At 68.2% G+C, this 56,402-nt stretch carries 54 protein-coding genes and 2 tRNA genes (2 of these 56 running past the window's edge); 28 read left to right on the top strand and 28 right to left on the bottom strand.

The genetic code is table 11. The features are described 5' to 3' along the window. Nucleotides 1–398 carry the end of a DNA N-6-adenine-methyltransferase gene (locus M9980_RS09710; RefSeq protein ID WP_250749944.1) on the top strand. Its footprint begins 562 nt before the window's first position, so only the last 398 of its 960 coding nucleotides appear in the window; the start codon falls outside the window, past its left edge; it ends in the stop codon at nt 396–398. Here the strand turns inward: M9980_RS09710 and M9980_RS09705 are convergent. Further along, a complete protein-coding gene (locus M9980_RS09705) occupies nt 380–3,322 on the bottom strand; it encodes a hypothetical protein (protein ID WP_250749943.1) in 2,943 nt (980 codons plus the stop codon). The two genes, M9980_RS09710 and M9980_RS09705, sit on opposite strands and share 19 nt — an antisense overlap. 247 nt (nt 3,323–3,569) lie before the next feature. Here M9980_RS09705 and M9980_RS09700 point away from each other — a divergent pair, with 247 nt between their 5' ends. The 7 genes from M9980_RS09700 (at nt 3,570) to M9980_RS09675 (ending at nt 10,134) form a co-directional block, all read left to right on the top strand. Beyond that, the gene (locus M9980_RS09700; protein ID WP_250749942.1) at nt 3,570–3,878 is read left to right on the top strand and encodes a hypothetical protein; all 309 of its coding nucleotides are present in this window, start codon (nt 3,570–3,572) and stop codon (nt 3,876–3,878) included. A 156-nt stretch (nt 3,879–4,034) separates the two neighbouring features. Further along, complete coding sequence (locus tag M9980_RS09695; RefSeq protein ID WP_250749940.1) at nt 4,035–4,832, top strand: hypothetical protein; 798 nt, start codon at nt 4,035–4,037, stop codon at nt 4,830–4,832. Further along, entirely contained in the window at nt 4,810–5,841 is a 1,032-nt protein-coding gene (locus tag M9980_RS09690; protein ID WP_250749939.1) for a hypothetical protein, read from the top strand. Before M9980_RS09695 ends, M9980_RS09690 begins: the two co-directional genes overlap by 23 nt. Then, nucleotides 5,838–6,179, top strand: a complete 342-nt coding sequence (locus M9980_RS09685) for a hypothetical protein (RefSeq protein ID WP_250749938.1) — start codon at nt 5,838–5,840, stop codon at nt 6,177–6,179. The genes M9980_RS09690 and M9980_RS09685 overlap by 4 nt, the downstream gene beginning before the upstream one ends. Continuing rightward, the gene (locus M9980_RS09680; protein ID WP_250749937.1) at nt 6,172–8,208 is read left to right on the top strand and encodes a hypothetical protein; all 2,037 of its coding nucleotides are present in this window, start codon (nt 6,172–6,174) and stop codon (nt 8,206–8,208) included. Before M9980_RS09685 ends, M9980_RS09680 begins: the two co-directional genes overlap by 8 nt. Nucleotides 8,209–8,383: 175 nt before the next feature. Next, nucleotides 8,384–8,506 (top strand): hypothetical protein, encoded by a 123-nt coding sequence (locus tag M9980_RS14275; RefSeq protein WP_277998298.1) that lies wholly within the window; start codon nt 8,384–8,386, stop codon nt 8,504–8,506. Continuing rightward, nucleotides 8,503–10,134 carry a recombinase family protein gene (locus M9980_RS09675; RefSeq protein WP_250749936.1) on the top strand — a complete coding sequence of 544 codons (1,632 nt, stop codon included), beginning with the start codon at nt 8,503–8,505 and terminating at the stop codon, nt 10,132–10,134. The genes M9980_RS14275 and M9980_RS09675 overlap by 4 nt, the downstream gene beginning before the upstream one ends. Here the strand turns inward: M9980_RS09675 and M9980_RS09670 are convergent. Continuing rightward, nucleotides 10,105–10,180: transfer RNA gene (locus M9980_RS09670), tRNA-Thr, on the bottom strand. The two genes, M9980_RS09675 and M9980_RS09670, sit on opposite strands and share 30 nt — an antisense overlap. Nucleotides 10,181–10,357: 177 nt before the next feature. Between M9980_RS09670 and M9980_RS09665 the strand changes: the two genes are divergently transcribed. Both M9980_RS09665 and M9980_RS09660 read left to right on the top strand, forming a co-directional pair. Then, the gene (locus tag M9980_RS09665) at nt 10,358–11,626 is read left to right on the top strand and encodes a PAS domain-containing protein (protein ID WP_250754869.1); all 1,269 of its coding nucleotides are present in this window, start codon (nt 10,358–10,360) and stop codon (nt 11,624–11,626) included. 72 nt (nt 11,627–11,698) lie between these two features. Continuing rightward, a complete protein-coding gene (locus tag M9980_RS09660) occupies nt 11,699–16,324 on the top strand; it encodes an NAD-glutamate dehydrogenase (RefSeq protein WP_250749935.1) in 4,626 nt (1,541 codons plus the stop codon). Between the two features lie 43 nt (nt 16,325–16,367). Here M9980_RS09660 and M9980_RS09655 read toward each other — a convergent pair whose 3' ends face one another. The 3 genes from M9980_RS09655 to M9980_RS09645 are packed head-to-tail and all read right to left on the bottom strand — an operon-like array spanning nt 16,368 to nt 20,397. Next, complete coding sequence (locus M9980_RS09655; RefSeq protein ID WP_250749934.1) at nt 16,368–16,934, bottom strand: fasciclin domain-containing protein; 567 nt, start codon at nt 16,932–16,934, stop codon at nt 16,368–16,370. Nucleotides 16,935–16,967: 33 nt separating this feature from the next. Then, a complete protein-coding gene (locus tag M9980_RS09650) occupies nt 16,968–18,074 on the bottom strand; it encodes a hypothetical protein (protein WP_250749933.1) in 1,107 nt (368 codons plus the stop codon). A gap of 58 nt (nt 18,075–18,132) precedes the next feature. Then, a complete protein-coding gene (locus M9980_RS09645) occupies nt 18,133–20,397 on the bottom strand; it encodes an NADP-dependent malic enzyme (RefSeq protein WP_250749931.1) in 2,265 nt (754 codons plus the stop codon). Nucleotides 20,398–20,595: 198 nt separating this feature from the next. On the opposite strand from M9980_RS09645, the gene mutS reads away from it, so the two are divergent. The 3 genes from mutS (at nt 20,596) to M9980_RS09630 (ending at nt 26,484) form a co-directional block, all read left to right on the top strand. Further along, nucleotides 20,596–23,175 (top strand): DNA mismatch repair protein MutS, encoded by a 2,580-nt coding sequence (mutS, locus tag M9980_RS09640; RefSeq protein ID WP_250754868.1) that lies wholly within the window; start codon nt 20,596–20,598, stop codon nt 23,173–23,175. Nucleotides 23,176–23,215: 40 nt separating this feature from the next. Further along, nucleotides 23,216–25,573: an EAL domain-containing protein gene (locus M9980_RS09635; protein ID WP_250749930.1), complete on the top strand. Its 2,358-nt coding sequence runs from the start codon at nt 23,216–23,218 to the stop codon at nt 25,571–25,573. Between the two features lie 347 nt (nt 25,574–25,920). After that, nucleotides 25,921–26,484 (top strand): superoxide dismutase family protein, encoded by a 564-nt coding sequence (locus M9980_RS09630; RefSeq protein ID WP_250749929.1) that lies wholly within the window; start codon nt 25,921–25,923, stop codon nt 26,482–26,484. A gap of 11 nt (nt 26,485–26,495) precedes the next feature. On the opposite strand, the gene thpR is transcribed toward M9980_RS09630, so the two are convergent. Further along, entirely contained in the window at nt 26,496–27,074 is a 579-nt protein-coding gene (gene thpR, locus M9980_RS09625; protein WP_340689098.1) for an RNA 2',3'-cyclic phosphodiesterase, read from the bottom strand. An 86-nt stretch (nt 27,075–27,160) separates the two neighbouring features. Between thpR and M9980_RS09620 the strand changes: the two genes are divergently transcribed. The 4 genes from M9980_RS09620 (at nt 27,161) to M9980_RS09605 (ending at nt 29,870) form a co-directional block, all read left to right on the top strand. After that, a complete protein-coding gene (locus tag M9980_RS09620) occupies nt 27,161–27,910 on the top strand; it encodes a Bax inhibitor-1/YccA family protein (RefSeq protein WP_250749927.1) in 750 nt (249 codons plus the stop codon). A 144-nt stretch (nt 27,911–28,054) separates the two neighbouring features. Next, nucleotides 28,055–28,336, top strand: coding sequence for a hypothetical protein (locus tag M9980_RS09615; RefSeq protein WP_250749926.1), 282 nt, complete (start codon nt 28,055–28,057; stop codon nt 28,334–28,336). A 74-nt stretch (nt 28,337–28,410) separates the two neighbouring features. Beyond that, a complete protein-coding gene (locus M9980_RS09610) occupies nt 28,411–29,292 on the top strand; it encodes a cation diffusion facilitator family transporter (protein ID WP_422921356.1) in 882 nt (293 codons plus the stop codon). After that, nucleotides 29,292–29,870: a hypothetical protein gene (locus M9980_RS09605; protein WP_250749925.1), complete on the top strand. Its 579-nt coding sequence runs from the start codon at nt 29,292–29,294 to the stop codon at nt 29,868–29,870. The genes M9980_RS09610 and M9980_RS09605 overlap by 1 nt, the downstream gene beginning before the upstream one ends. Here M9980_RS09605 and M9980_RS09600 read toward each other — a convergent pair. The 3 genes from M9980_RS09600 to M9980_RS09590 all read right to left on the bottom strand — a co-directional run bounded on the left by M9980_RS09600 (nt 29,867) and on the right by M9980_RS09590 (nt 32,522). Next, a complete protein-coding gene (locus M9980_RS09600) occupies nt 29,867–30,505 on the bottom strand; it encodes a DUF4893 domain-containing protein (protein ID WP_250749924.1) in 639 nt (212 codons plus the stop codon). The two genes, M9980_RS09605 and M9980_RS09600, sit on opposite strands and share 4 nt — an antisense overlap. 62 nt (nt 30,506–30,567) lie before the next feature. Next, complete coding sequence (locus M9980_RS09595) at nt 30,568–31,353, bottom strand: 3-hydroxybutyrate dehydrogenase (protein ID WP_250749923.1); 786 nt, start codon at nt 31,351–31,353, stop codon at nt 30,568–30,570. A gap of 8 nt (nt 31,354–31,361) precedes the next feature. Next, nucleotides 31,362–32,522 (bottom strand): patatin-like phospholipase family protein, encoded by a 1,161-nt coding sequence (locus M9980_RS09590; protein WP_250749922.1) that lies wholly within the window; start codon nt 32,520–32,522, stop codon nt 31,362–31,364. A gap of 95 nt (nt 32,523–32,617) precedes the next feature. On the opposite strand from M9980_RS09590, the gene ypfJ reads away from it, so the two are divergent. Beyond that, nucleotides 32,618–33,511, top strand: a complete 894-nt coding sequence (gene ypfJ / locus M9980_RS09585) for a KPN_02809 family neutral zinc metallopeptidase (RefSeq protein WP_250749919.1) — start codon at nt 32,618–32,620, stop codon at nt 33,509–33,511. Nucleotides 33,512–33,628: 117 nt separating this feature from the next. After that, a tRNA-Ala gene (locus M9980_RS09580) sits at nt 33,629–33,704 on the top strand. Nucleotides 33,705–33,762: 58 nt separating this feature from the next. Here M9980_RS09580 and M9980_RS09575 read toward each other — a convergent pair. Both M9980_RS09575 and M9980_RS09570 read right to left on the bottom strand, forming a co-directional pair. Then, nucleotides 33,763–34,542 carry an SDR family NAD(P)-dependent oxidoreductase gene (locus tag M9980_RS09575; protein WP_250749916.1) on the bottom strand — a complete coding sequence of 260 codons (780 nt, stop codon included), beginning with the start codon at nt 34,540–34,542 and terminating at the stop codon, nt 33,763–33,765. Between the two features lie 140 nt (nt 34,543–34,682). After that, entirely contained in the window at nt 34,683–35,852 is a 1,170-nt protein-coding gene (locus tag M9980_RS09570) for an acetyl-CoA C-acetyltransferase (RefSeq protein ID WP_250749913.1), read from the bottom strand. Between the two features lie 105 nt (nt 35,853–35,957). On the opposite strand from M9980_RS09570, the gene M9980_RS09565 reads away from it, so the two are divergent. The 4 genes from M9980_RS09565 to M9980_RS09550 are packed head-to-tail and all read left to right on the top strand — an operon-like array spanning nt 35,958 to nt 39,611. After that, nucleotides 35,958–37,667, top strand: a complete 1,710-nt coding sequence (locus tag M9980_RS09565) for a DEAD/DEAH box helicase (RefSeq protein ID WP_250749911.1) — start codon at nt 35,958–35,960, stop codon at nt 37,665–37,667. Between the two features lie 30 nt (nt 37,668–37,697). Then, a complete protein-coding gene (locus M9980_RS09560; protein ID WP_250749909.1) occupies nt 37,698–38,150 on the top strand; it encodes a YaiI/YqxD family protein in 453 nt (150 codons plus the stop codon). Then, complete coding sequence (locus tag M9980_RS09555; RefSeq protein WP_422921355.1) at nt 38,143–38,880, top strand: NUDIX hydrolase; 738 nt, start codon at nt 38,143–38,145, stop codon at nt 38,878–38,880. The genes M9980_RS09560 and M9980_RS09555 overlap by 8 nt, the downstream gene beginning before the upstream one ends. A gap of 5 nt (nt 38,881–38,885) precedes the next feature. Continuing rightward, nucleotides 38,886–39,611 (top strand): extensin-like domain-containing protein, encoded by a 726-nt coding sequence (locus M9980_RS09550; protein WP_422921398.1) that lies wholly within the window; start codon nt 38,886–38,888, stop codon nt 39,609–39,611. A 166-nt stretch (nt 39,612–39,777) separates the two neighbouring features. On the opposite strand, the gene M9980_RS09545 is transcribed toward M9980_RS09550, so the two are convergent. After that, nucleotides 39,778–40,317: a hypothetical protein gene (locus tag M9980_RS09545; protein ID WP_422921354.1), complete on the bottom strand. Its 540-nt coding sequence runs from the start codon at nt 40,315–40,317 to the stop codon at nt 39,778–39,780. A 361-nt stretch (nt 40,318–40,678) separates the two neighbouring features. On the opposite strand from M9980_RS09545, the gene M9980_RS09540 reads away from it, so the two are divergent. After that, nucleotides 40,679–41,230 (top strand): CHAP domain-containing protein, encoded by a 552-nt coding sequence (locus M9980_RS09540; RefSeq protein WP_250749904.1) that lies wholly within the window; start codon nt 40,679–40,681, stop codon nt 41,228–41,230. Between the two features lie 6 nt (nt 41,231–41,236). Here M9980_RS09540 and msrB read toward each other — a convergent pair whose 3' ends face one another. The 4 genes from msrB to M9980_RS09520 all read right to left on the bottom strand — a co-directional run bounded on the left by msrB (nt 41,237) and on the right by M9980_RS09520 (nt 45,247). Next, nucleotides 41,237–41,713, bottom strand: coding sequence for a peptide-methionine (R)-S-oxide reductase MsrB (gene msrB / locus M9980_RS09535; protein ID WP_250749901.1), 477 nt, complete (start codon nt 41,711–41,713; stop codon nt 41,237–41,239). A gap of 68 nt (nt 41,714–41,781) precedes the next feature. Continuing rightward, a complete protein-coding gene (locus M9980_RS09530) occupies nt 41,782–43,017 on the bottom strand; it encodes a cytochrome P450 (RefSeq protein WP_250749880.1) in 1,236 nt (411 codons plus the stop codon). 80 nt (nt 43,018–43,097) lie between these two features. Beyond that, the gene (locus M9980_RS09525) at nt 43,098–44,330 is read right to left on the bottom strand and encodes an ABC transporter permease (RefSeq protein WP_250749858.1); all 1,233 of its coding nucleotides are present in this window, start codon (nt 44,328–44,330) and stop codon (nt 43,098–43,100) included. Beyond that, nucleotides 44,327–45,247, bottom strand: a complete 921-nt coding sequence (locus tag M9980_RS09520; RefSeq protein ID WP_250749855.1) for an ABC transporter ATP-binding protein — start codon at nt 45,245–45,247, stop codon at nt 44,327–44,329. The genes M9980_RS09525 and M9980_RS09520 overlap by 4 nt, the downstream gene beginning before the upstream one ends. Nucleotides 45,248–45,364: 117 nt before the next feature. Here M9980_RS09520 and queG point away from each other — a divergent pair, with 117 nt between their 5' ends. Then, nucleotides 45,365–46,429 carry a tRNA epoxyqueuosine(34) reductase QueG gene (queG, locus tag M9980_RS09515; RefSeq protein WP_422921353.1) on the top strand — a complete coding sequence of 355 codons (1,065 nt, stop codon included), beginning with the start codon at nt 45,365–45,367 and terminating at the stop codon, nt 46,427–46,429. Nucleotides 46,430–46,500: 71 nt separating this feature from the next. Here queG and M9980_RS09510 read toward each other — a convergent pair whose 3' ends face one another. Both M9980_RS09510 and M9980_RS09505 read right to left on the bottom strand, forming a co-directional pair. Beyond that, a complete protein-coding gene (locus M9980_RS09510) occupies nt 46,501–46,872 on the bottom strand; it encodes a hypothetical protein (RefSeq protein WP_250749834.1) in 372 nt (123 codons plus the stop codon). Then, nucleotides 46,869–47,546 carry an EI24 domain-containing protein gene (locus M9980_RS09505; RefSeq protein ID WP_250749831.1) on the bottom strand — a complete coding sequence of 226 codons (678 nt, stop codon included), beginning with the start codon at nt 47,544–47,546 and terminating at the stop codon, nt 46,869–46,871. Before M9980_RS09505 ends, M9980_RS09510 begins: the two co-directional genes overlap by 4 nt. Nucleotides 47,547–47,646: 100 nt before the next feature. Between M9980_RS09505 and M9980_RS09500 the strand changes: the two genes are divergently transcribed. Continuing rightward, nucleotides 47,647–48,642, top strand: a complete 996-nt coding sequence (locus M9980_RS09500) for an adenosine kinase (RefSeq protein ID WP_250749829.1) — start codon at nt 47,647–47,649, stop codon at nt 48,640–48,642. A gap of 200 nt (nt 48,643–48,842) precedes the next feature. On the opposite strand, the gene M9980_RS09495 is transcribed toward M9980_RS09500, so the two are convergent. The 10 genes from M9980_RS09495 to hisB all read right to left on the bottom strand — a co-directional run bounded on the left by M9980_RS09495 (nt 48,843) and on the right by hisB (nt 54,701). Then, entirely contained in the window at nt 48,843–50,420 is a 1,578-nt protein-coding gene (locus M9980_RS09495; RefSeq protein WP_250749826.1) for an amino acid permease, read from the bottom strand. 118 nt (nt 50,421–50,538) lie between these two features. Further along, nucleotides 50,539–50,916, bottom strand: coding sequence for a histidine triad nucleotide-binding protein (locus tag M9980_RS09490; protein ID WP_250749823.1), 378 nt, complete (start codon nt 50,914–50,916; stop codon nt 50,539–50,541). 15 nt (nt 50,917–50,931) lie between these two features. Then, a complete protein-coding gene (locus M9980_RS09485) occupies nt 50,932–51,249 on the bottom strand; it encodes a phosphoribosyl-ATP diphosphatase (protein ID WP_250749820.1) in 318 nt (105 codons plus the stop codon). Between the two features lie 41 nt (nt 51,250–51,290). Beyond that, nucleotides 51,291–51,539 carry a hypothetical protein gene (locus M9980_RS09480; protein ID WP_250749817.1) on the bottom strand — a complete coding sequence of 83 codons (249 nt, stop codon included), beginning with the start codon at nt 51,537–51,539 and terminating at the stop codon, nt 51,291–51,293. Between the two features lie 63 nt (nt 51,540–51,602). Then, nucleotides 51,603–52,361, bottom strand: coding sequence for an imidazole glycerol phosphate synthase subunit HisF (gene hisF / locus M9980_RS09475; RefSeq protein ID WP_250749814.1), 759 nt, complete (start codon nt 52,359–52,361; stop codon nt 51,603–51,605). Continuing rightward, nucleotides 52,358–52,480, bottom strand: coding sequence for a hypothetical protein (locus M9980_RS14270; RefSeq protein ID WP_277998297.1), 123 nt, complete (start codon nt 52,478–52,480; stop codon nt 52,358–52,360). The genes hisF and M9980_RS14270 overlap by 4 nt, the downstream gene beginning before the upstream one ends. Beyond that, nucleotides 52,477–53,196 (bottom strand): 1-(5-phosphoribosyl)-5-[(5-phosphoribosylamino)methylideneamino]imidazole-4-carboxamide isomerase, encoded by a 720-nt coding sequence (gene hisA, locus M9980_RS09470; protein ID WP_250749811.1) that lies wholly within the window; start codon nt 53,194–53,196, stop codon nt 52,477–52,479. Before hisA ends, M9980_RS14270 begins: the two co-directional genes overlap by 4 nt. Before the next feature lie 10 nt (nt 53,197–53,206). Further along, nucleotides 53,207–53,809 carry an imidazole glycerol phosphate synthase subunit HisH gene (hisH, locus tag M9980_RS09465; protein ID WP_250749808.1) on the bottom strand — a complete coding sequence of 201 codons (603 nt, stop codon included), beginning with the start codon at nt 53,807–53,809 and terminating at the stop codon, nt 53,207–53,209. Next, entirely contained in the window at nt 53,806–54,114 is a 309-nt protein-coding gene (locus tag M9980_RS09460) for a YciI family protein (protein WP_250749805.1), read from the bottom strand. Before M9980_RS09460 ends, hisH begins: the two co-directional genes overlap by 4 nt. Continuing rightward, nucleotides 54,114–54,701, bottom strand: a complete 588-nt coding sequence (gene hisB / locus M9980_RS09455; RefSeq protein WP_250749802.1) for an imidazoleglycerol-phosphate dehydratase HisB — start codon at nt 54,699–54,701, stop codon at nt 54,114–54,116. Before hisB ends, M9980_RS09460 begins: the two co-directional genes overlap by 1 nt. Before the next feature lie 73 nt (nt 54,702–54,774). On the opposite strand from hisB, the gene M9980_RS09450 reads away from it, so the two are divergent. Beyond that, nucleotides 54,775–55,260 (top strand): SspB family protein, encoded by a 486-nt coding sequence (locus tag M9980_RS09450; protein WP_250749799.1) that lies wholly within the window; start codon nt 54,775–54,777, stop codon nt 55,258–55,260. 110 nt (nt 55,261–55,370) lie between these two features. Beyond that, on the top strand, nt 55,371–56,402 hold the 5' portion of the coding sequence (gene fumC / locus M9980_RS09445; RefSeq protein WP_250749796.1) for a class II fumarate hydratase. 348 nt of this gene lie beyond the right edge of the window; 1,032 of the gene's 1,380 nt are visible here — the first part of the coding sequence; it begins with the start codon at nt 55,371–55,373; the stop codon falls past the right edge of the window.

The raw sequence follows: 56,402 nt of genomic DNA, 5'->3' as shown, positions 1-56,402 counted from the left end.
GGCGGCTGGCGTTCGTCAATCCGCCCTTCTCCGAACTGCTCGTCTGGCTCCGGCGCGCCCACGACCAATGGCGGTGCGGCAATGTCGAGACGGTCGTTTGTCTGGCGCCCGTCAGGACCGATTCCGCTCTGTTTCACGAAACCTTGTCGGTGGACGCCGACATCTTCCTGCTTCGCGGGCGCGTCCGCTTTCTTGACCTACACGGCAAACGGCAGGGTACGCCGTTTTCATTGATGCTGGTGACGCTCGGCGCGGCAGAAATACAGAGGAGCCGGTATGCGGAACTGGTTGCGGGTATCTGGCTTGCGCGCAGGGACAACGCGACGGCGCCTGGCACTGCCCTGACTGCGGCCTTGGACGCGGCGCTCCCGGACCAAGATCAGTCCCCCATTCCGTAGCCGGGCAGGCCGGGGAAACGCCGCACGATCCGTGACGTATCACCGGCTTCTTCGGCACCCGGCCGGACGGTGTCCCTGACCGGCGCCTCGGCTGACCTAGTCCCAACGACTCGGCCGAGCGCCTGCTGCATCGTCACGTCGTTTCGCCACGCCTTGACCAGCAGGAGGATATCGGCGGGAGCAGAATCGCGAAGCCGCCAGCCCTCGCCGTCCGGGACAATGTCATGCGGCGACGTCCGCACATGGGTCGCGATCTGCGAGACCTCGACCGCCTGCCGGTCGGCAAGGTTGGCGATCCGCCTGCGCGCCTCATCCCCGGCGATATCGGCTGGGGACAGCCCGAACCGGGCGAGGATGTGCGGCGGCACCACAACTAGGCCGCGTTCTCGGCCGAGGAAGTGCCGTTCCTCGGCGATGGCAGCGAGCATATCGTCAAGCGCCTGGCGGCGCTGATCCTCCGCCGTGATCGCCGACAAGCCCTTGGCGCTCGTCGCTGGTGCCAGCGCGGCGCGCAGTTCCGGCCATATGCTGATAACGAAGGCTCTGAAGTGAGGACTGTCGCTCCACCGCGCGACATCATCGCACAAGTCTCGGGCGAACCGGCCATCAAGGTGGAGCCCGCCGTCGACGATGTGGAAGACCGGGCGCCCTGATCGATCGTCCAGGACCGGGTCGAGGCGGTCGACCTGCGCGAACCCGATCGCCTCGAGCGCCGTCTGAGCCTCCAGAGTGTCGAGATCGGCGCGGTCGAGGCCGCTGGCGCGCAACGCCGCGTCGGACACGGAATACCGGCCTTCGTCATCCTGACCAAGCCATTCGTCATGGCGGCGCAGCGCCTCGAACGCGGCGGCGTTGGCCATCTGCCGGTCACGTCTCGTAGCTTCTTCGCTATCGGCGGAGCGGCGCTGCGCTTCCTCGCGCTCCAGCGCCTCCTTCAAACGCTGTTCCGTGAGCGTATCCGCCGGGTCGACCGATGCCTGCCTACCGATGGACCAGATAATCGGCGTCGGCGCGTACGGGTCATCGACCGGTGGCTCGACCAGGGTGACCACGGGCGGCGCGATAGTGCTGACATTGCGGCATATGCCGGTAAAGGCGGGGACCGCGGCCATCTCCGGCGCCATAGGCGTGTCCGTATGCGGCAGCATTCCGGCGGCTTGGCGAGGCGCCGGATATCCTGTTGCAGTGATGGCTGGCGGGGCGTCAACCGTCGGTGCCTCTGGCCCGAGGTTCGCGATCACGTCCGCCGGTGCAGCCATATCCGGCGCGGCGATAAGATTGGTGTGGGCGGGCACGTCAGCCGGCAACGGCGTGCTCAACGATGCGAATGACACGGCGATATCGGAGGCGTTCGGCAGCGCGTCGTCGATAGGGGCCGCGGTTGGGGGTATCGCGGCAATCGGAATCACCGATGGCATGGCGGGCACCCCGGGCAAGGGCGTTTCGGTGACGGGTGCCATCTCCGGCACGATGGCCAGCGGTTCCGCATCGATGATCGTGGTCAACGCGGCCAGCGACGGCGCTGGTCGATGCGCTGGTGCGACAGGCATGCCGTCATCGTGCTGGGGAACGGGGTCGGTCTTCATCGACACGAACTGCATCGACACGTCCGGGGCCATGGGGCGGATATCATTCACCGCGATCGGTGCGGCGATGACGGGCGCCATCGCCGGGAGCACTTCTTCTCGCTGATATGCGGGTTCGTCCGACAGGGAGGGAGCCGCAGGCGTGGCGGCGAGCGCAAGTTTCAGTCGTTCGAGCGCGTAGAGACGTGCGCCGGCCTTGCGTGATCGCTCGCGGGCGTCAGCGCGGCGCTGTTTCGCCTCGTTGCGCGCGATCGTGGCGACATGCTCGCCGCGACGGTGGGCAGCCGTGCCCTCCTGCCCGACGTGTTCACCGCCGTCACGATCCATGCCGCGTTCGCAGTAGGAGAGCGCCGTGAAACGGCGATCAAGGCCGTATTCCTGCGCCACCTCGGTCATCACCCGCGCAACCGTGTGTCGGATGAACCGCAGCCCCTCCTGCCCGTCGAGATCGGTGCGCAGGTCGTTGGAAATGATCACGCTGCCGTCCGCCAACAGCTCCATCGGCAGCAGGCCATAGTCTAGATGGAAATGCGGGTTGTCGACGCTAGCTCCGGGGTCCGAATCGTGCGCAGCGGCGGTCCAGGGCAAGCCACGTTTGCCGAACAGTTCGTCGCCGAGGCGCTGGAGAAACTCGCGCCGGGCATCGACCGGCAGGCCGTAGGGAAGCGCACCGATCATGCGGAAGCCCAGCTTGGCGTTCTTGCGCGTCGCGCGCAGAACCTGCTCCTGAAGGTCGAGCACCCCGATGACCTTGTCTTCGGTGTCGCCAATGTTGCCCAGCACGATCCGCATCCCGTCGCTGTCGAGCGTCACCGCCGCCTCGCGGGCGATGTAGCGGTAGTGGCGGCGAAGGCAGCCGGGGCTGGCTTGCCTGCCGCCGGCGCGGACATAGCGGATGCGCAGCATCATTCCCTCGCGGCCGAGCTGGTCGCGCCGGGCGAGCGCGCTGGTCGCGTGACGCGTGAAGACGATGCCGGAGTGGCCCGTGCGGGTCGGTCCCGACGGCGCAGAACGCGAGGCCGATGACCTGCGCCGTGGCTCCGGCTTGACCCGAACCTGCTTCGACAGCCGGCGTATCGCCGCATCCATCTCCCGCTCGGCAGCCTCGAACTCGCGGCGGATGCGGGCCTCGCCGACCCGGTCCGCGACGTCGGCCAGCGCCTCGGCACGGGTCTGCCGCAGTCGCTTCAGCGTAGCGTTCCGCTCCTGCCGCAACTGTAGGGCGAGGTCGCGACAGGTGACGCGAAGCCTAGAACCATCGGCAAGCAGGACGTTGAAGCTACGGGTGGGGGGCGCAGCGGACGGGCCTGCCCCGGTCGTCGAAATCGAAGATTTCATTTCTTGCGCTACCCCACCCTACCTTACCCCCTTCGCTAGGATTGCTGGGTGTGCCGAACTTCCCGTTGTTCGCCTGTCCGGCCATCCCGCCGCACTTTTCCGCTCATCGGCGATGATGAGTTGGTCGGGCTGTCGGCGACGGTGACAGGGGAATGCGATGAGCGGTGCCCACTTCATCGACCGCCCGCACGCCGCAGCTTATGGGCGTCGACTTGGTCGGCAGCCCCAAAGCCCCTATAATGGCGTCATGGATCGCGCAGTCGACATCGATGGCGGGCAGGACCTGGCAGCCAAGGCCGAGCTTTCGGAGCTTGCCGCGATGCTTGGCAGGCTCGTCGAGTATGTCTGGAAGCGCGCAGCCACCAAGCGGATCGCGCTTCGGCGCGAGCGCCTCGACGCACTGCGTGGGCTGATCTCGCGGATTGCTCTGCTAATGGTCCTCACGACTCAGATGGTCGTGCAGTTGATCAGGGGCACGACCGACACGGCGGCGCCGGTGAGTGCGCGCCCGCCGCGCCACCTCCACCACCCGCCCCAGGCCTGGGCGGCGCCGTAACCGCACATCGTCGATCAACAGCGCGCAACCGCCATTGGCGGCCGCGCGCCGATGACCATGCGCGAGCGGTGAAGCTGCGATAGCTGCGACACGTGCGATACCTGCGATAGCGCAGGTATCGCACCTTCACCGTCTCGCCGGAGTGCGAGAACAGCAATGAAGAACAGTAGCGAATGGAACCGCCAGCCCAACGTGGACCAGGCGGCGGACGCGATCCTCGCCGGGGGCAAGGTGACCCTCGACACCATCACCGCCTATCAGGTGGCGGCGCGGCTCGGCACCGCCGCGAACCCGTCGTTGTACGCGAAGTTTCGCGATTGGCGCGCACGGTGTCGCGCCGCGGCCGAGCCGGTGACCGTCGACGTGCCGCCCGAAGTCGAGGCGAACATCCGCGCGATCTTCACGCGGCTGACCGATGACGGCGTCGGCGCCTGCCTCGGCGCGGTGCGCGTCGTTGGCGGCAGCCTCGACCGCGTCGCAATGCTGCGCGTCGGCGATGCTGAGCGTCGTGCCGACCGGGCCGAAGCCGAGACCGCGGACGTCGTGGCGGTCGGCGAGAGAATCGAGGCGGAACTCAACGTCGCGACCGCCAGGATCGCCGAGCTGGAGCAGGCGCTGGCCGACGCCCAGCGCCGGGAGGACCGGCTTACCGGCCGTCTCGATCAGCGCGAGGCCGATCTGGCCGCGGCGCTCGAGACCCGTGCGCACGTGAAAGCGACGACCACGAACGCCGCGCCCGATGTCGATGCCGAGCACTTCCACCACCCCAACGTCGTCGATGATCGCGACGGCGGCGGTCACGATACCGATCAGGACGGGTCTGTCGCCGCCAGTAGTGCGGGGGGCCACGGCGACGCCAGCAGTGAACAGGCGGATGCTGCGCCGACCCGGCAGCTGCTCCTCACCTTCGCGGGATTCGAGGTCGACGACGATGGTGACCGCGATGCTCACTGACGTTCGTCACCCGCTCTCGAAGGCGGTAACGCTTGAATTTCCGCGGCTTTCACGCGGGAACCTCGCTCTTCGGCACCAGTCCATTCTCGGCTCCTTTCGCAAGGAGACCAGCATGATCCGCCCCCTCTTCCCGTCACATCCGAGCGCTGTCCCCGACCCGGCGGCGCGCCTCGACGCGCTGATCGCGACCGCCCGGTCCGACATCGCCGCCGCAGACGCCGACGCCGAGGCGATCGTCGCCGAGATGGCCGGTATCGAGCCCCACCCCCACGCTCATGGCCACACCGCCGCCGGTGACCATGCCTACGCCGGCATCGGCCCCGAGCACTTCCTGTCGCTCGCCGGACTGCTCGCGCAGCCTTGGCCAGTGGCGCAAGCCGCCGCCGAGACGGTGCGTCGCGGCGCGGGCGCGGACTATCTTCTCACAGCGTTCCCCGGCGCGTTCGCGGCGCTGGGCGAGGGCTTGGCCGAGGATGGCGTGCTCTTCATCGCGGCGCGCGCCGATTGCATCGATGGTGACCTAACCACGTTGTTCGCGCGCAAGCCTGGCCTTGCGACCGGCATGGTCTGGCGCCTCGTCGGCTTCGACCGCCGCGACCGAGACCCGTGGGTGGGCGCGTTTGCGTGCGGCGAGCGGCTGGGGACGCTCATCGCCTCGGTAGAGGGCGTCACACCGGCGACGCCGTTCGGCGATGCGCTGGCGGCGGCTGTTGCCACTTATCGCGCCGAGCTGGCGACCATCGGCGCCGACGAGCTTCACGCGCGCGCCGCGCGCCGCGATGCCGAGCGGCAGGCGTCGTGGGCCGAGATCGACCAGACCTATCGCGACACCGGCAAGTGGCGCGAGCGCGCACCAACGAAACGCCAGCGTCACCTGATGCAGCGCATCGAGACCGCGCGCGGCCTTCCAATGCCCATCACCCCGCGCCGCGGCGCCTCGTCCGACGCGATCACCGGGGCGGGCGGCAACCCGCGCTTCGACAACAGCCATCGTGGAGAGAAGGCGTGACGACCGACACGACGAGCCAGACCTCTGCATCGCGCCCGATGATGATCAACATCGTCGACAAGGGGCAGACGCTTCAGGTCACCAACGTCGACCCGTGGATCGAGGAGCGCAAGCAGCTGCTGCGGCGTGCCCGCGAGATCGTGAAGAGCTATGACGGTAACCCGTCGTCGCTTTATCCCCAGTACGGCGAACTGGTGCGGATCATGCGGCGCCTCGCCGAGATCAAGGTGATCTTCGACACCTACAACCGCGAGCGCAACCGCCACGCCGACGCCAACATCACAGCGATAGTCGAATTTCTCAACGACCCCAAGACGATGGAGGGGGTTGATGTCTGAGCTCGTCGACCCCGTCCAGCGCCACATCTTCGCGATCGCGGCGCACGACACGATCGTCCCCGACGATGCTTCCGACCTGAAGCTCGACGCCATCGTGCCGGCGAAGCAACTCGCCCGCCTCCGCCGAGCGATGCTGCCCGGTGTCGACCATGCAGGCGCCGGCATCGTCACTGCGCTGGACGACCCGGTCGGCCGCCGGGTCGGCCGGGTGGCGTTCGCACCGCCACTCCAGGCACTGTTCGTCGGCGGGTGCTGGACCGGCATCGGCCCGGCACCGCACTGCCTGCCCGACAGCGCCGTCGCGGTCACGGCGTTTCACTACAGGCAGACCCGTCTTGCCGAAGGCCGCGCCGATGACGATGCGCGCGTGAAGCCGCTGCTCGGCTTCAGCATCGCCGAGCACGCCGGCATCACCGACATGCTGCGCACCGGCGGCGCCCGCGCACGGCTCTTCATCGCCGCCTCGATGCTGTCGGCAGCAGGCGTGAAGTATGAGAAGGCGCGTCAGCGCACGGGCAAGACCGGTCGCCAACAGGGCGACGTCAACGCCGCAGCCATGGCGGTCGAGGCCGCGCTGATCGGCGTTGCCAGGATCGCGACCGACATCCTCCTGAACGATCTGAGCGCGCCGCGGGGCATCCACCGGATCGCCGCCCACCTCGTCGATCAGGTCGAGGCAGCGCGCCGTCGCCGCTCGAAAGGCGACGTCGCGCGCGCTGTACGCATCGCCGCGACCGCCGCCGACGCTGTCCACCTCTGGCTGACACGGCAGATCCTGCGCGACGTCCCCGCTAACGAGGACCGCGAAGGTTCCCGCTTTACCCGCCGCCTCGCGGTGACGAACAGCGCCTTGGCCGAGACGGTCAACGTGATGATCGACGAGGTCGGTGCGGTCGAAACGCACGGGCTCTATGTTTGGCTGATGGCGCGCCGGCTCGAAGTGGCGCTCGGCCACCATCGCTGGCTTGCCGCCCCCCACCCCGTGTTCCGCCTGAGCTATGGCTATGTCGGCGGTCATGCCCTATTTGCCGAGATCGAGCGGGTCGGCGCGATCGCCGCCACCATGGCCAGGCGCGAGAGCATGAAGGATGGTGCCAAGCTTGACAACGTCACCCTCAAGCCGGTCCTCGACGCGGCCGCCGGGGTTCAGGGAGCCATCGCAGGGCAGGATGCGCCTGGCCGCTATCTCGACCTCGGCGCGTATCACCGGGCGGTCACCACGGGGTTCATTGGCCGCCGCTCGCACTGGATGGCGACAACGGTGCCGGCCTACACCCATCACGCCTACGCGCTGGGCTCGCGCTTCTGCGATCTCGCCGCGGCCGCCGGCCATGGACCGACCCACGGGTTCATCCGCAGCACCGAACTCGACAAGCCGAGCGAGGGCACCCGCCGCCAGCCGCTCGTCCTGTTCTATGGCCTCGACATCGAGGAGATGGTCATCCTCGGTCTGCGCCAGATCCTCGACCGACTGATCGCGCGCAGCGCGGGCAGCGATGCATGGCGGACGGCGTTCGGCCGGACCGTTCATCACGTCCTGCAGGGCACAGCCCCGTCAATCGCGGCGCGGCTCGAGATGTCGTCCTGTCTCAAGACCGATCTCGCCACCTGCAAGGGCATTGCCAATCGCGCGACCGCGCTCGCCGGCCGGTTCGACGACCGCGACCATGAACGACCCATGGGCATGGTGTTCGACTATGCGCTCTGGTTCCACCGCGACCACGATGTCGCGTTCTGGGATCGCCTGCAGAGGGGCGCGAAGCTCTACCGCGCGTTCGGCTCGGCGTTCATTCCGATCGAGCGCGAACCGGTGCCCGGGCGGCAGGGCCGCCGTGCGACTCCGGCTGATGCCCCGCCATCGGCATGGCAGCGGATCATGACCAAGGCTAAGACAGCGTTCGACGCCTATCAACCGCTCTACCTCAAGAGCCGTCCGAGCCTCCTCACCGCACGGATCATGGCGCGGATGTGCGAGGGCTACTCGGCAATCTCCAGCGATCCCCAGTTCCTGACCGTCTTCAGGGGCTGAGTTTCGGCGATTTTTCGCCAGTTTTCAGCGGGAACCTCACCGCCACGGCGAGCGGCAGACGGGGTGGATGTCATCCCCGCCGACCGTTTCCGATCCCGCCACGGGCGCGTCGCAGCCCGCCGCCCCTGCACACGGCGTTGCCACCAGCGGCGGCGATCCGGCCGACCGTGGCGCCATGCGTCCGGTTCCGGTCCACAGCCTGTTCCTGACGGCCTTGCCGATCACGCCCGAGGAGATTCATAAGGTGCTGGCGGCGCTCGGCCCCGACCTCGCCGCGATCTTCGATGAGGAAGCATGATGGCACGCGGACGAACCAGGAAGGCCGATACCAAGCCACGCGCCTATGCCTATCTGCGTCTCAGCGTCGACAAGGAGGACGGCAAGGCGCAGAGCATCGAGGCGCAGCGCCATGCCCTGCGTGCCTATGCCCTGAAGCACGGCATCGAGATCGTCGAGGAGTTCGCCGACTGCGGGCTGAGCGGGCGCACTGACAGGCGTCCGGAGTTCAACCGCATGATCGCGCAGGCGACCGATGGCTCGCAGCCGGTCGATCTTGTCCTAATGTTCGCCATCGCCCGCATGGCGCGCAACATGCGGCTGTTCTTCAACTCGATCGACGCGCTCGCCGACGCGGGCGTTGAGACGGTCTCGATCACCGAGAACTTCGGCGAGGGGCGCTCGAAACGCATCGGCCAAACCATCACCGCTATGATGGCCGAGCAGCAGGCGTTCGATTCGGCCGTCTACACCCGCAAGAGCCGCCGTGAGAATGCCCGCCAGGGTTACTACAACGGTGGCCCGGTGCCCTATGGCTACCAGACCTATGTCGCCCATCAGGACGGCGAGAAGCAGCGGATGAAGCTGGAGATCGTGCCGGGCGAGGCGTCGGTTGTGCGCGAGATCTTCGACTGGGCCGACATGGGCCGCGGGGGTCGCTGGATCGTCGGCACGCTCAACGCACGCGGCACGACACTGCGCGGCGCAAAGTTCTCCAACAGCAATCTCTCCGGCATCCTTGGCCGTCAGGTCTATACCGGCACCTATTACGACAAGACCGCCGATGACGACGGCAACACCCCCGATCCCGAGGACTGGATCTCGGTGCCTTGCCCTATGATCGTCGCGCTGGACCAGTTCGAGCGCGTCGCGGCGCTGCGCGCCAGCCGCAACCCGCGCAAGACCGCGCCCCATATCGCCGCCGGCACCACCATGCTGATGGGGATCGCTCGTTGCGGAATGGCGGGCTGCACCTGCGGCATGACGATGCGCACCGGGAAAGGGGGGCGCTACAGCTATTACGTGTGCAACGCCCGCGTGAATAAGGGCCGCACCTGCGATGGGCCAAGCGTGCGGCGCGAGGAGCTCGATCGTGTAGTGCTCGACGCGGTCGAGCGCCAGCTGCTCGCCCCTGACCGGCTTCAGGCGCTCCTCGCCGAGGTCATCAATTTGTCCGACCACAAGCGTGCGCAGCGTGAGCACGAGCTGGTCCACGCCCGCGCCGAGCAGACCCGGCTGCGCACCGCCATCGAGCGGCTGCTGATCCTGGTGGAGACTGGCGAGATGGGACCGCGCGATCCGATCTTCGCGAAGCGCATGGGCGACAACCGCGCCGCACTAGCAGCCGCCACGGCGCGGATCGATGCGCTCGAGACGCAGCTGGCACGGGGGTCGCGCCGAATCACCGGCGAGACCGTCGCGAAGTTCGGCAGGCTATTGTCGGAGAAGCTGCGCGACGACGATCCGACGCTGCGCACGGCCTATCTCAGGATGCTGGTTTCCGAGGTCACGATCTCGAAGGGCGAAATACTCATCTCCGGCCCCAGGGCGGCGCTGGAGAACGGTGTCACCAGCGGCGTCCCGCGCCTCGAGGGCACGGTGCCCATCTTTGACCGGAAGTGGTGCCGCCTACAGGACTCGAACCTGTGACCCCCGCATTACGAATGCGATGCTCTACCAGCTGAGCTAAGGCGGCCGACGTGCGACGCGATGGGGTTCCATCGGTGCGGGGGCGGCGATTAGCAGTGGTTGGGCGGGGTGGCAAGCGTTGCTGCGACCTTTACGCGGTGTTTACCACGCATCGCGCACACCGTGTCCGAACGCACACGCGGGATGGCCCCGGCTTTCCCGCGCGACATGAAGGACGGACGTGATGGATACCGCAAACGGCATCGACGAGGGCGTCGGCTCGGGCGGGCCCGACTATGTCGACGGATCGGTGAGCGATGTCGGCATCGACGTCGGCGGCGACGAGCGGCGGATGCATGTCCGCGCCTACAACCACTGGGTGTCGCTGCTGCAGGGGCGCGCCTATCCCTCGATCGAGGATCTCGACCCCAATTCGATCGCCGATTTCGGGCCGCACAGCGTGCTGCTGGACTTCACCCACGGCATCGAGGATCCGCGCATCCAGTTCCTGGGCCGTGCGCTGCGCGAGGAATGCGGGATCGACGCCAGCGTGTCGCATATCGCCGACGTGCCCAGCCGATCGCTGCTGTCGCGGCTGACGGACCATTATCTGCAGATCATCGCGAATCGCGCGCCGATCGGGTTCGAGGCGGAATTCGTCGGCACCCGCGGGCACAACACGATGTACCGCGGCATCCTGATGCCGTTTTCCTCGGACGAGGATACGATCGACTTCATCTACGGCGTCATCAACTGGAAGGAGTTGGTCGACGCCGAGACGCAGGCGCGCCTCACCGCCGACCTGCGCGCCGCTCGCCGCGCGCCGGCGCCGTTGGCGATGCCCGGATCGGTGTGGGCCGACGGGCCGGGCGCCGAGTTTGACGAGGCGCCCGCCGTCACCGCGCCGATACCGGATGACGCGACGCTCTACGACCGGCTGGCCGCCGCCCGCGACTGCGCCGAGGCCTTTGCCGCCAGCGAGGGCCGCAGCCGCACCGCGCTGTACCAGGCGCTGGGCCGCGCACACGGCCTGGCGCAGGCGATCGCCGACGCGCCGGAGGATTATGCCGCGATGCTGGCAGATGCCGGGCTGAAGGCGCAGGCGCGCGCGCCGATGACGCCGGTCGCGAAGCTGGTGTTCGGGGCAGGGCACGACAAGACCCGGCTGGCCGAATATGCCTCTGTCCTTACCCACGCCGCCCGGCACGAAGTCGGTGCCGATGGCCTGCCCGCCTATCTCGAGAGCTTCCCCGGCGGCGTAAAGGGCGTGGTCGGCGCCGAGCGCGCGCTGAAGCGCCCCGCCAAGGCGCCCGACCTGTACGAGCAGATAGCGAGCGAGTTGCGCGCCCGTGCGCCGATCGCGCATGTCGATATCGATCCGGCGCGCGCCGACGACGGCGAATTCGTCGTGCTGCTGGCGCGGCGCGACGCGGGCGGCGGGCTGGACGTCGTGGCCTGCGTCGCCGACGACAAGAGCCTGACCGAGCGCACGATCCGCCGCGCCGCAGCGTAAATCGGCGATTTCGTATCAATTGCAACCACGTCACGGGTTGAGCCAGCGGGATCGCGGGCGCATAGGGCGGCGATGGCAACCAAGACCAAGTCGCTGTCGGACGCGCTGGACGCCCGACTGATCGAAGGCGCCCTGCCGGGAGAGATCGAGGGGCTGACCGCCCCCGAGCGGGCCGAGGCGGCGCGATTCGTCGCCGAGGCGGCGCATGTGCGCGCGCCCGGCAAGCCGGCGATCGCGCTCGAGATGCTGGAGGCGGACGGCCAGCAGCGGCGGATGCGCCTGGCCGTCGTCAACGACGACATGCCGTTCCTGGTCGATTCGATCGCGGCGACGATCGCCGCGCACGACGTGCCGATCGACCGCGTGATCCACCCGATCATTCCGCTGAAGCGCGACGCCGACGGCACGCTGGTCGCGGTCGGCGAGGGGGCGCTCGAATCGGTCGTCTATATCGAGATGCACCGCGCCGATGCGAAGGTGCGTCGCGCGATTACGAGCGAGCTGGAGCGCAACCTGGCGCACGTCCGCAGTGCGGTCGCCGACTGGCCGGCGCTGCAGGCGGCGATGCGCGCCGATGTCGCGCGGCTGATGCAGGCGGGCAACCTCGAGGGTGGGGCGCTGCTCCAGTGGTTCAACGACCGCGCGATGACGCTGCTGGGCCATGAGATCTGGCATGCCGATGGCCGGACCGAGAACGAGCTGGGCCTCGCGCGGCACCAGTTCGACGTGCCGTTGCTGGCGGATGCATCGCGGGTCGCGGCGCTCGACTTCTTCCGCAAGGGGGGCGCCGCGCCGCTGTTGCTGAAGTCCAATTGCATCGCGACCGTTCACCGCCGCGTGCCGCTGGACCTGGTGCTGGTCCCGGTGCGCGAGGGGCCTGAGATCACCGGCATCTCGCTCCACGCCGGGCTGTGGACGTCGGGCGCGCTGCATGCCTCCCCGCGCGACGTGCCCGTGCTGCGCGAGCGGCTGGCGATGATGGAAGCGAAGTTCGGCTTCGATCCCAAGGGCCATACCGGAAAGGCGCTGACCCACGCGCTGACCGCGCTGCCGCACGACCTGACGACCGCGTTCCAGCCCGAACAGCTCGAGACGCTGGCGCTAGCGGCGATGTCGCTGGCGGATCGCCCGCGGCCCAAGCTGGAGCTCGTCCGCTCGACGCTCGGGCGGCACATCTTCGCGTTCGTGTGGCTGCTGCGCGACGACGTGACGACGGCGCGACGCCTGGCGATCGGCGACATGCTGGCAGAGGCGGCGGACGCGACCGTGCTCAACTGGTCGATCGCGCTGGAGGACGGCGGCGTCGCGCTGATCCGCTACACGCTCGACGTGCGCGGCAGCGCGAAGGTGCCCGACGTCGCGGCACTGGACGCGGAGATCGAGCGCATGGTGCGCGGGTGGGTGCCCGCGATCGAGGCGGCACTGATCGCCGAGGCCGGCGACGCCCGCGCGACGCGCCTTGCGCTCAAATATGCGGGCGCGTTCCCGAACGGCTACCGCCTGCATTACACGCCCGAGGAAGCCGCGCGCGACATCCTGCGCATCGCCGATCTGTCGGGGGCGGAGAGCCGGTCGGTGCGCATCGTCGACGACGTGGCGGCGCCGGATCAGCTACGCATCAAGCTGTACCGGCTGGGCGGCGCGCTGCCGCTGTCGGATGCGGTGCCGGTGTTCGAGAATTTCGGCTTCCGCGTGATCGAGGAAGTGCCGACCGCGCTGATCGAAAGCGACGGGGCGTTCGTCCACGACTTCCTAGTATCGGTGCCGGGCGGCAAGCTGACCAGCGATGCCGCCACGGTCGAGGCGGCGATCGCCGCGGTGCTGGAGGGGGCGGCGGAGAACGACGCGTTCAACCGCCTGATCGTCGAAAGCGGAATGGCACCGCGCGCGGTCACGCTGCTGCGCGCCTGGTTCCGGTATTTGCGCCAGACCGGCATGTCCTACGGCCTGATGACGGTCGTCGACGCGATCCGCCGAGCGCCTGCGGTGGCCGCCGCGCTGATTGCGCGGTTCGAGGCGGCGCACGATCCCGCGGCGCGCAAGGGTGCCGACGCACGCATCGCCGCCGCCGACGCCGCGATCGACGCGGGGCTCGACAAGGTGTCGGCGATCGACGACGACCGCATCCTGCGCACGATCCGCGGTGTGGTCGCGGCGACGCTGCGCACCAATTTCTACGCGCCCGCCGCGGCTGAAGCGCTGGCGTTCAAGCTCGACAGCGCGCTGGTGCCGGGGTTGCCCAAGCCGCTGCCGTGGCGCGAGATCTGGATCTATAGCCCCCGTGTCGAGGGCATCCATCTGCGTTCCGGCCCGGTGGCGCGCGGGGGCCTGCGCTGGTCCGACCGCCGCGACGACTTCCGCACCGAGATCCTCGGGCTGATGAAGGCGCAGCGCGTGAAGAACGCGGTGATCGTGCCGACCGGTGCGAAGGGCGGCTTCTACCCCAAGATGCTGCCCAACCCGGCGACCGACCGCGATGCGTGGTTCGCGGAGGGTACCGAAAGCTACCGCATCTTCATCCGCACGCTGCTGTCGATCACCGACAATCTGGTCGAGAACGCGGTCGTCCATCCCGAAGGCGTGACGATCCTGGACGGTGACGATCCCTATTTCGTGGTCGCCGCGGACAAGGGCACGGCGACGTTCAGCGACGTTGCCAACGCGATCGCTCTGGAGCGCGGCTTCTGGCTGGGAGACGCCTTCGCGTCCGGCGGATCGGTCGGATACGACCACAAGGCGATGGGCATCACCGCGAAAGGCGCGTGGGTGTCGGTCCAGCGCCACTTCGCCGAGATGGGCGTCGACGTGCAGACGCAGTCGATCGAGGTGGTCGGTTGCGGCGACATGTCGGGTGACGTGTTCGGCAACGGCCTGCTGCTGTCGAAGGCGGTGAAGCTGGTCGCGGCGTTCGACCACCGCCACATTTTCCTCGACCCCGCGCCCGATCCCGCGGCGAGCTGGGACGAGCGCAATCGCATGTTCGCGCTGCCGCGGTCGAGCTGGGCGGATTACGACGCCAAGCTGATCTCGAAGGGCGGCGGCGTGTTTTCGCGCGCCGACAAGTCGATCCGTTTGTCGAAGGAGGCCGCCGCGGTGCTCGGCATCGAGGCGGGCGAGATCGAACCCGCCGCGCTCATCTCCGCGATCCTGAAAAGCCCGGTCGACCTGATCTGGTTCGGCGGCATCGGCACTTATGTGAAGGCCGCGGCCGAGAACAATGTCGCGGTCGGCGATCCTGCCAACGACCGGCTGCGCGTCGATGCCGAACTGCTGCGTGCCAAGGCGATCGGTGAGGGCGCGAACCTGGGCGTGACGCAGGCCGCGCGCATCGCGTTCTCATCGCTCGGCGGGCGCATTAACACCGACTTCATCGACAATTCGGCGGGCGTCGATTGTTCGGACAACGAGGTCAACATCAAGATCGCGCTGAACCGCGAGATGGCCGAGGGGCGGCTGGCCGAGGACAAGCGCAACGTCCTGCTCGCCAGCATGACCGATGACGTCGCCGAGCTGGTGCTGGAGGACAATCGCCTCCAGACGCTGGCGCTGTCGGTGATGGAGAACGACGGGCCGATCGCGGTGCCGAGCTATTGCCGCGTCATCGAGATGCTCGAGATGGGCGGGCGGCTGGATCGCAAGGTCGAGGGGCTGGGACTGAACGAAGAGCTGCTGCGCCGCGCCGCTGAGGGCCACGGCCTGACGCGGCCCGAGCTCGCGGTGCTGCTGGCAACCGCGAAACTGGCGCTGCAGGACGCGATCGAGCAGCGCCGGCTGGGCGAGGACGATGCGCTGAAGCCCGACCTTTATGCTGCGTTCCCGAAGGCGATGCAGAAGGCGTGGGGGCCGGCGATCGAAAGCCACCGGCTGCGGAACGAAATCGTCGCGACCAAGCTCGCCAATCGCGTCGTCAACCGGATGGGCGTGCTCCACCCGTTCGAGCTGGCCGAGGAGGAAGGCGCGGCGATGGGCGACATTGCGGCGATGTTCGTCGCCGCCGAACGCATTTTCGACCTGGCCGACCTGTGGGACGAGGTCGAGCGTGCGCCGATCAGCGAGGCGGCGCGGATCGCGCTGTTCGACGAGGTCGCGGTCGGCACGCGCGCGCAGGTCGCCGACCTGCTGCGGGCTGCCAAGCCCGGCGAAGGCCCGGGCGAGATCGTCGCGCGGTTGAAGCCCGGCATCGACGCGCTCGACAAGCAGACCAAGGACCTGCTGCGCGAGGAAGCGCGGGCCGGTAGCGACCGCATCGCCCAGCGGCTGGAAACGGCGGGCGCGCCGAAGCCGCTGGTGCGGCGGATCGTGCGCCTCTTCGAACTCGATGGCGCCGTCGGCCTGGCCGATCTGGGCCAGCGGCGCGGCATCGACGAGACGCGGCTGACCCACGCATTCACGCATCTCGGGCAGAAGCTGGGGCTCGACTGGGCGCAGGCGAACGCCGCGCGCATCACCAGCGGCGACCCGTGGGAACGCCTGCTGATCGCCGGCCTCGCCCGCGATTTCCAGCAGCTGCGGCTGGAATTCCTGGCGCGCAGCGAGGGCAAGGATCCCGAGGCTGCGGTCGAGACGTGGCTGGCCGCCAACGGATCGCGGGTCGACCAGTTCGCCGAGCTGATCCGCCGTGCCCGCGTCGCGCAGGCGCCGAATGCGGCGATGCTGGCGCAGATCGCCGGACAGGCGCGGGTGCTGCTGGGGCGTTAGGCGAAGGGCGGAGCCGGCGCGTGTCGCGGGCCCGGCGCTGTCCTCAGCGGCTGGTTCCGCTTGGCGGGATCACGCGGTCGATGCGGTAGATGACGCCGTTGCGCGCGACGATCGGCGTGCCCACGACGCGCGCGGCGGAATCGCCGTCCCCGACCAGGATCGCATCACCCTGCTTGCGGATGGTGAGCGGGGAGCCCGACACCGTCGCCAGCTTCGCGCTGCCGTCCTTGGCGGCGAGCCCCGCATCGAGATCGGCACGCGAGACATAGCCGCTGGCGATGTGCGCGCGCAGCAGGGCGATCAGTTGCGGACGGCCATCCGCGCCGTCCAGCGCCTTGCGGCGATCGTCGGGCAGGCTGGAGAAGGCGCCATCGACCGGCGCGAAGATGGTGTAGGCGGCGACACCGTCCAGCATCCGCTCCAGCCCCGCCGATTTGGCAAGTCCGGCGGCGGTACCGAGGTCGTCGGCATTGCCGAGCGCGGCCGCGAGGCTTTCCGATGCCGGCGCGGTGGCGGATGCGTTGCTGGCGTTGCCGCCGGTGTCGGTGCGATCGCATCCCGCGGTGGTGGCGACGATCATCGCGGCCAGCAGCAGAGCCCGTTTACGCATACGCATCCCCTTTGTCCCGTCGTTTTCCGCCGCTTAGCCGAGCAGCTGTATCGCTTGTTCCACAAGCCGTGAGGTCGGGTCGACCCGATAAACATAGCCGTCCGAATATCGATACAGATCGTCGCCGCTGTCGGCATAACGCCCGCGATATTCGGGCGGCACATTGTAGAAATCATATCCCGCCGGCATCGCCTGCCCCACGGTCCAGTCGTTGCCGGTCAGCAGCGCGGCGATGCCGTCGATCTGGTTGGTGCCCGGGTTCACCCCGAACACCGCGCCGTCGGCGTAGCGATAGTCGAGCCCGTCGTTATAACCGTAATAATCGTCGTAATATTGCGGTACCTGATAGTCGCTGTAGCTCTGCGGCCAGGCATTGCCGCCGAACAGCGCGCCGCCCAGCAGCGGCAGGAACGCGCTGATCAGGTTGGTGCCGCTGTCGACCTGGTAGAGATAGCCGTCGGAATAGCGGTAGTCGTAGCGCGGATCGGCGCGCCACTGGTCCCAGTTGCCGTACCAATTGTCGTCGGGCCGGGGATTGCCCCAGATGCGCCGCGCCTGCCCCGGGGGGAGGCAGCCGTTGTCGCGTTTCGCGAGGCCGGGCGGGCAGCCTTCGATAATTGCAGGGGCGCCTGCGAAATAGCGACCGTTGTCGGCGTAGCGGACACGCTCGGCGCGCCGGCCCTTCGGCGCCGGGCCGGCATCGCGAATCCGGGCGTCCGCACGCGCATCGCGGCGCAGATCCGGGCGATCGAAGATATCGCGCGCGCCATCGCGGCGGTCGGGTCCGCGCTCGGGGCGAGCCTGTGGCGGGCCGCGATCGTCCCGCGCGATCCGCGCCGGCTCGGGTCGGGATTGCTCGGGGGCGCGGCCTTGCGGTCCGCGATCGGCGCGGCGCTCGGGTCCGCGCTCCGGCCTGGCTTGCGCAGGTGCGCGATCGGCGCGCGGGGCAGGGGCGGCGCGGTCGGGGCCGCGACCGGGATTCCCCTGTGGACCGCCATTGCCGCGCCCCGGACCGGCGTCGCCACGACCGCCGCCGCCCTTGCCGGGGCCGCCGCCATGATCGCCGCCCTTGCCCTGCGCCAGTACCGGCGATGCGGCGATCGCGAGCGCGCTCACCGCGAGTAATAGACAGTTACGCATCACAGACTCTCCCGATTACCGGGTTGCAACGCGGGTAATTGCGGAAGCGTTCCGAAACTTACCGCGCGATGCCGCCCGCGGCGAGCACGGCCAGCGTCACCAGTTCGCTGGCGGTCGAGGTCATCGGCGCGATCTGCACGGGCTTTTCCATGCCGATCAGCATTGGCCCGATCATCGTGTCGCCGCCCAGTTCGCGCAGCAGCTTGGCGGAAATGTTGGCCGATTGCAGACCCGGCATGATGAGGATGTTGGCCGGGCCGGACAGCCGCGCAAAGGGATAGTTCGCGAGCTGCTTCGGATTGAGCGCGACGTCGGGCGCCATTTCGCCTTCATATTCGAAACCGACCTGACGCTGGTCGAGCACGCGCACCGCTTCGCGCAGATTCTCCAGCCAATGCCCCTCGGGATTGCCGAAGGTCGAATAGCTGAGGAACGCGACGCGCGGTTCGTGGCCCATGCGGCGCGCGACCGCCGCGGTCTGTTCGGCGATGTCGGCGAGTTCCTCGGCAGACGGGCGCTCGTTGATCGTGGTGTCGGCCATGAACACGGTGTGGCTCTGGCCGACCATGACGTGGATGCCGAACGGCGTGCGCCCCGCCTCCGGGTCGATCACGCGGCGCACGTCGCGCATCGTCTGCGCATAGGTGCGGGTGACGCCGGTGATGAGCGCGTCGGCCTCGCCCATCTGGAGCATCACCGCGGCGAAGGTGTTGCGATCTTGGTTGATCATCCGCTCGGCATCGCGGCGCAGGTAACCGCGGCGCTGGAGGCGGGTGTAGAGGAAGTCGACCATTCGGGGCACGAGCGTCGACGTGCGGCTGTTGTGGACTTCGTAATCCTCTGGCCGATCAACGCCCAGCGCGCGCAGCCGGTCGTGGACGTCGTCGCGCCCGACCAGAACCGGCGTGCCGTATCCGCCCTCCTTGAACGCGATCGCCGCGCGCAGCACGACTTCCTCTTCCCCTTCCGCAAACAGCACCCGCTTGGGATGCGCGCGGGCGCCCTCGTAGGCGAGCGTCAGGACCGAGGTGGTGGGGTTCAGCCGCGCCCGCAGCGCATCGCGGTATGCGGCCATGTCCATGATCGGCTTCGTCGCGACGCCCGATTCCATCGCCGCCTGGGCGACCGCTGCGGGCACCACTTCCATCAGACGCGGGTCGAAGGGGGCGGGGATGATGTATTCGGGGCCGAACACGTGGCGCACGCCATAGGCCGCGGCGACCTCTTCGGGCACACGTTCGCGCGCCAGCTCGGCGATGGCGTTGGCCGCGGCGATCTTCATCGCGTCGTTGATGCCGGTCGCGCGCACGTCGAGCGCCCCGCGGAAGATGAAGGGGAAACCGAGCACGTTGTTGACCTGGTTCGGATAGTCCGACCGGCCGGTCGCGATGATCGCGTCGGGCCGCGCCGCCTTGGCGAGTTCCGGGCGAATCTCCGGCTCCGGGTTGGCCATGGCGAAGATCAGCGGCGCGGGCGCCATGTCCTTGACCATCTCGGGCTTCAGCGCCCCGGCGGCGGACAGCCCCAGGAACACGTCGGCACCGTGCAGCGCGTCGGTCAGCGTGCGGCGATCGGTCTTCGCCGCGTGCGCCGACTGCCACTGGTTCACGTCGGCGCGGCCCTGGTAGATCACGCCTTTGCGGTCGCACATGATGACGTTGTCGTGGGACACGCCCATCGCCTTCATCAGCTCGGTGCACGCGATCGCGGCGGCGCCGGCGCCGTTCACCACGACCTTGATGTCGCCCAATGCCCGCCCGGTCAGGAGGCAGGCGTTGATGAGGCCCGCGGCAGTGATGATCGCGGTGCCGTGCTGGTCGTCATGGAAGACGGGGATGTTCATCCGCTCGCGCAGAGTCTGCTCGATGATGAAGCATTCGGGCGCCTTGATATCCTCAAGGTTGATGCCGCCGAAAGTCGGCTCCATCAGCTCGACTGCATCGATGAAGCGGTTCACGTCCTCGGTCTTCAACTCGATGTCGATCGAATCGACGTCGGCGAAGCGCTTGAACAGCACCGCCTTGCCCTCCATCACCGGCTTGGAGGCGAGCGCACCCAGATTGCCCATGCCGAGGATCGCGGTACCGTTGGAGATGACGGCGACCAGATTGCCCTTGGTCGTATAGTCGTAGGCGGTGGCGGGATCGTCGGCGATCGCCTGCACCGGCACCGCGACGCCGGGCGAATACGCCAGCGCCAGGTCGCGCTGCGTCGCCATCGGCTTCGACGCGACGATCTCGATCTTGCCGGGGCGCCCTTCCGAATGGAACAGAAGCGCCTCGCGCTCGGAAAACTGGACGCTGGATTCGGCTTCGTCGGACATGCGCACCCTCTCGTGATCGCCCCCGTCTTAAGGGCGCGGGCGCGATAAGGGAACCGGGGGTGACGCTAGGGCAGGCGGCAGCGGTGCCATCGACCGCGGCGGGACTGTGCGGCGATCCGCACACGCCCGACCCCTTCACCCCGCGCGGGCGCTCGGCTAGGCGGGGCGGGCATGGCCGACGCTTCCGCTCCCACCCCGATGATGGCGCAGTATCTCAAGCTGAAGGCCGACGCACAGGATTGCCTGTTGTTCTACCGAATGGGCGATTTCTTCGAGCTGTTCTTCGACGATGCGAAGATCGCGAGCGGCGTGCTCGATATCGCGCTGACCGCGCGCGGCGAGCATGAGGGGGCGAAGATCCCGATGTGCGGCGTGCCGGTGCATGCCGCGACCGGCTATCTCCAGCGGCTGATCAAGGCCGGGCACCGCGTCGCCATCGCCGAACAGACCGAAAGCCCGGAGGCGGCGCGCAAGGCACGCGGGTCGAAGGCGCTGGTCGATCGCGCGATCGTCCGCGTCGTCACCGCCGGCACACTGACCGAGGAGGCCTTGCTCGACGCGCGCACCGCCAACTGGTGCGTGGCGGTGGGCGAGGCGGCAGGCGGGGTTGCGATCGCCGCTGCCGATGTTTCGACCGGGCGGTTCGAGATCGTCGAGGTCGCCGCCGGCGCGCTGTCCGCCGAACTTGCGCGCTTCGCCGCGGCCGAAGTGGTCGCGGCGGAGGGCAGCACGCTCACCGAGGCGACGACGCTGCGCCCGCGTGCCGATTTCGACAGTGCGCGGGGTGAGGACCGGCTGAAGCGGCTGCACGGCGTCGCCACGCTCGACGGTTACGGCACGATCGGTCGCGCCGGGCTGGCGGCGGCGGGCGGGCTGATCGCGTATCTCGACCACACCGCCAAGGGGGCGCTGCCGTTCCTGCGCCCGCCGGCGGTCACCCGCTCTGACCGCGCGATGGCGATCGACGCAGCGACGCGCGAGAGCCTTGAGATCTGCGTCGCGCAAGGGGGCGGGCGGGCGGGATCGCTGCTCGACGCGGTCGATCGCACGGTGACGGGGGCGGGGGCACGCGCGCTCGCCGCCGACCTGTCGGCGCCGCTGATGGAGGTCGCCGCGATCGAGGCGCGACTGGCGCTGGTCGCGCATTTTCACGACGATGCCGGTCTGCGCGAGCGCGTGCGCGCCGCCCTGCGCGCGCTGCCCGATATCGGGCGCGCGATCGGGCGGATCGCGGCGGGGCGGGGGTCGCCGCGCGACCTCGGCCAGCTGCGCGACGGGCTCGACGGCGCGTGGCGGCTGGGCGAGACGCTCGGGCGGTTGCAGGACGCGCCGCCGCTGCTGACCGACACTGCGCCGCGGCTGCGCGGTCATGGCGAACTGATCGACCTGCTGACCCGCGCGCTCGTTCCGTCGCCGCCGATCGATGCAGCGCAAGGCGGTTATGTCGCGGAGGGGTATGACGCCGCGCTCGACGATTTGCGCGATGCCGGGGCCGGTGGGCGCCGCGCCATCGCCGCCCTGGAGGCGGAATACCGCACCCGCACCGGCACCACGGCTCTCAAGATCCGCCACAATGGCGTGCTCGGCTATCATATCGAGGTGCCGGCTCGCGCTGCGGACGCGCTGATGGCGGCGGACAGCGGCTTCACCCACCGCCAGACCTTGGCCGGCGTCGTCCGCTTCAACGCGCCCGAGCTGCATGAGGTCGCGGTGAAGGTGTCGCAGGCCGGCGCCCATGCGCTCGCCGCCGAGGCCGCGCATCTCGAGGAACTGACCGCGCGGGCGCTGGGCATGCGCGAGGCGATCGCCGACACCGCCGACGCGCTCGCCCGCATCGACGTGGCCGCCGCGCTGGCCGAGCGCGCGGCGGAGGGCGGCTGGGCACGCCCCACGCTGGTCGATCATGCCTGTTTCGAGGTCATCGGTGGACGCCACCCGGTGGTCGAGGCCGCGGTCGCGCGTGGCGGCGGGAGGTTCGTCGCCAACGACTGCACGCTGTCCGAAAGCTCGCGGCTGTGGCTCGTCACCGGCCCGAACATGGGCGGCAAGTCGACCTTCCTGCGCCAGAATGCGCTGATAGCGGTGCTGGCGCAGGCGGGCAGCTTCGTGCCGGCGACATCGGCGACGCTGGGGCTGGTCGATCGCCTGTTCAGCCGGGTCGGCGCGTCCGACAATCTCGCGCGCGGGCGCTCGACCTTCATGGTCGAGATGGTCGAAACGGCGGCAATCCTGGCACAGGCGACACCGCGGTCGTTCGTGATCCTGGACGAGGTCGGGCGCGGCACCTCGACCTACGACGGCCTCGCCATCGCCTGGGCGGTGGTCGAAGCGATCCACGACGACAACCGCTGCCGCTGCCTGTTCGCGACGCATTATCACGAGCTGACGCGGCTGGCCGAACGCTGCGACGCATTGTCGCTGCACAACGTCCGCGCGCGCGAATGGAAGGGCGAACTGGTGCTGCTGCACGAGGTGGCGGAGGGGCCGGCGGATCGCAGCTACGGGCTGGCCGTCGCGCGGCTCGCAGGGCTGCCGCCGCTGACGATCAAGCGCGCGAAATCGGTGCTCGACAAGCTGGAGGCCGGGCGCGCGAAGACCGGCGGGATCGCCGCGGGGCTCGACGACCTCCCGTTGTTCGCCGCGATGCAGGTCGAGGACGCGGCGGCGACCGATCCCTTGCGCGATGCGCTCGATGCGATCGACGTGGATGCGCTCAGCCCGCGCGATGCGCTCGACGCGCTGTACCGGCTGAAAACGGTGTCATCGGCGCAATCCTGACACTTCGTTAACCAACATCGCGTACCGCAAGGGGGTGACCATGCTGCCGCCCCGCCCAGATGCGCGCCCGAGCGACGGCGCGCGCGCCGAGTCGCGCGGCGGCGAATCGCGTGGTGGACGCCGGCGCAGCCTCGCTAAGATTTTCGGCTGGGCGACGCTCGCGGCGCTGGTCACCGGACTGCTGGGGCTTGGGCAGCCGGTCGACGACTACATGCGCATGGCGCGCAATATGGCACGCAAGCAGGTTCCGTCGGGTGAGATCGTGGTCGTCGGGATCGATGACCGCAGTGTTGAACGTCTCGGCACTTGGCCGTGGTCAAGGGACCGCCATACGGCGCTGATCAATCGGTTGAAGGCGGCCGGCGCGCGTCACATTGTGTTCGACATCTTCTTTCATAGTCCGGGCGCGACGAAGGCTGAGGATCGCCGTTTTGCCGCGGCGATAGAAAAAGCCGGCAATGTCTGGTTGGCTGCCGGTACGACCTATGACCGGGCAACGGGCGTGTTGCGCCCCAAGACTCCACGCGCCGAATTCAGCAAACACGCAAACATCGTCAGCGTGGCGATGAACTACTCCGTGATGGCCTCGGTACGTCAACTTCCGTACGCAGCCCGTTACCACGGCGACGTCGTACCTTCGATGGCCGCGGCGCTCGCCGGCGCAGACGGTGCGGTCGGAACGACGTTTCCGCTAGACTATGCGATCGATCTCAAAGCCATAAAGACTGTCAGTGCAGCGGATGTGATCGCGAAAGATATCGATATGTCGGTATTTGCCGGCAAGGATGTTTTGATCGCGGTTGCGAGCCGTGACATCGGTGATATCTATTTCGTCCCCGGAAGTGGACTCGTCAACGGCGGATACCTCAACGTGCTCGGCGCCGAAACGTTGAAGCGCGGTCGGCCGATAAATGTAGGATGGTTCATCCCATTCATCATCGCGTTGACCTTGTCTGCAATTAATTTGTTCGCAGCAAATATTTGGATTCGCCGTACGGCACTCGTGCTAGCGGTATTCGGAGCCACGGTTCTCCCATTTTTCGCCGAAACGCGTCACATATTCATGGACGTAATGCCGGCACTTATCCTGATCGCGGTTTCGGCGATCAGTGGCGCTTGGGCGAACTTCCGCCGGTCTTACAAAGCGCGCGGCAACATCAATGCTGTCTCCGGTCTTCCCAATCTGAATGCGTTGCGCGGCGAAACCGCCGCCGGTGACTGCGTGCTGGTGGCGGCGCGGGTGCGGAACTTCGCCGAGATCAGCTCGTCGCTGCCGAGCGAGGGTGAACGCTCGCTCGTCGATCAGATCGCCGCGCGCCTGGCGCTCGGCGCGCGCGGCGCGCGCATCTATCAGGGCGACGAGGGCATCTTCGTGTGGGCGACGTCCCCCGAGGTGGCGGGACCGGACCAGCTCGACGCACTTCATGCTCTGTTCCGTAGCCCGGCGCTGGTTAATGGGCGACCGATCGACCTGTCGGTCACCTTCGGCACCGACACGATCGCCGACCGCGATCTCGCCAACCGCATCGGTGCGGCACTGGTCGCCGCCGACGAGGCAGCCGCCGAGAATCTGCGGTGGAAGGCCTATGATCCGGCGAAGCTCGCCGATGCGGAGTGGAAACTGTCGCTGCTCGGACGCCTCGATGCCGCGATCGACAGCGGCGAAGTGTGGGTCGCGTATCAGCCCCAGCTCGACGTCGCGAGCGGCCGCATCAGCGGGGCCGAAGCCCTGGTGCGCTGGTCGCATCCCGAGAAGGGCGAGGTGAGCCCGATGGAATTCGTGCTGGCCGCCGAGCAGGGCAACCGCATCGACAAGCTGACCGAATTCGTCCTGTCCGACGCGATCAAGACCGCCGCCAGCTTTGCCGCGCGCGGCGAGACGTTCGACATCGCGGTCAACATCTCCGCCCGCCTGCTGGAAAAGCCGGGACTGATCGGCACCGTGCGCCGCCTGCTCGACGAATCGCGCCTGCCACCCGAACGACTCACGCTGGAAGTGACCGAATCGGCAGCGATGACAAGCGGTCGCGCGTCGATCCGGACGCTGGAAGAGATCGGATCGGTGGGCATCAACGTGTCGATCGACGACTACGGGACGGGCTTTTCGACGCTCGAATATTTCAAGAAAATTCCGGCGACCGAGGTCAAGATCGACAAGAGCTTCGTCAACTTGCTCGATCGTAACGCCAGCGACCGGCTGATGGTGCGATCGACCATAGAACTGGCGCATTCCCTTGGCCGCATCGTCGTCGCCGAGGGTGTCGAGACCGACGAAATCCTTGCCGAGCTAGTCAAACTGGGGTGCGATCGCATCCAGGGCTACCTGATCGGGCGACCCATGAAAGTGGCGCAACTCGTCCGTCTTATCGCCGATCGTACCCACGCCGCAGCGGCCTGAAATGGTTACGAACTTGTAAAGACTTTCCAGTTTCGGTACACGGCTCCTTACGTATCGTCCTGCGGCGGTGCGTCCTGGACACAGGGGAGCAGAGACTATGAAGAATCAGCGTCCCGTCCGCGGCTTCTGGGACTGGGTTGGTACCGGTCAGTGGGAAGGCGGCGACGGAAACACCGGCTCGAACGGTTAACGTTCGTTTCTGGTTTTAATAAGCCTCGGCGCGGACCCGCGCCGGGGCTTTTTTATGCCCTGCCGGCCCGCACCGGGCATCCGGAACCGTCCTTAGGGAACCCGCACGTGCCGCCGATCATTGGCCGGGCATCCACGGACATGAGGGTAAAGCGGACATGATCTATCGTACGGCGAAACCGATCGCGCTTGCGACGCTGTCGGCCGGCGCACTCGCAGCCTGCACGATGAGCGGCACCGATCCCAATCCCCCCGCCGCGACGATGGACGCGCCCGTCAGGACCGGAGGTGCGGAGGCGATCCTGAAGACGGCTGCCGGCGCGACGGTCGGGCGGGCCACGGCGAGCGAAGCGGGCGGTAGCATTCGCATCGCCGTTTCCGGGACCGGCATGCCGCCCGGCACGCACGGCGTCCACGTCCACACCGTCGGACGCTGCGACGCGCCCGACTTCGCGACGGCGGGCGGGCACTGGAACCCGATGGGCAAGATGCATGGCAGCGAGAACCCGATGGGCCCGCACGCCGGCGACCTGCCCAATCTGGTTGTCGGCGCCGATGGCCGCGGGACGCTGACCATGATGCTGCCGGCGGGTACGATGGCCGGGCTGCTCGATGCCGATGGCGCCGCGTTCGTGGTGCATGCGGCGGCGGACGATCTGAAGACCGATCCGTCGGGCAATTCGGGCGGGCGCATCGCCTGCGGCGTATTCGTCGCCGCCTAGAGAGCGGACGGTTAGGGAGCGAACGGGTAGCGTGCGACCGTGGTGTAGCTCGCGCCGCCCTTTCCCAGCCTGCTTTCGAACAGGCGGACGTCGTCGATTGCCACTTCGGCACTGGCGAGCGCGGCGTGGTCGGCGATCCAGCGATCGACCGGCCCGCTGCCAGCATTGAGCCGGGCGAGCGTCATGTGCGGCAGGAAGGCGCGGTGATCGGGCGCGATCCCGATCCGCATCAGCACAGCATCGACCTTGCGGTGCAAGGCGGTGACGGCCTCGCGCGCCGTCACGCCGGCCCACAGCGCGGTCGGTCGCCCGCGCCGGTCGAACAGGCCGACGCCCGACAGCGCCAGCGCCAGCGCCAGCGCGGGCGCGCGGATCGTCGCCAGCACATCGGCGATATCCGCGGCCCGGGCACCGTCCACCTCGCCGATGAAGCGCAGCGTGACGTGGAGCTGCGCATCCTCCTGCCACCGCGCACCCGCCACGCCCGCCATCGTGGCGCTGGCGATCGCGCGGAGCGGGCGGGGCGGGCGCAGGCCGACGAACAGGCGGGGCATGGCGTATGTTTCCAGATATTGCTGCGTGGCTGGCACGGCCCGGTTTCGCTTGAAAGCGTGCCGGCCAGGGGCGATATTCGCGTATAACCGGCAACCTCGCCGGCCTTAGGAGCTGTTCAACAATGGCAAACTGGTCTGACCCCCGAACCGACGGCGTGGGCTTTGCGCCGCGTGGCGCCGCCGATGCGCGCGCGGCAGATTATGATGCGGGCCTGCGATCCTACATGCTGTCCGTTTACAATTACATGGCCTCGGGCGTGCTGCTGACGGGCATCGTCGCGCTTGCCTTCGCCTGGGGCGGAGCGAACTCGCCCGCGGCGGCGGTGTTCCTGTCGGGCGGCATCCTGAAATACGTCATCATCTTCGCCCCGCTGGCGTTCATCCTGGCGCTCAATTTCGGCATCCAGAAGATGTCGACGGGCACGCTGCAGATGCTGTTCTGGGCGTTTGCGGGCGTGATGGGCCTGTCGATGTCGACGATCTTCCTCGTCTATACCGGCCCGTCGATCGCGATCACCTTCTTCGCGACGGCGGCGGCGTTCCTGTCGCTGAGCCTGTACGGCTACACGACGAAGCGCGACCTGTCGGGCTTCGGCACGTTCCTGATCATGGGCGTCGTCGGCCTGCTGGTCGCGTCGCTCTTGAACCTGTGGTTCCAGTCGCCGATGATGACGCTGGTCATCAGCGCGGTCGGCGTGCTCGTGTTCGCAGGGCTCACCGCCTACGACACGCAGCGCATCAAGAGCATGTACAGTTACGTCGCCGGCACCGACATGATGGGCAAGGCCGTCATCATGGGCGCGCTGTCGCTGTATCTCGACTTCGTGAACATGTTCAATTTCCTGCTGTCGTTCCTCGGCAGCCGCGACTGAACCACGGCGCACGCGCGTCGATCCGATCGGGCCCGGCGGGGAAACTCGCCGGGCCCTTTCATTTGCGCGCCAACCGCTGGAACCGCGTCCGAAAGCCGATCGTTTCATTCCCGCAACCAGGGGCATGCCCCCAAGGAGAGTGGAATGACCGAGATGTCCGACAAGCTCGACGAATCGCTGAGCGTGAACCCCGGCGAGCCGTCGCAGGCTCCGACCCAGGCGAAGGACGCCGGCCACGACGAATCGATCGCCGCGCGGCTCGAGAAGAACCCGGAGAGCAAGGAGGCAAGGCTCGACCGCGCGCTCGACGAATCGATGGACGCGAGCGACCCGCCCGCATCGACCCAGCCGGTCCACAATCACCAGCCCGCACCGTCGTCGGGCTATGACGAGGAAGCCGAGCGCAAGCTGAAGGCCGACAACTGAGCAGCCTGCGCGCCACCGCATGGCGCGCCAACATCGTCCTCTACGCGGCGCTGGCCGCCAACATCGGAATCGCGGTGGCAAAATTCATTGCCGCCGCGATTTCCGGTTCGTCCTCGATGCTGACCGAGGGCGTCCATTCGCTGGTCGACAGCGGTAATCAGGTGCTGCTGCTGTTCGGCCAGTCCCGCGCCAATCGACCGCCCGATGCCAAGCGCCCGTTCGGCTATGGCCGCGAAATCTATTTCTGGAGCTTCGTCGTCGCGATCCTGATCTTCGCGCTGGGGGCGGGCGTCTCGATCTTCGAAGGCTGGTCGCATTACGTGGCACCGGAGCCGCTGCGGTCGCCGACGATGAACTACATCGTGCTGGCGGTGGCCTTCGCGATGGAAGGCGTGTCGTGGTGCGTCGCGGTGCGCGAATTCGGCGCGACCAAGGGCGACGACGGGTGGTGGACCGCGATCCGCCGGTCGAAGGATCCCGCGACGTTCACTATCCTGTTCGAGGATAGCGCCGCGCTGGTCGGCCTCGCCATCGCCGCGATCGGTATCTACGTCAGCCACGCACTCGGCGACCCGCGCATCGACGGGATCGCGTCGATGCTGATCGGCGGCGTGCTCGCAGGCGTTGCCGTACTGCTGGCGCGCGAGGCGATGGGCTTGCTGATCGGCGAGGCGGCAAGCCCCGAGGTTGTCGCGGCGATCCGCGCCGTGGTCGATGGCTTTCCGCAGATCGTCGCAGTCAACCACGTCCGCACCATCCACACCGCGCCCGACAGCATCTTCGTCGCGGTGAGCGCCGATTTCGACGATGCGGTGACGATGGGCGAGGGAGAGGCGCTGATCGAGCGGATCGAAACTGCGTTGAAGCGGCGGTTGCCCCAGCTCGCATCGATCTACATCCGTCCCGAAAGTGCGGACCGCGCGGCAATCGTGATGCCCGTTGGAACGAATGACTGATGCGGATGACGCGCCGCATGCTGCTGGTCGGAAGTGCCGCTGCCGTGTTGGCGAGCCGTTCCTATGCCGTACCACGCACGGGCTACGTCATCGGCTGGCAGGGGGCGGCGCCCGATCCCGCCGTCGCCGCGTCGCTGGAGGCGCAGATCCGGCTCGTCGAGGCCCTGCCGATCTCGGCGGAGGCGATGGCGTTTTTTCGCGGCGAGACGATCCACGTCGATCGCGAAGCCGGGACCAGGACGCGCGCGGGGCGGGGCGTGTATTGGGCGCGAGAGGTGGTGCCCGCCGACAATCCGGTGCTGTTGCACGAGCTCATCCACCGCTGGCAGATCGCGCGGATGCCCGGTGGCCAGCAGAACTCCGACGTCCACCGTTTCTACCGCGCGGCGCTGAGCAGCGGGCGGTGGCCCGCGCGATCCTATATGCTGTCGAACGCGTTCGAATTCTTCGCCATGTGCGCCAGCGTCGTGCTGCACGGGCGCGCGGCGCGGCCGCCGTTCACGCGTGCTGCGGTGAAGGCGGCGATGCCCGATGTGCATGCCTTCATCGTCGCCGAATTCGGCCTGCGCAGCGCCTAGCTGGCGGGAACCAGCTCGATAACGTCCAGCGTCGATTCGAACGCCGGATAGGGGAAGGCGATGCGCCAGCGGCGCGGGCCGATGCGTTCGACCACGCCGGCCATGTCGCGGGTCGCGTCCTGGCCGTAGCGCATGGCGCCGGCCTCGTCCCCCAGCGCCAGCGTGCCGAGGAATACGCCGCGTGCGTCGGTGTCCCGGTAGATCATGCCGACCGGGCGCTGCGATCCGGTGCGCTTGGTGAAGCTCAGCGCGCTGCCCGCGGCATCGATCCGGCACGCAAAAGCGGGATAAGCAACATAGTCGAGCATGCCCGCCGACTTCGCGCCGACCTTGATCGTGCGGCAGCGATAATCGCCTGCGGGCGGCAGCGGGCCGACCATGCCGACATCGGGCTGGAGCAGCGCACCCTCCGCCGCCACGTCGGCGCCGCGACCGCCGGCCTGCGCCCGGGCGAGCGCCGTCATCCACGCATCGCGCCAGCCGCGCAGCCGGGTGCGGTCGGCGGCGGTCGCGATCTGGCGCCAGTCGCCCGCCACCGGAACCGCCACCGGTTCCGGGCGCGCATCCCGACTGGCGGCACCGCATCCGCCAAGGGCAATGCAGGCGAGGGCGGCGGCGATCGGCTTGGTCGGCATGGGCTACGCTCTACTTTCGAAAAACACGCGCGAGACTAGGGCGAAACGCTCCCGCGCGGCAATCACCCCGCGGTCCAGCCGCCATCGACCGAGATGTTGGCGCCCGTGATCTGCGCCGCGGCGTCGCTGCAAAGGAACAGTGCGGTGGCGGCGACCTGTTCGGGCTGGACGAACTGCTTGGTCGGCTGGCCGGCGAGCAGCACGTCGTTGATGACCTGTTCCCTGGTCAGCCCGCGCGCCTTCATCGTGTCGGGGATCTGCCCCTCGACCAGCGGGGTCCAGACATAGCCGGGCGAGATGCAGTTCGCGGTGACCCCGAAAGTCGCCAGCTCCAGCGCGACCGTCTTGGTGAAGCCGGCAAGGCCGTGCTTGGCGGTGACGTAGGCGGACTTGAAGGGCGATGCGACGAGGCTGTGCGCCGACGCGGTTTGGATGATCCGGCCCCATTTGCGCTGCTTCATGTACGGAACCGCAAGGCGCGTGGTGTGGAACGCGGCGTTCAGGTTGAGCGCGATGATGAGATCCCATTTGTCGAGCGGGAAGTCCTCGACCGGGGCGACATGCTGCATGCCCGCGTTGTTGATCAGGATATCGACGCCGTCGAACGCGGTTGCGGCCTCCGCCATCATCGCTTCGATCTGGTCGACCTTGGTCAGGTCGTGGCCGCTGTAGAGCGCCTTGGCGCCGCTCGTCGCTTCCAGTCCCTTGCGTTCGGTTTCTATCGCCGCGGCGTCGCCGAAGCCGTTGATGACGACGTTCGCGCCCTCCGCGGCCAGCGCCTTGGCATAGGCGAGGCCGATGCCCGAGGTGGAGCCGGTGACGAGCGCGGTCTTGCCTTTGAGGAACATGGAAACTCCTAGGTTCTGGTGAGGTCGAACGCGGCGGTCTTGCCGTCGAGGATGTTGCTGGCGACCAGGCGCGATTTCGCCATCGTCTCTGCGACCGCGGCGGCCCCGGCGGCCCAATGCTCGCGCATGGTGCGGGCGGAAAATTCGAAATCGCGCGATCCGCCCTCCCACGCGTTCGCGCGGTAGATCAGGTGGACGAGGTTGACCGCGGGCTCGTCGGCCGCGGCGGCCAGAGCCACCACGTCGGGATCGTCGCGCATCTCGGCGGGGAGCTTCGCGAGCAGGTGGCGGATTGTCTCGCGCTCCTGCCGGAGCTTCAGCCGCTCGGCGGACACCTGTCGGGTGCGGCTGGAAAAGCGGATTTCCTTTTCGCGCGCCATCACGTCCATGATCGTCTTCGGACGATCGGTGGCGGACGCGAACAGATCGACTTGGAAGACCAGCATCTCGGCGGTCTGGTGGTCGAGGACGTGGGTCAGCGGCGTGTTCGAGACGAGACCGCCGTCCCAGTACCAGCGCCCGTCGATCTCGACTGGGGGCAGCCCCGGCGGCAGCGCGCCCGACGCCATGATGTGGCGCGCGTCGATGCGGTCGGTGGTGGTGTCGAAATAGCGGAAATTGCCGCTCTCGATATCGACCGCCCCGACCGACAGCCGCACCGGGCCGGTATTCAGCAGTTCCCAGTCGATCAACGTGTCGAGCGTGGCGGCAAGCGGCGAGGAATCGTAGAAGCTGAGCGCCTCTGGAGTGCCGGGTACCGCGAAGGTCGGCGGCACCGGGCGCGGCGCGAAGAAGCCGGGGACGCCGGTCGCCATCACCGACCACGCCGACCATTCGTGGACGAATTCGCGGACCTGATCCTGCGGAAAGATCGGGAAGCTCGGCAGTGCCCAGGTGACGGTGTCCCAGAACGCCCTCAGCCGCTCGACGCGCCGCTCGGGCGGGTTGCCGGCGACGATCGCGGCGTTGACCGCGCCGATCGAGATGCCGGCGACCCAGTCGATCTCGATCTTCGCGCCGCCCAACGCCTCGATGATCCCGGCCTGATAGCTGCCGAGCGCACCGCCGCCCTGCAACACCAGCGCCACGCAATCGGGGAGGGGCAGCGCGGCGTCGCGCCGATTGGGGGTGGGGCGCCTGACAGTAGCAGGGGGGTCGGCATCGGCCATCGACGCGCTCAATGGCCGGTGGCGGGATTGGTTGCAACCTAGCGCTCCGCGGCGCATTCAGACGCGGACACGTAACGAACAAGGGGGAGCGCGCGATGCGGCTCGACGATCTCGATCCCAGCAGCAACGTCGACGATCTGGGCGCCGGCGGACGCGGCGGCGGCGGGGGCATCCCGATCCTCGGCATGCTGCTGCCCTTTCTTTTTCGCGGCAAGATGGGATGCGGGTCGATCGCGCTGATCGCAATCCTCGGCATCGGCTATTTGATGATGGGTGGCCTCGGCAATCTGACCGGCGGTGGCAGCGGGCCGGTTGGCCAGCGCGCGCCGACCGAGCAGAGCGGCGCAGGCGTGTGCAACACCACGGAGCGGCTGTTCTCGTGCCGCGTGCTCGCCTCGACCGAGCAGGTGTGGGGCAAGATCTTTGCCGCCAACGGCCAGACCTATGAGCCGCCGCGGCTGAAATTCTATACCGAGGGCGCGACGTCGGGCTGCGGCTATGCCTCGTCGGCGGCGGGCCCCTATTATTGCCCGTCCGACCGGGGCGTGTTCCTCGACACCGGCTTTTTCGACGAGCTGCAGAACCGCTTCGGCGCGAAGGGCGACTTTGCCGAGGCCTATGTCATCGCGCACGAGGTCGGACATCACATCCAGAACCTCACCGGTGCAGCGCAACAGGTGAGCGCCATCCAGCAGCGCGGCAGCAAGGAAGAAGGCAACGCCGCGTCGGTGAAGCTCGAACTCCAGGCCGATTGCTACGCGGGCGTCTGGGCCAAGCAGTCCGGGCGGTTGGAACCCGGCGATATCGAGGAAGGCATGACCGCGGCGAATGCGATCGGCGACGACACGCTCCAGCGTCAGTCGGGCGGTTCGGTCGTGCCCGACAGTTTCACCCATGGCTCGTCGGCGGATCGCATGCGCTGGCTGAAGCGCGGTCTGGACACCGGCGATCCGGCGCAGTGCGACACGTTCGGCGGAGGGGCCCAGTAACGGACCGGTAGCGCCGACGGGGGCGAAAAACCGGCTCGCCAGGGCGTTGCATCGCCCGGATCATCTGGTAAGGACACGGGCCCGGCGTCGTCTGAGGATGCGCCGGTCCGGGAGTGCGGGGCTGTAGCTCAGATGGGAGAGCGCTGCAATCGCACTGCAGAGGTCAGGGGTTCGATTCCCCTCAGCTCCACCACCACTCCCTAGCCTGATTCTCGCGCTGCATTGGCGAGGTTTCTGCGGTCGCGGACGCCTTACCGCGGCGCCATCCGGATCGCGCCGTCCAGCCGCACGTCCTCGCCGTTCATGTAATCGTTCTCGACCATGTGGAGCGCGAGCTTCGCATATTCGGCCGGATCGCCCATGCGCTTCGGGAAGGGGACGGAAGCGCCGAGCGCGTCCTTCACGTGATCGGGCATGCCGTTCATCAGCGGGGTGGAGAATATGCCGGGCAGGATCGTGTTGATGCGAATGCCCTCACCCATCAGGTCGCGCGCGATCGGCAGGGTCATGCCGACGATCCCGCCCTTCGACGCCGAATAGGCGGCCTGGCCGATCTGGCCGTCCTCCGCCGCGACGCTGGCGGTCATCACGATCGCGCCGCGGGCGCCGTCCTTGCCCGGCTCCAGCGTCAGCATCCCCGCCGCCGACTTGGCGACGCAGCGGAAGGTGCCGATCAGGTTGATCTGAATGAGCCAGTCGAACGCAGCCGCCGGGAAATGCTTGATGCTTTCGTCCTCGCGCGATCGGCTGGCGGTCTTCACCGCGTTGCCGGTGCCCGCACAGCAGACCAGCACCGCTTCCTGCCCGTGCGCGGCGCGCGCTTTCGCGAACCCGGCGTCGACGCTTTCGTCGCTGGTGACGTTCACCTCGCAGAAGATGCCGCCGATTTCGGCGGCGACGCGCTCACCCTTTTCGGCCTGGAGGTCGAAGATCGCGACCTTCACGCCCTTCGCGGCCAGCGCGCGGGCGGTGGCTTCGCCGAGGCCGGAGGCGGCGCCGGTGACGACGGCGGCGATGTTCTCGAGGTTCATGCTTGTCCCTTTCTCTCGTCACCCCGGACTGGTTCCGGGGTCCACTGATCTGCTTGGCGACGTCGGTCCGATCTTGCCGGGCCATTATCTTCAGGCCCGGTGGACCCCGGAACAGGTCCGGGGTGACGGCGTGTTTTTGGCTACAGCGCCTCCACGATCGTGACATTGGCGATGCCGCCGCCTTCGCACATCGTCTGCAGGCCGTAACGCTTGCCGCGCGCGTGGAGCGCGTGGACCAGGGTCGCCATCAGCTTCGTGCCCGACGCGCCGAGGGGGTGGCCGAGCGCGATCGCGCCGCCGTTGACGTTCAGCTTCGCCGGGTCGCCGCCGGTGTGGCGCAGCCACGCAAGGGGGACGGGCGCGAACGCCTCGTTCACTTCGTACAGGTCGATGTCGTCGATGCTCATGCCCGCCCGCGCCAGCGCCTTGTCGGTCGCGAACAGCGGTTCCTCCAGCATCACCACCGGATCGCCGCCGGTGACGGTCAGATTGTGGATGCGGGCGAGCGGGGTCAGGCCGTGGGCCTTCAGCGCAGCCTCGCTCACCACCATCACCGCGCTGGCGCCGTCGCAGATCTGGCTGGCGTTGGCGGCGGAAATCACGCCGCCTTCGGCCAACAGCTTGACCGAATGGATCCCCTCGAACGTCGCGTCGAAGCGGATGCCCTCGTCGACGGTGTGAAGCGCGGGGCCGTCGGGCGTCTCCACCTCCAGCGCGACGATCTCGTCGGCGAACGCACCGGCTTGCGTCGCGGCAGCGGCGCGGCGGTGGCTTTCCAGCGCGTAGCGATCGAGTTCGTCGCGGGAGAAGCCGTATTTGTCGGCGATCATCTGTGCGCCCAGGAACTGGCTGAACTGGACGCCGGGATAGCGTGCCTCCTGCCGCGGTGACTTCGCCTTGCCGAGCCCGGCCCGCGCAAACAGCGCGCCGGTCGATCCCATCGGCACGCGCGTCATCGATTCGACGCCGGCGGCGATCACGACGTCCTGCGTGCCCGACAGTACCGCTTGCGCCGCGAACTGGATCGCCTGCTGCGACGATCCGCACTGACGATCGATGGTGACGGCGGGGACGCTTTCGGGGAGTTTCGAGGCGAGCACCGCGCCGCGCCCGACCTGGAAGCCCTGTTCGCCGCCTTGGCTGACGCAGCCCATGATGACATCCTCGACCGCCGCCGGATCGATGCCGGTGCGTGTCACCACCGCGTCGAGGGTCGCGCCCGCCATGTCGGCCGGGTGCCAGCCCGCCAGTCGCCCGCCGCGGCGGCCCCCGGCGGTGCGCAACGCTGCGACGATATAGGCTTCCGCCATGCGTCCTCTCCCTCACATTATCGTGTCGTCGGGTTGCATAGCGCAACCGACGCTGCACGCAACGCGCTTGCCGTTCGGGCGAAAGACGCCCATCTGGGGTGCCTCATGCCATTTTCGACTCTCCCGCCGCTTCTCGCCGAAGCGCTCGCCGCGCGTGGATACACCGCGCTCACTCCCGTCCAGGCCGAGGTTTCGAAGCCCGAGGCCGCTGCCCGCGACCTGATCGTCTCTGCCCAGACCGGGTCGGGCAAGACCGTCGCCTTCGGCCTCGCCATGTCGGGCGAGCTGATGCCCGACGGCGTGCTGCCGCCGCCCGGCCTGCCGATCGCGCTGGTCATCGCGCCGACTCGCGAACTGGCACTGCAGGTCAGCCGCGAGCTAGCGTGGCTCTATGCCGGCGCCGGCGCACGCATCTCGACGTGCGTCGGCGGCATGGATGCGTCTAAGGAGCGCCGCTCGCTCAGCCACGGTACGCACATCGTCGTCGGCACGCCGGGCCGCCTGAAGGACCATGAGGAGCGCGGCGCGCTCGACTTGAGCCAAGCGAAGGTCATCGTCCTCGACGAGGCGGACGAGATGCTCGACATGGGCTTCCGCGAGGATCTGGAGGCGCTGCTCGACGCTACGCCGAACGATCGCCGGACTTTGCTGTTCTCGGCGACGATGCCGAAGCCGATCGTGGCGCTGGCCCGCAAATACCAGCGCGACGCGCTGCGCATCGAGACTCTGGGCGACAGCCGCGGCCACGGCGACATCAGTTACCAGGCGATGGCGGTCAGCCCGTCCGATATCGAGCATGCCGTCATCAACCTGCTGCGCTTTCATGAGGCGGAGACGGCGATCCTGTTCTGCGCGACGCGCGACAACGTCCGCCATCTGCATGCCAGCCTGGTCGAGCGCGGCTTCTCCGCGGTTGCGCTGTCGGGCGAGCACAGCCAGAACGAGCGTAACCACGCGCTCCAGGCGCTGCGCGACCGTCGTGCCCGCGTCTGCGTCGCCACCGACGTCGCCGCGCGCGGCATCGATCTGCCGTCGCTCAGCCTGGTCGTCCATGTCGAGCTGCCCCGCGATGCCGAGGCGCTGCAGCACCGTTCGGGCCGCACCGGACGCGCCGGCAAGAAGGGCACCGCGGTGCTGATCGTGCCGTATCCGCGCCGCCGCCGCGTCGACATGATGCTGAAGGGCGCTAAGATCGCCGCCGAGTGGATCGACGTGCCGAGCCCCGAGGACATCCGCGCGCAGGACCACGAACGCCTGCTCGCGACACTGCTCGCCCCCGTCGAGGTCGACGAGCAGGATGTGGCGCTCGCCGAGCGGCTGCTCGCCGAAAAGACGCCGCAGGAAATCGCGGCGATGCTGGTCCGCGCCCACCGCGCATCGATGCCCGAGCCCGAGGAAATGCTCGACCGCGGCGCGCAGCCCGAGCGCGTCCACCGCCAGGGCTTCGACGACACCGTGTGGTTCCGCCTCGACATCGGGCGGCGCCAGAATGCCGACCCGCGCTGGGTGCTGCCGCTCATATGCCGCCGCGGCCACATTACCAAGAACGAGGTCGGCGCGATCCGCATCGGCCCGAACGAGACGTTCTTCCAGGTGCCGCGCGGCATCGCCGATCGCTTTGCGCATGCCGCGGCCAAGTCGATGAGCGAGGATGATCCGACGACGATCGTGCCGTCGCCGGACGGCCCGCCGCAGGGCGCGCACGCCCGCGGCGGTGGTCAGCGCGGCGGCCCCAATCGTCCGCAGATGGGCCCGCGCCCCGGCAACTACCGCGCCAAGCCTGCCGGCCCCCCGCGAGGGCCGCGGCGCGGGTGAGCGGGAACGGCCTTCTCCGGGATAGCGACGATGCCTAGCATCTTGGTCGATGGCGACGCCTGCCCGGTGAAGGACGAAATCTACCGTGTCGCGTGGCGGACGGAGGTGCCGGTGACGGTCGTCGCCAACAGCCATTTCCGCGTGCCCGATCATCCTTTGATACAGCGCGTGGTGGTGTCGGACGGCTTCGATGCCGCCGACGACTGGATCGCCGAGCGCGCCGATGCGACGACGGTGGTGGTGACCGCCGACATCCTGCTCGCCGATCGCTGCGTGAAGGCGGGGGCGACCGTGCTGTCGCCCGCGGGCAAGCCGTTCACCACCGCATCGATCGGCGGTGCGGTCGCGACGCGGGCGATCATGGCCGACCTGCGCGCCGGGCTGGGTGAGGGGATTGGCGGGCCGAAACCGTTCGCGAAGGAGGATCGCTCGCGCTTCCTCTCCGCGCTCGACACCGCGATCGTGCGGCTGAAGCGTGGCTGAGCCCGACGCCATCCCCGCCGCGACCGTCGTGGTGATGCGTGACCGTGCGGGCGCAGCGCCCGAACTGCTGATCGTCGAGCGGTCGAAGGCGATGTCGTTCGCTGGCGGCGCGCTGGTGTTTCCCGGCGGGCGGGTCGATGCCGGCGACCTAGCGTACGCGGCGGGGGATGACGAGCACGCCGCCCGCATCGCCGCAGTGCGGGAGTGTATCGAAGAGGCCGGGGTTGCGCCGGGTGTCGTGCCTTCGCCCGACGCCGCCGGGCTGGCGGCGATGCGCGGAAGGCTCCACGCCGGCGAGGCGATCGGTGTTGCGCTGGGCGCGGCGCGGATCGACCTGGACGCGCTGGTGCCGTTCGCACGCTGGCTACCACGTGGGGTGACCCACCGCGTGTTCGATACGCGCTTCTACCTCGCCTGCCTGCCCGACGATGCGCCCGAGCCCGTTGTCGATGCGACCGAGAACACGCGCGTCTTCTGGGCAACCGCGGCGCAGGTTCTGGCCGATGCCGATGCGGGCCGCGCAACGATCATCTTCCCGACGCGCCGCAATCTGGAGCGGTTGGCGCTGTTCGGCAGTTTTGCCGAGGCGGTGGCCCACGCGCGCGCGCATCCGGTGCGGACGATCACGCCGTGGACGGAGGCGCGGGACGGTGCCGACCACCTCTGTATCCCCGGCGACCTCGGCTATCCGGTGACGTCGCAACCGCTGGCGACGGCGCTCCGCGCGTGATCGCGGTGCGGCGCGCGCTGGTCGCGGCGACGGTCGCCGCGGTGCTGCTGGCGATCGGTTTTGCGATCTATGCCTTCGTGAAGTCGCGTCCGCAGGATCTGCCGTGGACCCCGCTCGACCTTGCCGAGAAGCCGGGCATGTTCACCAGCCGCAAGCTCGCCGCGCTGGGCGATGATTTCGCCGGGTGCCGCGCGCTGCTGGAGAAGGCGGGCGTGCGCCACACCGCGCTGGCGCCGGTCACCGCGCAGGGCGGGCAATGCGGTTACGCGGACGGCGTGCGCGTAACCGGCGGGGCGGCGCGACTGCGCTATGTGCCCGTTAATCTCGGCGTAGCGTGCCCCGTGGCCGCGGGGATGGCGATGCTCGAATGGAACGTGATCCAGCCCGCCGCCGAACGCCATTTCGGCGAGCGGGTGCGCAGTGTCGAGCATTTCGGCAGCTACAATTGCCGGCGGTTGTACGGCCGCGGCTCGGGCGACTGGAGCCAGCATGCGACCGCCGACGCGATCGACCTTGCCGGCTTCGTGCTGGCCGATGGACGCCGCATCAGTGTCGTCCGCGACTGGAGCGGGCAGGATGCGAAGAAGGCCGCATTCCTTCGCGACGTGCGCGATGGCGCCTGCGGGCTGTTCACGACGGTCCTCTCACCCGACTACAACGCCGCGCACCGGGACCATTTCCACCTCGACCAGGCGAACCGCGGGATGATGGGGTGGCGGGCGTGTCGGTAGTATTAAGGGGTTCAGAGAAGGCGCGAAGGAGGGGCTGACTTTGCGGCGCTGGTCCGCGGCAGCAATATATTCTGAAAGTTCGCTATCGCGGACGTCCTTTGACCCGAAAGCGAGATTCTTCGCGCCTTTGCGCCTCCCCTGAACCCCCTTTTATCTTCCCCGAACGTCAGTTCGGCAAAGCGAGATCGCTCACCTTTTCCACCCAGTACGGAAAGAACGCCGGCTTCCGGTTCGACCAGCCGCTCGCCGTCGCAGCGGCTTCGCTGATCGACTGGAGCAGTTTCCGCCGCAAATCCGGGTGCAGCGTTGGCAGCGCTGCGGCGGCGCAGAAGGCGGCGGGCAGCCAGGGGCGGACGTCCGCGCCGATCAGCCGTTCGTAGAGGAAGCGATAGGCCGAGAAGGTCGGCAGCCGCCCCTGGCCCAGGTCGAACGCGCTGACGGTCACCAGCGGCGCCATGAACGGCTCGACCGCGCCCAGGCCGCTGTCGTCGGGGATCGTCTCGCGCAGGTCGGGCAGGCGGTCGTACATACGGGCCTGCGCGCGGATGCTCGCCGCCTCGATCACGTCGCGCGACCAGCGTTCCATCGCGTCGTCACGGTCGAGCCCGATGTCGAGCGAGCGGCGGATGTATCGCTGGGTCGCGGCACTGAAGCCGGCGAATTCCTTCATCTCGGCCAGCGTCATCGCGCCTTCTGCCGGTTTCATGCGTGACGTCATGGTTCGACACCCCACCCAATCCAGAACCCGATGATGCGCCCGAATGGTTAACGCTCCCCTTAACCACCCGTTCGCCCGGTATTCAGCGAATCCATCATGGATACCGCTGCGCCGCAACACGTCGTGCGACGAACCGAGTCGCGGCATGACGATCGCGATTCGGGTGCGGCTTTCGCGCAACAACTGCGGTGAATCGAACGGGTTGGACGATGAGTCGAACAGGTTCGTGGAACCAACCACGGTTCGTCGGGAAACCCCCGCAACTCATCGCCGCATGGGTTCGCGACCGCACAACCGCTGCTACTCCCGGCTCATCCAAGGGTTCAGCGAGACCGGGGGGTCTTTTTTCATGTTCGTTCGTGGCTTTACGGCGCTTGTCGCGCTGGTCCTGTCCTGCACGCTCACGGCAGCCCCGGCGCAGGCCCGCTTCTGGCAGTGCGCGCCCTATGCCCGCACCATTTCGGGCGTGAACATCTTCGGCAACGCGCTGACGTGGTGGAGCCAGGCCGCCGGCAAATACGCCCGCGGCGTGGTGCCGAAGAAGGGCGCGGTGATGTCCTTCGCCGCCACCGCACGGATGCGCCTGGGCCATGTCGCCACCGTGTCGCAGGTCATCAGCGACCGCGTCGTCCTGCTGACCCACGCCAACTGGTCGCGCCGCGGACAGATCGAGCGCGACGTGCGCGCCGTCGACGTGTCGGCAGCGGGCGACTGGAGCAAGGTGAAGGTGTGGTTCGCGGGCAACGGCGACCTCGGCACGTCGAGCTACCCGGTCAACGGCTTCATCTATGCCGGCGGCGCCGCGAAAGCTGGCGATGCACCGCGCGTGACGATCGCGGCATCGTCGCCCGCGCCGGTCGTCACCACCGCCCGCGCCGCCGCGTTCAAGCTGGACCTCTAAGCCCGGTCAGAACTTGCGGGGCGTGAAGGCCATCGCCACCCCGTTCATGCAGTAACGCTTGCCGGTCGGCTTCGGCCCATCGTCGAACACATGGCCCAGATGCCCGCCGCAGCGGCGGCAATGCACCTCCACCCGCGTCATCCCCAGCGTCCGGTCGGTCGTCGTCGCGACCGCATTCCTGAGCGGCGCGTAGAAGCTCGGCCAGCCGGTCCCGCTCTCGAACTTCGTCACCGACGTGAACAGCGGCAGCGCGCAGCCCGCGCAGGCGAACACGCCCGAGCGATGCTCCTTGTTGAGCGGGCTGGTGAACGGCACCTCGGTATCCTGCTTGCGCAGCACCGCATAGGCGGCGGGCGACAGCTTCTTGCGCCACGCCGCGTCGGTCATCTCGACCTGGTATTTGGCGAAGGCGGGGAGGGGCAGCAGCGCGGCGGCGGCGGTCGCGCCGGCGGCGGTCAGCAGGGTGCGGCGATCGGTTTGCATGGCAAATGTCCTTATCGGGCTCGCACTTACATTCGTCTGAACCGCCCGAAAAGTTGCATCGTCCCCGATCAATAGCGGCTGAGTTCGACCGGCAGCGACTTGTAGCCGTGGACGAAGCACGCCGCGACGCGGGTCGGCTCCCCGGTCACGTTCACGCGCAGCCGGCGCTTCGCCATTTCCTCGAGCAAGATGCCGATCTGCAATTCGGCCAGCCGCGCGCCGACGCAGCGGTGGATGCCGTGCCCAAACGCCAGGTGCCGCCGCGCGTTTGCCCGGTCGACGCGGATGCTATCGGCGTCGGCGAACACGCTTTCGTCGCGGTTGGCCGACACGTACCACAGCGCCAGCTTGTCGCCCGCACGGATGCGGTGGCCATCGATTTCCGCATCCGCGGTCGCGGTGCGGCGCATATGGGCGAGTGGCGTCTGCCAGCGGATGATCTCCTGCGTCGCATTGGCGATCAGACCGGGGTCATTCTCCAGCTTGCCGCGCTCGTCCGGAAAGCGGTCGAGGCCGTAGGCATAGGCCGACATCGAATTGCGGGTGGTATCGTTGCCGCCGACGATCAGCAGGATCAGATTGCCCAGGAATTCCTGCTGGTCCATTTCCGACATCGCGTCCGAATGGATCATCATGCTGATGAGGTCGGGGCTCGGCTCCTTGCCCACCTTCGCATTCCACAATTGCGAGAAGTAAGCGGCGCACTCCCACAGGTGGGCGAGCCGTTCCTGCTTCTTCACGGGATCCTTCGCGATCTCGATATCGCCGGCCCAGTCGGACCAGAAGGTCAGCTTGCGCCGGTCGGCCCAAGGGAAGTCGAACAGGATCGCCAGCATCTGCGTGGTCAACTCTATCGACACGGTATCAACCCAGTCGAACCCTTCGCCGACCGGCAGCGCGTCGAGCACCTCGGCGGTGCGCGCGCGGATGTTTGCGCTCAGCCGCACCATTTCGCTGGGCGTGAAGGCGGGGGCGACGGTGCGGCGCTGGCCGGTGTGCTTGGGCCGGTCCATCGCGATGAACATCGGCATGCGCACATCACCTTCCTTCAGGTCGGCGATGGTGATGCCTGCGGCTTCGGACGAGTAGAGTTCGGGGAGCGATTCGACGTGGACGATCGATTTGTAGTTCGCGATCGACCAGTACGGCCCGAAGTCGGACACCTCGGTGTAATGGATGCCGCCCTTCGCGCGCAGCTCGCGGAATGGCGAATGCCAGGTGTCGTCGCGGTAGAGTTCGGGCCGGCTGACGTCGAGCGGATCGGGCGCGTATACGGTGTCCGGTTGCGGGGCCAGCGTCGCCATCGGGTCTCTCCTGAACTTTTGTCGGAGAATGACCTAACTGACACGCATGTCAATAGTGTTGCGACGGCCCCGTCGCGTGGTCAGCTGACCGCAGGCTTCCGCCCCCGCTTCCAGAACGGCGGGCTGCCCGATTGCAGCACGCCGCGGCGGAACAGGCGGGCGCCGAGCCAGATCGTGAGGCCGACCCACAGCGCCTGCCAGCCGAGCGCCAGCAGGTGCGGCCACAGCTCCGGCTTGTTGGCCGCCCGCGCCGCCATCGCGAAGGGCGAGCTGAACGGAAAGATCTCCGCTACCCGCGCCAGCGTCGAATCGGGCTGCGAGGCCGCCGCCTGGCTCAACCCGAACATCGCCACTTGGAAAATGGTGATGGGCAGCGACAGCATCTGAATCTCGCGCGGGGTGCTCGCCTGCGCGCCGATGCCCAGGAACACCGCGCCCAGCAGCAGATACGCCATCGTGAAATAGGCGAGGAACAGGATCGCAAAGGACGGGCCGACTGCGGGTCCGACCTCGGCAAAGGCACGCGCGAAGGTCGGCGGGAGCAGCTGGCCGATGTTGACGACCACCGTTCCCCAGAAGGCGACGAACAGCACGGCGACCCCGAACATGCCGATCAGCTTGCCCAGGAACACGCTTTCCAGCGGGACGGCAGCGGCGAGGATTTCGATCACCTTGTTCGACCGCTCCTCCGCCATCGTGCCGACCGCCTGGCCGGCCAGCATCAGCGTCAGGATGAACAGGCCGAACACGGTGAAGAACGCCGCCTGGTTGGTGCCGCGGCCCGACGGGCGGGTGCGCGTCGCCTTGAACGGCTCGATCGTGGCGACCGACAGCTCGCCCGCCCCGACGCGGCGGGTGACCAGCACGTCCTCCGCCAGTTGCGCCAGATAGGCTGCGTGGTGGGTGCCGACCGGTGCATGAAGCACGGTCGGGCGGTCGAGCGGACCGTAGAGGACGGCGGTGGGATCGATGTCCTTCGCATCGAACAGCGCGCGCGCCTGCGAGGCGGGATCGGCGCCGGGCTTCTCGACGATCAGTGTGGGGGGTCCCTCACGGCGGCGATACAGGTCGCGGCGCGCCTTGTCGGCGGCGACGACAGCGCCGGCGTCGGCGGGGGCGACGATCGCGATGATCCGCGACTTGTCCGCCGCACTGTCCGCCATCGATGCCGCCCCCAAGCCGCCGACCGCACCGAAGCTCATCATGATGAGCGGGGCGAGCAGGAAGATCAGGAACGTGGGCGTGAACACCGTCGCGATGAAATCGCGGCGCGCGACCGTCAGCGTCTGGCGGAGCAGCTTGTTCGCGATCATGCCGCGGCCTCCAGCGCTTCGCGGCCGACAATCTTGACGAAGGCATCGTGCAGCCGCGCCGGTTCGATCGACAGGCCGGAAATGCCGTATCCGGCGTCGATCAGCTTCACCAGCACTCCCTCGATCCCTTCGTTCGGCATGGTGAAGACCCAGCCCTTGCCCTCTGGCTGCGCGTCGGCGGGCAATAGTTTCGCGATGTCGTCGCTCGGGTGGTGCGGCATGTAGCGCGCCTTCACCGGCAGAGTCGCGCGGGCGTCGTCCACCGTCCCCTCGAACCGCGCCTTGCCGCCGGCGATGATGGTCAGCCGGTCGCACAGCCGCTCGGCATGGGCCATGACGTGAGTCGAGAACAGGATGGTGGCGCCGCGGTCGCGCTGCGCGACGATCAGCGCCTCCAGCCGCTCCTGATTCACGGGATCGAGGCCGGAGAACGGCTCGTCGAGCACCAGCAGTTCGGGCGTGTGGACGACCGATCCGAGCAGCTGGACCAGCTGGGCCATGCCCTTCGACAGCTTCTTGATTTTCTGGTCGGCGGCGTGGGCGAGGCCCGCATCCTCCAGCAGCACCCGCGCGCGTTTGCGCCCGGCGCGCCAGTCGAGCCCGCGCAGCGCACCCATGAAGGCGATCGCCTCGACCGCCTTCATCCCGGGATACAGCCCGCGCTCCTCGGGCAGGTAGCCGACTTGGTCGCTGGCGTCGCGCGGATGGGCGTGGCCGAGCAGGCTGCGGCTGCCCTCGTCGGGTTCGATGATGCCGAGCAGCATCCGCAGCGTCGTCGTCTTGCCCGCGCCATTGGGGCCCAGCACGCCGTAGATCGACCCCGTCGGGACCGCGATGTCGACGCCATCGACCACGCGGCGGTCGCCGAAGCGTTTGGCGAGGCCGGTTGCGGTAACTGCCAGGCTGGAATCGCGCACACCCACATCCGTTCGTTTCGAGCGAAGTCGAGAAATCTGTGGCAGCCCCGTTTCTCGACTTCGCTCGAAACGAACGGGGAGGGTGAAGTACCTTCCCCACCGTGGTAGCGGGCGGTGGTGCACGAAGACAAGACACTCGCCGCGCAGTTGAAAGAAAAGGCCGCGGAGCTGGGGTTCGCCGCGGTCGGCATCGCGCGCGCCGATGCTGCGCCCGCGTCGGCTGCGCGGCTGCGCGAATGGCTGGACGAGGGCGCGCACGGATCGATGATCTGGATGGAGGAGCGCGCCCATCACCGCGAAAGCCCCTCAGGTTTGTGGCCGGACGTGAAGAGCGTCATCGCGCTCGGCATGAGCTACGCCCCCGGCATTGACCCGCTGGCGCTGGCCGACGTCGGCGACCGGGGCCGCGTGTCGGTCTATGCGCAGGGGTCCGATTATCACGACGTCGTGAAGCGTGCGCTGAAGGCGCTGGCGCGGTGGCTGGTCGCCGCGGCGCCGGGGGCGGACGTAAAGGTGTTCGTCGATACCGCCCCGGTGATGGAAAAGCCGCTGGCCGAGGCGGCGGGACTGGGCTGGCAGGGCAAGCACACCAACCTCGTCAGCCGGGATCATGGCAGCTGGCTGTTCCTGGGGGCGATCTACACCACGCTCGACCTCGCGGTGGATGCGCCCGGTCGCGACACTTGCGGGTCGTGCGAGGCTTGCCAGCGGGCATGCCCGACCGACGCCTTCCCCGCGCCCTACCGCCTCGATGCGCGGCGCTGCATCTCGTACCTGACGATCGAGCACAAGGGGCCGATCCCGCACGAGTTCCGCGCGGCCATCGGCAACCGCATCTACGGCTGCGACGATTGCCTGAGCGTGTGCCCGTGGAACAAGTTCGCCGCCGCAGCCGCTGCTAACCGCGCGTTCCAGCCGCGCAGCGAGCTGATGGCGCCGCGCCTTGCCGACCTGCTGGCGCTCGATGACGCGGCGTTTCGCGAGGTGTTCGCCGGGTCGCCGATCAAGCGTATCGGGCGCCACCGCATGGTCAGGAACTGCCTGATCGCGGCGGGCAATTCGGGTGACGCCGCGCTGGTGGGGCCGGTGCGGGCGCTGCTGAACGATGCCGATCCGGTGGTGGCGGAAGCGGCGGCTTGGGCGCTGGGCCGCCTTACCCCTGCGCCGTCATTGCGAGCGTAGCAAGGCAATCCAGCGCCCCGCGCGATGCCCCTGGGTTGCTTCGCTACGCTCGCGACGACGGGGACGGGTGATTACTTACCGCCCTCGCGCCGGCTAAGCGCGGCAACGCAGCTGGCGCGGTCGATCGCGCTGCCGTCACGCTGGCGGGCGTCGACATAGGTCACGACAGGCTCGCCCGAGCCCTTGGGATAGAGGTAGGCGTCGAGTACACAGATTCGGCTGCCGAACTGCAGCTTGCGCCCGGTCCCTTCCGCGACATCCGCGTCGGCGGCGCCGAACTGCTGGGTCAGGCCGCGCGCGGTCTGGCCGAGCACCCGCTCCAATCCGCCGGTGCCATAGGTCATCGTGGGGATCGGGATGCGCGCCGCGGGCCGAGCTTCGGGCGCTGTCGTGGTGCAGGCGGCAAGCGCCGCGATCGGGAGGAGGGCGAGGACTGGCTTCATGGTTGTCTCCGGTGGAACAGATGCGTCGCCATCGCCGCGGAAACGATCGGCGCGATCAGGTTGAGGACGGGGATCAGCAACAGCGCGGTGCCCGCCGCACCCAGCGTCCAGCGCCGCGCCCGGGTCGTGCGCCGCCACTCCGCCAACCCCTCTGCCGGCAGGTGCCGCGCCGCGACCATGTCGCCCAGGTCGCGCCCGAGCAGCACCGCGTTGACCGCGAAGAAGCCGATAGGCGTGCCGATGCCCGTCGCGAACAGCAGGATGTAGAGCGGCGTCGCGGCGAGGTTGACTAGGATCGTCCGCGCGATCCCGCCCGCGCCCATCGCCAGCGACCGGACGAACGGCACGGGCCGCGCGCTCGCGAGCGCCGCGGGATAATGTTTCGCCTCGACCGCCTCCACCACCTCGTCGGCGAACAGCCCGACCGCGGCGATGGCGATCGCGCGGAAGATCAGCCACCCGATTGCGAGGCCGCCGAGCAGCGCCAGAAAGCCGGCGATGCCCGACAGCCCTTCGGTCGCGCCCAGCCAAGCGGCTAGCGCGCGAGCCCCGAACCATAGCCCCGCGCCGAGCGTCGAGAGCAACGCCAGCGTCACCGCCAGCGACTTCGCCAGCACCGCCAGGAACGCGCGGTCGCCGAGCTGCGCGAGTGAGAGGGTGAAGGCGGTGAGCACGCCCGTATCCCTAGCCGCTCGACCGCGCGTTTCGAAGCGCGATTGCGCGTGTCGCGGAGTCTCCCTAGGGCGCCCCATCGTATTTTTTCGGGAGAAGTCCGTGACCACCAGCTACGACGTCGTCGCGATCGGCAACGCGATCGTCGACATCCTCGCCCAGGCCGATGACCAGTTCATCACCGATCAGGGCATGACCAAGGGGTCGATGCAGCTGATCTTCTCGCCAGAGGATGCCGATGCGCTCTATGCGAAGATGGGTCCGGGGCAGGAAGTGTCGGGCGGTTCGGCGGCAAACACCATCGCCGGGCTCGCCGCGCTCGGCCAGCCATGCGGCTTCATCGGCCAGGTCGCCGACGACCAGCTGGGCAAGGTCTTCGCGCACGACATCCAGTCGCTGGGCGTCCACTTCGCCACCCCGGCGCTGGACGGCGGCGATCCGACCGCGCGCTGCCTGATCCTCATAACCCCTGACGGCCAGCGGACGATGAACACGTTCCTGGGGGCGGCGCAGTTCCTGCCCGAAAGCGCGGTCGACGCAGCGACGATCGAGGCGGGGGCGATCCTGTATCTCGAAGGCTATCTGTGGAACGCCGACCAGTCGCGCGACGCGATGAAGCGCGCAATCGGCATGGCGCGGGCGGCAGGGCGCAAGGTCGCGCTGACGCTGAGCGATACCTTCGTGGTCGAGGGCCACCGCGATGCGTTCTTCGAGCTGATCGACGCCGGGCAGATCGACCTGCTGTTCGCCAACGACAGCGAAGTGAAGGCGATGATGCAGACCGACGACATCGCATCGGCGGTGACCGACCTGTCGAAACGCCTGCCGGTGCTGGTCTGCACGCATGGCGCCGCGGGTGCCGAGGCGCATTCGGGCGACGAACACGCGCGCGTTCACGCCGAGCCGGTGGCGGCGGTGGTCGATACGACGGGTGCGGGCGACCTGTTCGCGGCGGGCTTCCTGGCGGGCCAGGCGCAGGGCCGCGATCTGGAGACGAGTCTGCGGATGGGCGCGATCTGCGCCGCGGAGTGCATCAGCCACATCGGCCCGCGTCCGATCGCGGATTTGAAGACGCTGGTGGCGGACAAGCTGGGCTGAGTCCCGCCTTAAAGAACCCGTTCGCCTCGAGTAGGAATCGAGCTTGTCGAGAGCCCGTATCGAGAGGGCTTTCTTGAGGCACCCACCTCTCGATATGTCGTCGCGACAAGCTCGACGACTACTCGAGGCGAACGGATGGTAGGTAATTATAAAAAAGGCCGGGGATCGCTCCCCGGCCTTTTTTCTTGTCCGCGTCGTGCTCAGTGCGTGCCGGGAACCTCCGGGCGCACGTCGGTCACCGCCTCGGCCTCATGGCTCTCGACGATGCCGCGGCCCAGGTGGCTCGCGTTCCGGCTGTAGGCGAAATAGATCACCATGCCGACGGCGCCCCAGATCGGCAGCACCAGCATGGCGTCGATCGGCAGGTTGAAGAACAGGAAGATGCAGCCGAAGATCGTCAGCGGGCCGAGCAGCCACAGTATCGGCGTCTTGAAGCTGCGCGCGCGGTCGGCGGCGGTCTTGCGCAGGATCATGACCGCGATCGCGACCATCATGAACGCATAGAGCGTGCCGGCGTTGGCGATATCGGCGAGCTTTCCGACCGGCAGCACCGCCGCGGCGATCGCCACCGCGATGCCAGTCGCCGCCGTCACGATGTGCGGCGTCTTCCACTTCGGGTGCACGCGCGACAGCACTTCGGGCAGCAGGCCATCGCGGCTCATCACGAAGAAGATGCGGGTCTGGCCGAACATCAGGATCAGGATGACCGACGGCAGTGCGAGCATCGCCGCCAGGCCGACCGCATTGCCGACGCCCGACCAGCCGATCTGGCGCAGCACGTGCGCCAGCGCCTCGTTCGAGCAGACCAGCGGCAGCTTGTCGGCGGCGTAGGTGGCGCACTGACGCGCGAGCTCTTCCGAACCGGTCGGGAAGGGCACGCCGTTCGGGCCCATGATCGGCTGGCCGCCCATCGTGCCGATCGCGCCGGCGGCGACCGCGATGTAGAAGACGGTGCAGAACAGCAGCGAACCGACCAGGCCGATCGGCACGTTGCGCTGCGGGTTCTTGGTTTCCTCCGCCGCAGTCGAAACCGCGTCGAAGCCGACATAGGCGAAGAAGATCGTCGCCGCCGCGCCGACCGCGCCGACACCGGTGCCGAAGCCGCCGAAGACGCCCGCGGGCAAGAAGGGGTTGAACTTGTCCGGGTCGAAATAGGCCGACGTCAGCGTGATGCCGATGAAGGCGGTCAGCGCGACGACCTTGATCGCCACCAGCACGGCGTTGACGCGGGCGCTTTCGGTGGTGCCGATCATCAGCAGCCAGGTGATGAGCAGCGAGATGACGACCGCGGGCAGGTTGATGATGCCGCCTGCGACACCCCCCATCGACAGCGGCGCACCCGAGAGCGCGGCGGGCAGGTGGACGCCCAGGAACTCATTCAGGATCGTGCCCGTAAAGAAGCCCGACCATCCGACCGCGACCGCGCTGGCCGCGACCGCATATTCCAGCACCAGCGCCCAGCCGACCGTCCAGGCGAGCATCTCGCCCATCGTCGTATAGGTGTAGGTGTAGGCAGAACCCGCAACGGGCAGCATCGCCGCGATCTCGGCGTAGCAGAGGGCAGCGACGATGCAGACCGCGCCGGCGATGGCGAAGGCGAGCATCAGGCCGGGTCCGGCCTTCTGCGCGCCGGCGGCGGTGAGGACGAAGATCCCCGTCCCGATCACGCAGCCGATGCCGAACAGGGTCAGCTGGAACCAGCCGAGCGTACGATGGAGCGATTTCTTCTCCGCTGTCGCGAGAATCGCGTCGATTGGCTTTACGCGCCCGAAAATCATAACTTTCACATCCCCCGGGATACTGGGCGTCCTCCATGGGTCGCCCGGCGATCGCGGGAGCCTAGTCGCAAATCGGTAGCGTGCAATCCCCCATTCGCAGCGCGGGGGGTGCGCTTCGTCAGCGGGCGAGCATCGGCCCCAGCGGCCGGCCGGCAAAGATATGGACGTGCAAGTGCGGCACTTCCTGTCCGCCGTGCCCGCCGGTGTTGGCGAGCAGGCGGTAGCCCGGCTCGACCATCCCCGCTGCGCGGGCGACCGTGCCGACTGCGCGGACGAAGCCTGCGATCTCCGCCTCGGACGCGCGCGTGCTGAAATCGTCCCAGGAGACGTAGCGCCCGCGCGGGATCACCAGCAGGTGGGTCGGCGCCTGCGGGGCGATGTCGTGGAAGGCGATGGCATAGTCGTCCTCGTACACGCGCTTGGACGGGATTTCGTCGCGCAGGATCTTCGCGAAGAGATTGTCGTCGTCATAGGGCTGGGTCGCGTCGATCGGCATCTGGTCCTCTCCTGTTCATCCGGCGGTGCGGCCGGCCTTTTCCACCAGCCCCGACACCCCCTCGCGCCGCGTCAGCTCCGCGCGCACGTCGTCCAGCGTCAGGCCGGCGTGGTGGAGCAGAACGGTCAGATGGAACAGCAGGTCCGCGGCCTCACCTACCAGGCCGGCGCGGTCGTCGGCGATGGCGGCGATGACGGTTTCGACCGCTTCCTCGCCGACTTTCTGCGCGATCTTGGCGCGGCCCTTTGCTGCCAGGCCGGCGATGTACGACGACGCCGGATCGGCGGTCAGCCGCGCGGCGATCGTGGTTTCGAGAGTGGCGAACGCGTCCATTGCGCCCTTACTGCCGCCGGTCGCTGGCGAAGTCGAGGATGCTATGGTTTCTCGACTTCGCTCGAAACGAACGGGCCGGGAGATGTCTGGCGCTTTGCCGCCGCCCGCGCGCGCATGGATCGCCGCGCGAACCAGACGCCCAGCACCGCGCAGGCGAACAGCGCGAGGTCGGACAATTCGAACCCGTCGTGGATCACCTGGCCCGAATGGGGCGCCGCGGCATAAAGGGTGTCGGGCGACACGAGCGCCATCAGCGCGGTTGCCGAGGCAGTGCGAATGATGGCGTTCATGTGGTTGCTGTCCGATGTATCGCCCGACACGGGTTGCCCTAGCGGCCCCGTGTGAACCTTATATTAAGCGCGCACCGGAATCCCCGCCGCGGCGAGCGCGGCGTGGGCGTCGGCGACCGAGGCCTCGCCGAAGTGGAAGATCGATGCGGCGAGCACCGCGGAGGCATGGCCCTCGACGATGCCGGCAACCAGGTGCGCGACGCTGCCGACCCCGCCCGATGCGACGACCGGCACGTCCACCTGGTCTGCGATGGTGCGGATCAGGTCGAGGTCGTAGCCGTCCTTCGTTCCGTCGCGGTCCATCGACGTCACGAGCAACTCGCCCGCGCCGAGCCGGGCGAGGTTCAGCGCATGCCCCACCGCGTCGATCCCCGTCGCGCGCCGCCCGCCGTGCGTGAAGACTTCCCACGTCTCGCCGACCCGGCGCGCGTCGACCGAGGCGACGACGCACTGGCGGCCCATCCGCTCGGCGATTTCGGCGACAAGTTCGGGCCGCGCGACTGCGGCGGAATTGACCGCGATCTTGTCCGCGCCGGCCAGCAGCAGCGCACGGGCATCCTCGACCGATCGCACCCCGCCGCCGACCGTCAGCGGCATGAAGCAGACTTCGGCGGTGCGGCGCACGACATCGACGATCGTCTCGCGCCCTTCATGGCTGGCGCCGATGTCGAGGAAGCAGAGCTCGTCGGCGCCGGCGGCGTCATAGGCGCGCGCCTGCTCGACCGGGTCGCCGGCATCGCGCAGGTCGACGAAGTTCACGCCCTTGACGACGCGGCCGCCGGCCACGTCGAGGCAGGGGATGACGCGCGCGCGGACGGTCACGGGCGGAAGCCCAGCACAACCCCGTTCGTTTCGAGCGAAGTCGAGAAACGCCGGCCAAGCGCCTGCGTCGGTTTCTCGACTTCGCTCGAAACGAACGGGTTGAGTGGTGCCCGGGTCATCCCTGCGCCACCGCGATCGCCTCGGCCAGGTCCAACCGCCCGTCGTACAGCGCCCGACCGGTGATGACGCCCTCGATTCCCGGCTGGCCGACCAGCGCGTGGATATCCTCGATCCCCGCGACACCGCCGCTGGCGATCACGGGGATCGCCACCGCCTCAGCCAGCGCGGTGGTCGCGGCGACGTTGCAGCCTTTCAGTAGCCCGTCGCGCCCGACGTCGGTGAAGAGGAGCGCGGTGACGCCGGCATCCTCGAACCGGCGGGCAAGGTCGGTAGCGGTCATGTCGGAGACGTCGGCCCAGCCCTCTGTCGCGATATAGCCGTCGCGGGCATCCACCGCGACCACGACCTGCCCCGGAAAGTCACGCGCGGCTCCGCGGACCAGATCGGGATCCTTGACCGCGGCAGTGCCGATGACGACCCGCGCCACGCCCAGGTCGAGCCAGCGTTCGATCCCCGCGCGATCGCGGATGCCGCCGCCCAGCTGGAGCTTGCCGGGAAACGCCGCGATGACCCGCGCGACCGCATCGCCGTTGACCGATCCGCCGGCAAACGCGCCGTCCAGATCGACCACGTGGAGGTGCGTCGCTCCCGCCTCGGCGAAGCTCAGCGCCTGCGCTGCGGGATCGTCGCCATATACGGTGGCGCGGGCCATATCGCCCTCGGCCAGACGCACGACCTGGCCGCCCTTCAGATCGATGGCGGGGAAGACGATCATCGGGGCATTCTCACGGTCGCCATTCCAGGAATCTTTCGATCAGCGCGAGGCCGTAGGCCTGGCTCTTTTCGGGGTGGAACTGCACTCCCAGCAGATTGTCGCGCCCGATCGCCGCGGTGATGGAGCCGCCGTGGTCGGTCGTCGCCAGCACGTCGGCGCCGGTGAAGGCGTAGCTGTGGAGGAAATAGGCCTCGCCCGCCGCGATCAGCGGATGGGGTTTGATGGGGCGGACGTCGTTCCAGCCCATGTGCGGCACGCGGATGCCCGGCGCGGGCGCGATCGCCGCGACCTCGCCCGCGATCCAGCCGAGCCCGCCGTGGCTGCCCATCTCGTGCCCAGTGGTCGCCATCAGTTGCATGCCGACGCACACGCCCAGGAACGGCACGCCGCCCCTGAGCCCACGCTCCTCCAGCGCCTCGACCATGCCGGGGATCGCGCGCAGCCCTGCCGCGCAGGCTCCGAACGCACCGACCCCGGGCAGGACGATGCGGTCGGCACGCCGTACGACGTCGGCGTCGGCGGTGACGGCGACGTCGCTCGCCCCCGCCGCCTTCAGCGCGTTGTGGACCGACTGAAGATTGCCCGCGCCGTAATCGATCAGCGCGATGCTCATGCGATCGTCGCGGCGACCGCTTCGGCGGCAAAACTCGCGGCGATCTCGACAACGGCCGCGGTCGCGACGCCCGAAGTCACGAACGGATCGGTCGCCGCCAGTGCCTCGACCTCCGCACGCCGCCCGCGGAAGATCAGCACACCGCCGACGCGCGGCACCTGCCGGCCCGCGATCAGCAGTACGCCCTCGGCCACGCCGCGCTCCAGCCAGGCGACGTGCGCCGCCATCTGCGCATCCACCGCGTCGAGCGGCGCGACATAGGTCAGGGTGACGATCGACACCGGGGCCGCGTTCACGCGCGCCATCACAGCGTCCCCTTGGTCGACGGGATCGCATCCGCCTTGCGCGGATCGATCTCGATCGCGGTGCGCAGGGCACGCGCCAGCCCCTTGAACGCAGCTTCGGCGATATGGTGGTTGTTGGTGCCGTGCAGCGTGGTGATGTGGAGCGTTACGCCTGCGGCTTGCGCGAACGAGTGGAAGAAATGCTCGAACATCTCGGTATCCATCTCGCCCAGCCGTTTCTGGCTGAACGGCAGGTCGCAGACCAGCCACGGGCGACCCGATATGTCGAGCGCGACACGGGTCAGCGTCTCGTCCATCGGGCTGAGCGCGTCGCCGTAGCGGCGGATACCGCGCTTGTCGGCCAGTGCCTTCGCCACCGCTTCGCCGATGGCGATGCCGGTGTCCTCGACCGTATGATGCTGGTCGATATGCAGGTCGCCGACGGTCGTGACGTTGAGGTCGATCAGCGAGTGGCGCGAGAGCTGTTCGAGCATATGGTCGAAGAAGCCGACCCCGGTCGTCACGGCATAGTCGCCGGTCCCATCCAGATTGACGGTCACGTCGATCGACGTCTCGCTCGTCCTGCGGCTGATCGTGGCGGTGCGCATGCCCGTCGCCATAGCGACATGAGCGATACGCGCAATCTTGACCGCACCCGGAAACGGGGCCAGCAAGGATCGCATGACCGCGACCGTTGCCGACAGCCTGATTCCCTATGACGAGATCGTGCAGGAGGCCCTGCGCGCTGTTGTCGGGCGGGTGCTGAATTCGATCGCGGGGACGCAGGCGCTGCCCGGCGAGCATCATTTCTACATCACGTTCAAGACACAAGCCGCCGGGGTCGATATCCCGAAGCGCCTGATCGAGCGTTTTCCGGACGAGATGACGATCGTCATCCAGCACCGGTTCTGGGATCTGAAGGTCGACGATCGCGGTTTTTCGGTCGGGCTGTCGTTCAACCAGGTGCCCTCGATCCTGACGATTCCGTTCGCCGCGATCACCGGGTTCCACGATCCGGCGGTGAATTTCGAACTGCGGTTCCAGGCCAATGACGAGGATGGGGTCGAGCCTCACGAGCCCGCCGACAACGACGAACCGATTGCGATGCCCGTCGAGGATGGGTCGAACGTCGTGGCCGTGGATTTCAAGCGGAAGCGAGGCGATTAGCCAAAGCTGATCGCCGGTCGCAAAGCGACGCGCAGCGCCGGCCGGCGCGGCAAGGCCGCGACCGACGTCATGGGATTTACTCCCATGACGGCCCGCCCCATCTTCGGGAAATGACCACCCGAACCGAAACCGACTCCATCGGCCCCGTCGACGTCCCTGCCGACGCCTATTGGGGCGCGCAGACCCAGCGATCGATCGCAAATTTCCCCTTCCCCGCCACCGAGCGCATGCCGATCGCGATCGTCCATGCCCTCGCGCTGGTGAAACAGGCCGCGGCGCGGGTAAACCGGGCGCACGGGCTGGCGGCGGAAAAGGCGGACGCGATCGAAGCCGCCGCCGCTGAGGTCGCAGCGGGCAGATTCGACGACCAGTTCCCGCTCGTCATCTGGCAGACCGGCAGCGGCACCCAGACCAACATGAACGTCAACGAAGTGATCGCCGGTCGCGCCAACGAGGTGCTGACCGGCACGCGCGGCGGCAAAATGCCGATCCACCCCAACGACGACGTCAACATGAGCCAGTCGTCGAACGATAGCTTCCCGACTGCGCTGCATGTATCGACGGCTCTCGCCGTGCGTGAACGGCTGCAGCCCGCCCTGATCGAACTCGCGGGCTCGATCGACGAAAAGGCTGAGCAATGGGCTCAAATCGTCAAAATCGGTCGCACCCATCTCCAAGATGCCACGCCGCTTACCCTGGGTCAGGAGTTCTCGGCCTATGCGATGCAGCTCGCCAAGGCGTCGGTCCGGATTTCCGGCGGAACGACCGACGTTTACGCGCTTGCCCAAGGAGGGACTGCGGTAGGTACGGGGCTTAATGCGCCGGCTGGTTTCGGCGACGCGTTTGCGCGCGAGATTTCGGCGTTGACGCACGTCGAATTTCGCAGCGCAGACAATAAGTTCGAGGCGCTGGCATCGAACGACGCACTTGTCGAATTATCAGGCGCGTTGAATACGCTGGCGGTCGCGCTGACCAAGATCGCCAACGACATCCGCTTGCTGGGCTCCGGCCCGCGGTCGGGGATCGGCGAGTTGGTGCTGCCCGCCAATGAACCCGGCAGCTCGATCATGCCGGGCAAGGTCAACCCCACCCAATGCGAGATGCTGACGATGGTCGCGGCTCAAGTGATCGGCAACCACACC

This window comes from Sphingomonas donggukensis (genome assembly GCF_023674425.1).
Taxonomy (GTDB): Bacteria; Pseudomonadota; Alphaproteobacteria; order Sphingomonadales; family Sphingomonadaceae; genus Sphingomonas; species Sphingomonas donggukensis.
Note: the sequence above shows the minus strand (reverse complement) of the source record. Positions and strands in the feature narration are given on the sequence as shown.

Coding starts and splice junctions, on each gene's coding strand:
- M9980_RS09705 (WP_250749943.1), bottom strand. CDS start 3,322: ATGAAATCTTCGATTTCGACGACCGGGGCAGGCCCGTCCGCTGCGCCC.
- M9980_RS09700 (WP_250749942.1), top strand. CDS start 3,570: ATGGATCGCGCAGTCGACATCGATGGCGGGCAGGACCTGGCAGCCAAG.
- M9980_RS09695 (WP_250749940.1), top strand. CDS start 4,035: ATGAAGAACAGTAGCGAATGGAACCGCCAGCCCAACGTGGACCAGGCG.
- M9980_RS09690 (WP_250749939.1), top strand. CDS start 4,810: ATGGTGACCGCGATGCTCACTGACGTTCGTCACCCGCTCTCGAAGGCG.
- M9980_RS09680 (WP_250749937.1), top strand. CDS start 6,172: ATGTCTGAGCTCGTCGACCCCGTCCAGCGCCACATCTTCGCGATCGCG.
- M9980_RS14275 (WP_277998298.1), top strand. CDS start 8,384: ATGCGTCCGGTTCCGGTCCACAGCCTGTTCCTGACGGCCTTGCCGATC.
- M9980_RS09675 (WP_250749936.1), top strand. CDS start 8,503: ATGATGGCACGCGGACGAACCAGGAAGGCCGATACCAAGCCACGCGCC.
- M9980_RS09665 (WP_250754869.1), top strand. CDS start 10,358: ATGGATACCGCAAACGGCATCGACGAGGGCGTCGGCTCGGGCGGGCCC.
- M9980_RS09660 (WP_250749935.1), top strand. CDS start 11,699: ATGGCAACCAAGACCAAGTCGCTGTCGGACGCGCTGGACGCCCGACTG.
- M9980_RS09655 (WP_250749934.1), bottom strand. CDS start 16,934: ATGCGTAAACGGGCTCTGCTGCTGGCCGCGATGATCGTCGCCACCACC.
- M9980_RS09650 (WP_250749933.1), bottom strand. CDS start 18,074: ATGCGTAACTGTCTATTACTCGCGGTGAGCGCGCTCGCGATCGCCGCA.
- M9980_RS09645 (WP_250749931.1), bottom strand. CDS start 20,397: ATGTCCGACGAAGCCGAATCCAGCGTCCAGTTTTCCGAGCGCGAGGCG.
- mutS (WP_250754868.1), top strand. CDS start 20,596: ATGATGGCGCAGTATCTCAAGCTGAAGGCCGACGCACAGGATTGCCTG.
- M9980_RS09635 (WP_250749930.1), top strand. CDS start 23,216: ATGCTGCCGCCCCGCCCAGATGCGCGCCCGAGCGACGGCGCGCGCGCC.
- M9980_RS09630 (WP_250749929.1), top strand. CDS start 25,921: ATGATCTATCGTACGGCGAAACCGATCGCGCTTGCGACGCTGTCGGCC.
- M9980_RS09620 (WP_250749927.1), top strand. CDS start 27,161: ATGGCAAACTGGTCTGACCCCCGAACCGACGGCGTGGGCTTTGCGCCG.
- M9980_RS09615 (WP_250749926.1), top strand. CDS start 28,055: ATGACCGAGATGTCCGACAAGCTCGACGAATCGCTGAGCGTGAACCCC.
- M9980_RS09605 (WP_250749925.1), top strand. CDS start 29,292: ATGCGGATGACGCGCCGCATGCTGCTGGTCGGAAGTGCCGCTGCCGTG.
- M9980_RS09600 (WP_250749924.1), bottom strand. CDS start 30,505: ATGCCGACCAAGCCGATCGCCGCCGCCCTCGCCTGCATTGCCCTTGGC.
- M9980_RS09595 (WP_250749923.1), bottom strand. CDS start 31,353: ATGTTCCTCAAAGGCAAGACCGCGCTCGTCACCGGCTCCACCTCGGGC.
- M9980_RS09590 (WP_250749922.1), bottom strand. CDS start 32,522: ATGGCCGATGCCGACCCCCCTGCTACTGTCAGGCGCCCCACCCCCAAT.
- ypfJ (WP_250749919.1), top strand. CDS start 32,618: ATGCGGCTCGACGATCTCGATCCCAGCAGCAACGTCGACGATCTGGGC.
- M9980_RS09575 (WP_250749916.1), bottom strand. CDS start 34,542: ATGAACCTCGAGAACATCGCCGCCGTCGTCACCGGCGCCGCCTCCGGC.
- M9980_RS09570 (WP_250749913.1), bottom strand. CDS start 35,852: ATGGCGGAAGCCTATATCGTCGCAGCGTTGCGCACCGCCGGGGGCCGC.
- M9980_RS09565 (WP_250749911.1), top strand. CDS start 35,958: ATGCCATTTTCGACTCTCCCGCCGCTTCTCGCCGAAGCGCTCGCCGCG.
- M9980_RS09560 (WP_250749909.1), top strand. CDS start 37,698: ATGCCTAGCATCTTGGTCGATGGCGACGCCTGCCCGGTGAAGGACGAA.
- M9980_RS09545 (WP_422921354.1), bottom strand. CDS start 40,317: ATGAAACCGGCAGAAGGCGCGATGACGCTGGCCGAGATGAAGGAATTC.
- M9980_RS09540 (WP_250749904.1), top strand. CDS start 40,679: ATGTTCGTTCGTGGCTTTACGGCGCTTGTCGCGCTGGTCCTGTCCTGC.
- msrB (WP_250749901.1), bottom strand. CDS start 41,713: ATGCAAACCGATCGCCGCACCCTGCTGACCGCCGCCGGCGCGACCGCC.
- M9980_RS09530 (WP_250749880.1), bottom strand. CDS start 43,017: ATGGCGACGCTGGCCCCGCAACCGGACACCGTATACGCGCCCGATCCG.
- M9980_RS09525 (WP_250749858.1), bottom strand. CDS start 44,330: ATGATCGCGAACAAGCTGCTCCGCCAGACGCTGACGGTCGCGCGCCGC.
- M9980_RS09510 (WP_250749834.1), bottom strand. CDS start 46,872: ATGAAGCCAGTCCTCGCCCTCCTCCCGATCGCGGCGCTTGCCGCCTGC.
- M9980_RS09495 (WP_250749826.1), bottom strand. CDS start 50,420: ATGATTTTCGGGCGCGTAAAGCCAATCGACGCGATTCTCGCGACAGCG.
- M9980_RS09490 (WP_250749823.1), bottom strand. CDS start 50,916: ATGCCGATCGACGCGACCCAGCCCTATGACGACGACAATCTCTTCGCG.
- M9980_RS09485 (WP_250749820.1), bottom strand. CDS start 51,249: ATGGACGCGTTCGCCACTCTCGAAACCACGATCGCCGCGCGGCTGACC.
- M9980_RS09480 (WP_250749817.1), bottom strand. CDS start 51,539: ATGAACGCCATCATTCGCACTGCCTCGGCAACCGCGCTGATGGCGCTC.
- M9980_RS14270 (WP_277998297.1), bottom strand. CDS start 52,480: ATGACCCGGGCACCACTCAACCCGTTCGTTTCGAGCGAAGTCGAGAAA.
- hisA (WP_250749811.1), bottom strand. CDS start 53,196: ATGATCGTCTTCCCCGCCATCGATCTGAAGGGCGGCCAGGTCGTGCGT.
- hisH (WP_250749808.1), bottom strand. CDS start 53,809: ATGAGCATCGCGCTGATCGATTACGGCGCGGGCAATCTTCAGTCGGTC.
- M9980_RS09460 (WP_250749805.1), bottom strand. CDS start 54,114: ATGGCGCGCGTGAACGCGGCCCCGGTGTCGATCGTCACCCTGACCTAT.
- hisB (WP_250749802.1), bottom strand. CDS start 54,701: ATGCGCACCGCCACGATCAGCCGCAGGACGAGCGAGACGTCGATCGAC.
- M9980_RS09450 (WP_250749799.1), top strand. CDS start 54,775: ATGACCGCGACCGTTGCCGACAGCCTGATTCCCTATGACGAGATCGTG.